Origin of the sequence: Paenibacillus sp. 22594 (assembly GCF_052044425.1) — a bacterium.
GTDB lineage: Bacteria > Bacillota > Bacilli > Paenibacillales > Paenibacillaceae > Paenibacillus_AQ.
Genome location: NZ_JBQENA010000005.1, coordinates 287,867 through 345,184, shown reverse-complemented (window position 1 = coordinate 345,184; position 57,318 = coordinate 287,867). Strand labels below are relative to the sequence as shown.

Genomic DNA, 57,318 nt, shown 5'->3' with positions numbered 1-57,318 from the left:
GGCCGCTCTGTAACGGGGAATGGGTACCGGAATTGTCTGGCGGTGTGGGCATTGTGTTCACGCATAGGGTTGCTGCTGCATTGTTGTTTATCCTGATCGCGTGTCTGGGACATTTAGCCTTCTGGAAACATAAAGCACTGCCTGAGCTGAGGGCACTTGGTGCTACTGCGGTTGTTCTATGTCTGCTTCAGGTATTCAGCGGTGCTGCTGTTGTCCATACCCTATATAATGAACGGCTGTACATTTTTGCCGCACTGGCGCATATTCTCCTGATTGCCGGACTCTTCGGCGTTCTGTGCTACATGAGTGTGCGCGTATGGCAGCTGGAAAGAGCGAATAAATAGTCTACGCTCATCAAACTTTTGCGGGATAACGCCCTGTTTGAGGAGGAACAATATAGTGGGATACGGGAATTTGCGTCAATGGATTGAACAGCTCCGCCGGGATAAGGATATTGCCGTGATTGATGCTCCGGTGGATCCTTATTTGGAGCTTGCAGAGATACATCGGCGTGTCGTACAAGAGGAAGGGCCGGCTTTGCTCTTTGCGAATGTAATCGGAACACCGTTTCCGGTAGCGACTAATCTCTTCGGAACGGTCCGCCGGGCCAATCAGGCATTCGGAACACGTCCGGAGCAGCTGATGAAGACGATGGCGAGTGCGGCCGAAACACTGCTGCCGCCAACAGCGTCCGGGATATGGAAGGAAAAACGGCTGCTCCTGGACCTGCTTAAGGTGGGAACCCGGAATGTTCCGCAGGGAGAAGCCCCGGTGCTTGGCGTCTGCCGCAGTACGGATCCGCTTAAGGAGCTGCCCCGCATCACCAGCTGGCAGGAGGAAGGAGGTCCATCGATCCTTCTGCCCATTGTTTATACGGAGAGCATCACTCAGCCGAATGACCATAACCTTGGGATATACCGGATTCAAATGTATGATGACAGCAAGGTGGGAGTGCATTGGCAAAAGCATAAAGGAGGCAGCTTCCATCACCGGGAGGCGGAGCTGCTCGGAGAGACCCTTCCGGTATCCGTTTTTTTAGGCGGGCCTCCGGCATTGATTGCCGCAGGAGCGGCTCCAGTACAGGAACGGATACCCGAACTGATGCTAGCCTCTCTAGTGCTGGGCGGAAAGCTGCAGATGGTCAAGGACCCGATGGGCGGGCACCGGATTCCCGCTGAAGCGGAATTTGCTATTCGCGGACTGGTCACGCCGCAGGAGCGTCATACGGACGGGCCATTCGGTGACCGCTATGGTTATTACTCCAAACCCCGCGATTTCCCGGTCATGCATGTTCAACGGATTTGGCACCGGAAGGATGCCATCTATCCGGCAACTATCGTCGGCAAGCCACGCCAGGAAGAATACTACCTCAGGGAGTATATACAGCGGCTGCTGGCCCCGGTATATCCGCTGCTAATGCCGTCTGTCAAAGCACTGTGGGAGTACTCGGAATGCGGTCCGCATTCCCTGGTGTCTGCTGTCGTGAGAGAGAGCTACCCTAACGAAGCGATGGCATCAGCCTACCGAATTCTGGGAGAAGGCCAGCTGTCCCTGACCAAATTCCTGCTGCTGACTGATGAACCGGTCGAGCTGACCGATTTCCCGGGACTGCTGGAGAACGTTCTGGAGCGCTTCAATCCCGCCTCAGACCTTATGGTATACGGCAATGTCTCCCAGGACGAGCAAGGGCATCCGGTGAATCCATTGAACAATAGCAGTAAGGCTATAATGGTAGGAGTGGGAAGTCCAGTGCGTGAGCTTCCTTATGCATACACGGAAGGACCAATTTCAGGTGTCACACAGGCAATTCCTTACTGCCGGGGATGTTTAGCCGTTTCCGGTGCATCCTATGAGGAAGATCCTGAACTTGCGTCCCGGCTAGTCGCTGTCCTGCGAGCCCAGGAAACGGCCTGGCCGCTCGTGATTGTGGTGGATAACGCCGCCGATACAGTACGTACTCAAACTTCTTTTCTGTGGACAGTGTTCACAAGGTTCGATCCGGCCAGTGATATATACGCCGAATGTGAGATCAAACGCCATCATATCGGCTATAAGCTGCCCCTTGTGATTGATGCCAGAATGAAACGGGATTATCCGGAGGAGCTGATTCCGCGCGAGGATATTGTTCAGCGGGTTGACCGCAACTGGAAAAGCTATTTCCCACACTGAGGAGGATACAGGATGCTGCGGATATTACTCGGAGAGCCGCCCCGCGAGAACAGCGGTGTGCTGGCTGAAGCCATGGACAATATGGCCAGGCTCGCATCCATGCTGCGCAAGGACATGAACCTGCATGAAGACCGTAACCACGAATACCGCAAACTTGAAATCTGGACGCGCGGCCTAATCTCTTCGCTGGATGAGCTGGAGCAAAGCTGGTTCGCGGCTGCCTTTTTCCGCAAATCCGTTGTAGCGGGCTACATGGATGATATGTCCCCTATGGAGCAGGGCGAATATGCGAGATATGTTTATTTTTATAAAGATGGCTTCATTCGTGTGTTTTCACTGCTGGACAAGCTGGGTACGGTGCTCAACAGTCTGTATGATCTGAATACCAGCAAGGTCAAAGCCCATTTCTCCTATTTTACGGTGCTCCGCCAGTTTCAGTTACTTAAGCAGCATGGAGAACTCGCTGATGAACTGGAGGGGATTAAAAATTCCTACCGGGAGCCGCTAGAGAATCTGCGCAAGCGCCGCAACGCCGAGATCCATTACATGAATGCTGAAATGCAGGATGATCTGTGGCAGAGGCATCAGGGACTTCATGACAGAATTCATCTGGAGGATCTGGACAGCCATCTGGAGGATTTGAAGCAGAGCCTTGAAATGGTATGTAAGACCTTGGCAGCAGCATTCAGATACAGCAATGAGCAGTGGCATAAGAGCAAAATCGCCGCAAATCTAAAGCCTGGGCCTTCTTCTTCAGTAAAAAGTTCCCTTTGACAAAAAAACTTAAACTTACTATACTTGAGCTTACATTAGCAGCTTACATGTTGCGGGAACTAATTTCATAATAAACTCTTATCGAGAGCGGCGGAGGGATAGGCCCGATGAAGCCCGGCAACCGATTTGTAGGTGAAGCGATAATCGTCGCTCTCTTCAAATGTCATGGTGCTAATTCCTACAATGCCGCGTGGTTTGCGGTCGTTGGCAGATGAGAAGGCATGGTTAATACAATCACAGGGCCTCTTGCGATCTGCAATCGATCGTAAGAGGTCTTTTTGGTTTTCATATGGGTTACTTGGGGAGGACAAATGGTTTGATAGAGCTGAAAGGTTTGACCAAGGTATACGGAAAAGGCAGCAAAGCTGCAACGGCGCTCTCTGGACTGAACCTGTCGATTCAAAAAGGGGAGATTTTTGGAGTCATCGGCCACTCCGGTGCCGGTAAAAGTACATTGATCCGTTGCATCAACCTGCTGGAGCGCCCGACGGAAGGCGAAGTATGGGTGGACGGAGTGGAATTGACCTCACTTAGTCAAGGACAGCTCCAGGAGCGGCGGCGAAAGATCGGCATGATCTTTCAGCATTTTAATCTGCTGTCTTCCGCAACGGTGTACGATAACATTGCATTTCCGCTGCGGCTGTCGGGGACACCAAAGGCACAGATTGAAAAGAAGGTTCTGGATCTGCTGGCGCTTGTAGGTCTTGAAGAACACAGCCGTAAATACCCGGCCCAGCTATCAGGAGGGCAAAAGCAGCGGGTTGGTGTCGCGAGGGCTCTGGCCAGCGACCCCGATGTGCTGCTCTGCGATGAAGCTACCTCGGCACTGGACCCGCAGACGACCGATTCGATCCTGCGGCTACTGCTGGACATCAACCGGAAGTTTCATCTGACCATCGTGCTGATTACCCATGAAATGCATGTCATTCAGAGTATTTGCGACCGGGTTGCAGTGATACATGGCGGGGGAATAGTCGAGCAAGGTGAGGTAGCCAGGGTATTCCTGAAGCCGCAGCATGAAGTGACGAGGGACTTTATCCGCAGTGAACACCAGCATGAGGGTCCGCTTCGTGTAGCGCTGGATGCAGTACATGGACAGCACAGCACATCCGTCAAAATCACATTCCTTGGACAAAAGACATATGAATCCACGCTCTCCCATGTGGTCCGGAAAACCGGTGTGGACTTTGCCATTCTTCAGGGAACAATTTCAACGATCAAGGATGTGCCTTACGGCCAGCTCCTGGTGCGCTTTGAAGGCAACTTGGAAGCTGTTGAGGCAACTCTTGCCGAACTGACAGCGCAAGGTCTTGATGTGGAGGTGTTCGGCTAATGGGCAATTTGAACTTTAACGAAATTAACTGGGAAGAAATGCTGGATGCGGGCATAGCGACACTACGAATGTTGGCGTATTCCGGAATTTTTACAATTATTCTTGGTTTACCACTCGGAATTGTGTTATATTTATGGGGAAGATCGAATAACTACTTTATCAGGTTGGTTTACTCGGTATTATCCTTTGTGGTGAATATCCTGCGTTCGGTGCCTTTCATTATCTTGATGGTCGCCTTGATTCCTTTGAGCAAAAGCATCATGGGAACTTCGATAGGTGTACTCGGAACGATTCCGGCGCTGGTGATCGGCGCAGCTCCGTTTTTCGCCCGACTGGTGGAAACGGCTCTACGCGAGGTGGACCGGGGCGTGATCGAAGCGGCGCAAGGGATGGGAGCCACTACCGGTCAAATCGTCTGGCGCGTACTTTTGCCGGAAGCCCGTCCAGGTTTGCTGGCCGGAGTGACCATTACCATCGTTACATTAGTTTCATACACAGCGATGTCGGGGATGATCGGCGGCGGAGGTCTGGGTGACCTGGCTATCCGTTACGGCTATTACCGCTATGAGAAGGAAGTCATGATTATCTCGGTAGCACTGATGGTGATTCTCGTGCAGCTACTGCAAATGGCCGGTGACCGGCTGGTTCAACATTTTACCCGGAAATAAGGTACTTCCATATACAAGCCTTATTCATACACACATACACAATAGAGGGGGATTTACAGATGAAAAAAGTACTGCTCACATTCTTCAGCTTGACCTTGGTTTTGGTGCTGGCAGCCTGCGGCAACAACAATAATACCAATAATGCAGCGAACTCTGCTGCTACGAACGCCCCGGCTGCAGATGTATCCGCAGAGCCGTCAACTGAGCCTGCTGCTGAACCAGTAACACTGGTGATTGGCGCATCCCCTAAACCGCATGCAGAAATTCTGAAGGCAATTGCCCCGCTTCTTGAAAAGCAAGGCATCAAGCTGGAAATCAAAGAATTTACAGATTATATCCTGCCGAATACCCAGCTGGCCGAGAAAGAACTCGACGCAAACTTCTTCCAGCACAAGCCTTACCTGGATGACCAGAACCAAAAGAACGGAACGGATCTGGTATCCGTTACGGCAGTTCACGTTGAACCCTTTGGTGCCTACTCCAAAAAAATCAAATCGATCGACGAACTGGCTGACGGCGCAAAGGTAGCCATTCCGAACGATGCCACCAACGGTGGACGCGCACTGATCCTGCTGGCCAAAAATGGCCTGATCACTTTGAAGGACGACACCAATATCGCTTCCACCACAGCAGATATCACCGAGAATAAAAAGAACCTGAAAATCGTGGAATTGGAAGCCGCTATGCTGCCCCGCCAGCTGGATGAAGTAGATCTGGCCCTGATCAACACCAACTATGCGCTGGAGGCAGGCCTTGTTCCAACCAAAGACGCATTGTTTATCGAAGGAGCAGATTCTCCTTATGCCAACCTGCTGGTAGCCCGTCCTGACAACAAGGACTCTGATGCCATTCAGAAGCTGGCTGCAGCACTGACTTCCCCGGAAGCCAAAGCCTTTATTGAAAAGGAATACCAAGGTTCGATCATCCCTGCGTTCTAAGAGGGATTTAACTGGAGAGGTGAAATTCAGACCAGAGATTGCAGGGTAGCCATAAGTGGCTGTTCGGGCAGCCTCTGGTCTTTACTAATAGCGCCGCTGCTCCGATACCGTACCTGTCCAGTACCCTAAAAGTTGATACCCCATGTGAAATCCACTATAATAAAAAAAATCCCGGCCTTCTTCATCGGAAGGCCGGGATCGTTATGATACGGGATTAGAATACTTGAACAACTTCTTCCACGCCTTCTACTTCTTCAAGGAGGGCGCGTTCGATCCCGGCTTTAAGCGTGATCGTGGAGCTTGGGCAACTGCCGCAGGCACCCATAAGTTTCAACTTCACAATGCCGTCTTCGACATCGATCAGTTCGACGTCACCGCCATCGCGCTGCAGGAACGGACGAAGTTTATCGAGCACTTCCAGTACTTCATCATACATGGTGGCGCTTTGTACATTCTCACTCATTTCTCAATCACTCCTTTCGTATGCTTATTATAGTACAAAAAGTTAAAAAATAAAATGGTTCACACAGAATAAGGAGAACATCATGAGACCACTTATTGAATTTTGTGCCAGCAATATCGGTCATGGCACAGAACCGCTGAAGCGCAAGCTGGAACTGAATCCCGAATATGATGTCATCGAATATGGCTGTCTGAACAATTGCGGGCAATGCTATCTGCAGCCCTTTGCCATGCTTGACGGTGAAATTATTGAAGCAGAAACTCCTGAAGCGCTTGAAGAAGCCATTGAGGCAGCCATTAAGGAACAGGAAGCCTGGGACAATCTTGAAATTGACTAGTCCTGTTTTTTTTAGCCGAAATGCCGCTTGGACATCCAGAGCACACCGCTTTTCAGCAGGCGGGGAACCCGTCCCATCACAGAGCGGCGGCCCATCAGGCCAAAGCCGGCATTTTTGCCCAGAGAGCCAAGGGTGCCTTTCAGCTTGATTGCGTGAAGCTTCGGTGTTTCATCGCGCCATAAAGCTTGAATAATCTGGGCCACCTGTTCGCCTTGTGCTCCTGCCGCCTGTGCGCTGGGCGCAAAGGGAAGACTTGCACAGTCCCCAATCACATAAACCTCCGGATAATCAGCCACATTATAATATTGACCCACAATAATCCGTCCGCCCCGGTCCTTCGGCATCTCTAGCTCCTGCACGACCTGCACCGGCTGGATGCCTGCGGTCCATACGGTCACATCTCCGGGTATGGCCTGGGTGCCATTGAAGATGGCATCCTTTTCGACGTGGGATACAGAAATTTGGCCCAGGGTCTCCACGTGGTGCTCACTGAACCATTCCTCTACATACTGCGACAGCTTCGCTGGAAAGGAGGACAGTACACGTTCTCCCCGGTCCAGAATGGCGATGTTCAGATCCGGACGGCTCTCCCTCAGCTCTGCAGCAATCTCCACTCCGCTAAGTCCGCCACCTACAATGTTAACGGTTCCGTATGGCTTCACATCATTCAGACGGCGGTAGGTTTCACGTGTCCCGGAGAAGCTCTGGATGCTGCAGGTATGCTGTTCTGCTCCTGGAATATGATGATAATTATCCGTACAGCCGAGTGCAATGGCCAAAATGTCATAAGAAAACGGTTCCCCTGTCTTCAGAAATACCACGCGGCTCTCCAGATCAATGGAGCCCACTTCTCCGTAACGAACCGTAAGACGGGGGTGAACCGGGAACTGGATGCGCAGATGGTAATCCGTGACGGTGCCCGCAGCCAGTGCGTAGTATTCCGTCTTGATCCCCTGGTAAGGCATCCGGTCAATCAAAACAATTTCCACATCATGGGGGAGATGGTTGTCGAGTAATTCTTGAATGAGGGCAAGGCCGCCGTAGCCGCCGCCCAAGACGAGTAATGTTCTCATGACATCTTCCTTTCGAATATGGCTCAAGTAATGGCCATTGCAGCAGTTATCGGATGAATTCCGGCTTGCAGTTATTCGTATACCTTAATCTCGTTGTAGAAGGTATCCCGTTCTACCGGAATCTTACCAGCGCCCTTCACCAGCCAGATCAGCTCTTCGCGGGTCAGTCCCTCTGGAGTCAAGGCCCCAGCCGCGTGGCTGATCCGTTCCTTCAGAATCGTGCCGTGCACGTCCGAAGCGCCGAAGCTCAGTGCAACCTGAGTAAGCTGTGCCCCGATATTGATGAAATAAGCCTTAATATGGTCGAAATTGTCCAGCATTAGACGGCTGATCGCAATCGTTTTGAGGTCCTCGTAGGCCGAGTTACGACGCATGATTCCGGCGTTCTTGTTCTTGGGCTGCATCGACAGGGGAATGAACACCATGAAACCGTTCGTTTCATCCTGAAGATCGCGGATTTGCAGCATATGCCGCACGCGGTCCTCATGAGACTCGATCGATCCGTACAGCATCGTGGTATGTGTCTTCATGCCGAGCTGATGTGCCGTCCGGTGAACCTCCAGGTATTCCTCTACATTAGCTTTGTTGACCCGCATTTTTTTGCGGTATTGATCAGAGAGAATTTCTGCTCCACCGCCTGTAAGCGACTGAAGTCCGGCTGCGCGCAGCTCCTCCAGCACCTCACGGATACTGAGTCCGCTGATTCGGGTGAAAAAATCGATCTCCGCCGCTGTGTAGGCCTTCAGAGTCACCTGCGGGAACGATTCATTCAAGGCCTTAAGCGAATCCACATAATATTGAAAAGGCACCTTATCATTATGGCCACCGACAATATGGAACTCGCGCACCCCGGGGTGGATATGCTGTTCGACATATTGCACCATTTCCTGACCGTAAAGGGTATAGGCGCCATCTTCACCGTCATCCTTGCGGAAATTGCAGAATGCGCAGTGTGCTTCGCAGACATTGGTGAAATATAGGCTCATGTTTTCGATAAAATATACCTTGTTTCCGTTCTTGCGCTGATTGACTTCATTTGCCAACTGGCCGATGGTGAGTAAATCATTACTTTCATATAAATAAACGCCATCTTCCAAATTTAATCTTTCTCCGCCGCGAACCTTCTCAATGATGTTCGCCATTCTGGCGTCTGTGTGGGGTGTTATAAGAGTAGACATATGATTCCTCCTGAAGGTTATGGCGAGGCAAATGCATCGCAGAATAATTCCCAAAACAAACTAGGGAGTGGCCGTCCATTACAAAAAGCTGCGATGTCAGCTGCCTGCGTGACAATTTTCCGAATTTTACGCATATTGCTTTACCTATTATAAACCTCTCACAGGGGAGCGGGCAACCGCTGAGCAGAGATGGGATAGTCAGGCTGCAGATATAAACGGCAGGTTCAGTTTGGACTTGAGAGCAGAGGGATAGTGGAGTATACTTAATTTTATATAAAAAATTACTTTTGGCCGGATCGGCCATTGAATACAGAATATTTATTCGGGAGGTTAGAGACCATGATTACAATCAGTGAATCAGCTGCAGGACAACTCAAGACTATGCTGGCTGAACAGGAAATTCCGAATATGTTCCTTCGTCTTGGTGTTACTGAAGGCGGCTGCAGCGGCTTCTCCTACGCCATGGGCTTCGACGACAACGAGAGCGATCAGGACGTATACCTGGATGTTCAGGGTATGAAGGTTGTTGTGAGCAAAGACGATATCCGTTACCTGAATGGCCTCGAGATCGACTTCGAGGAATCCGGCATGACCGGCGGCTTCACCATCAACAACCCGAACGCCACCGCTACGTGCGGCTGCGGCTCGTCCTTCCGTACGAAGGAAGAGGCGGGTAACCCTGCGGCTGAGCCGTGTTAAAAGGCGTGATGTGAAGTGGTTTAGCATACGCTGATCTGTACGGCAGCCGATGCGTCAGCCACTCGCGAACAGACGTTTGGTGCTGCGGATTGCAGCGGTGAAAATGGACATTTGGATTGGATTAAGGGGAATTACTCCCACTAATCCGAGACTTTTGACAACTGGAGCATCATTAGGTGGAAAAAGTCCATCTAAAATAGCCCAATTAGGCGATATCTGCTGAATTCCTCTGAATTAGGTGGAGAAAATCCCACTAATTGCTGTTGCACAACACATTCCCGCTTATTAAGTGGAGAGATTCCACCTAAAGGTTAGTGTGTTATTACTTTATCGGTTTATATAATGTTAACAATATCGAAGCCTTCAGGTGCATGTACCTGGGGGCTTTTTGTACCTTCCACTGCGTGCCGGCGGAGATATTTCCAGTATTTAGCTGGGCTGGTATACTAAATGGAACGAGTATCTAAAGTGGAAATCCGGCAGGAAGATAATCGAAGGTGTTTTTCTGTTCTTGAACAAGTATGAATAATCCAATCCTGGTGAGACTGGCAACCCCGGAGGATGCCGAAAGTCTGGCAAAGCTTAACTTGAGTTTAACGGAGTTCTAATGGACATGCATGCCATAAAGGAAACACTGGTTTCGTCAAATGAACTGTTCGCGCTGAGCATACGCGGAGATACACCGATAGGTTTTGCATGCGGCCAGTATTTCAAATCAGTATGTTATCGGCAGTTGTATGGAGAAATTACTGAAATGTATGTGAGTGAGAATGCGCGAAGAAGCGGGTGCGCCACATCATTACTTTCTTTTCTGGAAGCGGCACTTCGGGCCCGGGGAGTCAAGGAAGTTAAATTAATAACCGGCGCCAACAATGAGGCAGCCATCGCAACCTATACGAAAAATGACTACACAAGACAAGAATATATCGTGCTGTCCAAAAAATTATGAATACACTAAACAGTTACCAATTAGGACAAGGAAGGGAGAACCAACATGATCACCATAGCTTTGACGAAGAAGCTTTTTGAGCTTAGCGCTTTGGTAGAGGAACAGGACAATGAAGAAGAGGCTGAATTCTATAAGTGGCATGCTAATGTGTTCCGGATGGCTAGGAAGAATAACGTGATTTTTATGAATAATCAGACACGGTATAACTTTATTTTATTTGGAATGAAGAAGGAACACTATAAAAATATTAATCAGCTATTCATTCAGTCCCTGATTGAAAACTTGCGAGCCGATGAAGTCCCTGAATCAAAAGTAATAGAGTATGTAAGTAAAGCCGATGCCATCAAGTTCACCAAAACCTATAGTCGAAGTGTTCTGGGTTCAATGACAGACATGGTGAAGATGACAGAATTCTTAATTTTAGATTACCCTCCTCACGAAATGAATATAATAGCGCTTAACCAAAAAAACAATCGGTGTCCATTGGTTAAACTAAGCAGCTTCCCCGAACGATTGATGAAAGAGGCATTAGGTTTGCACTAATATGAAGGCGGAGGACTCATATGAGGCCGGTGCACCGGTTATTCTGGCCAACTCAGTGCTGGCCAAGGCGGGAATACCCGGTCACTCTGCGTACGCGGCCAGCAAAGGAGCCGTCGGCAGCATGTACCAAAGTGCTTGCTTCCGGGCTTTCGCCGCTGGCCTTACGGGTCAACAACATTCCCCCAATGACAACGGGGCCAAGCTGGAAGCGGGATGGCGCTTGCAACTCCGCTTAACCGTGCGGCGATCCGGAGGGATTCGCCAATGTCGCGCTGTTCATGGATTCCGATGACTCCTGGTATTTCAAGGTGTGGAATCGCCGTAGATGGCAGCACGTGCAACTCTCCGATTGGTGCGCCTTCTTACCGGCAGAACGTATAAGTATCTGCATTTCACAGATAATCACTACGGACCACACTGCTCTTATTCTCCTTGTCAGGCTCATTTCGCCGGGGTAACGGACCGTATTGCGCTTATTGTCTCTCATTGAGCACTTCTCGGATGAATGTCAGTAAATAGCAGCACTGGAGTCCGCAACTTTAGCAAAACGACATTTTTTGGGAAAATAAGAGCTACAGGGTCCGTTGCCATCTTATCTACAGCTGCCTTGATGAATACCGCAATTAGCGGTAGAAATTCGTAGACTACGTATGCTTGAGGCAGCGAGCTTTTCTTCGTATAGCTTACAGACAGATGTTTGTGCTCCTCCAGTTCCGTCATCCTCCTCCGTTACTCCTGTTCCCCCTTCTCAGGTTTGTAAGTCCCAGCTGCATAGAATTTCCCAATAAGAGGTAATATACGCTCACTGTCGAATAAGTGATAGATATACAAATGGAATCACATTGTGTCGGCAGCTGGAATGTTGTAAACGCTCACAATAGAGATGCAGGAGGCGAACGAAGATGGACGGAAGCAAGTCATTGATCTATCAAATTCTCAAGACAATTGAAGAGGGCAAAGAACCGGTGCTGGAGAACCTGGAAGGGATAACAATAGGGGGGTATCATAGCGCGCTGGAACAGATTAAGGAGAACAATCTGGCCAGTAATATCAGCTTCTCCCTTAGCGGAAAAGGTAAAAAAGCGGTCCGTGTTGCGGACACAAGCGGCTCCAAATTGACCCCTCAGGGTATCAACTATATCCATATCCAGGACAGCCGCAGCTTCTAGCGTTCCATAAAAGGTGTCTTCCCCACGGAGATAAGCGAAAGCATAATGTCTATCCACTCCGGGGGAAGACGGTGGTTGGGATAACTATGCGGCGGCAAAGAGGATCTCAGCCATCACCGGACCAAGGAAGAGGCTGAGCGCGCCGGCAAAGTAGAGGCGAAGAAGGCTCAAGTTAATAATCATAACTTCGAATGCATCTGTCTATATTCTGTGGGTGTCATGCCATAATATTTCTTGAAATTGCGCAGGAAGCTTGAAAAGTTGGTGTAGCCGACCTGCTGAGCAATATCGTTCAGCTTCATGGGGGTTTCCAGCAACAGCTGTCGGGCGGATTTCATGCGGACTTCAATTAGATAATCTACAAAATTACTGAACGTATACTCCTTAAAAAGCTTGCTGAAATAATTGGGGCTGATGTTGAATCTGTCCGCCAGATAATTAACAGAAATATCGCTTTCATTATAATGCTCCGTGATATAAGAGAGAACACTCTCAATCAACTCGCTGCTCTTTTTCTTAGTATTTCTCTTTTCGTTCATGGACTGAATTAGTTCATCCATCAGGGAGCCAAGGACGGCCCGCAGTTCGTACAGCGTCTCGCACCGCTGAAGGCGGATAAGGACTGTCTCATGTTCTGCTTGGAATTGTTCGTTCAGGGCAGGATCGGCTGCAGTCCTCAGGGCTTTCAGGATGACCTGCAGGCAGAGCTGGACCATCATCTCCTTGGACAGGTTGCAACGGGCCGCACGTTTGAACAGCTCCTCCAGCACAGCTCCGGTTTTCTCCGCATTGACCTGCTTGACCGTTTCTATAAGATCATCTATGGATTCGAATACCTCAAGCAATCTGCCGCTGTCCCAGGATCCTACATCGCCTGAGGTAATCAGTGCACTTGGCCCCATCAGAATTTTGCAGGAGACCAGTGCCACCGACTCGAGATAAGACTTACGGATATCAGAAAAATGATCATAATGCCCTCCCATGCCAATAGAGAGGGTCCGCCTGAACTGTCCCTCAATATAGGCCATGAAATGCTCTCCCAGGGCTTTGGCCGCAGCGGTATTCTCCGTACTTCCGCTATTTTTGAAGCTCAGAATCATTACGGCCTGAAAGTCATTCATCTGAACGGCCGCCCCTTTAATCCCTCCCTGACGGGAGCGGATCATTTCTTCGGCAACATTGCACAGTGCATAGAGGTAAAGATTCATATCCCCCACTTTTTCCAGCATAGCCTTATTGTCATATTCCATGGTCAGAACGATATAATGCTCGGGATACAGCTCAATACCTACATGATTCAGCATCGGCTCCGCGAATTCGAATTTCGTCCGGTTGCCTGTCAGAATATCGAACAAAATCTGCAGTTTCAAGGCAGGGATACTCTCGTGAAGCTTTTTCTCGGCATTGGAGTAGCCGGTGAATACCTGCTCTATTTTGCTATGAAGCTCATTATAGGAAAGGGATGGGGAAGTTCTCCTGTTCTCCAAGCCAAGGGGAGTGCGCTTTGTGATTTCCTCTAGTCTGGCGATAAAATATTCCATGGGGGCAAACCAGCGGTGGTTGACGAAGCAGGTCGTCAGAGTAGCGACAACCAGCATCAGACAGGCCATGCCGATCAGAATATATCGGACAGTAAGCGAGAGAGTGCTAAGCTGATGTTGGGACACGACATAGATTAGCTTCCAGCCGGTATAGGCGGAATTGTCGTAGAATATAAGATTTTTGCCGTGAGCCGTTGTCTCGGTCACATATCCGTGGCCCTCCTTGGAAAGGACATGGGAGCTGTAGCTCTGATCAAGAATACTCTGATGAATCAGCTTGGAATCCTTATGAGATAGTATATTCCCGTTCTGATCGACCAGAAATACGTTGTAGCTGTCGCTAAATTGCAGGTCGCTGAACATCTTCGAGATACTCTTTTCGTTAATCTGTGTGACCATAACACCGCTTCTGTCCTTCGGCCCTGCCGTAAACGGGTAATTGCGGACAAGCAGAAAGTCGCTGCTATGGGCATCCGGTGGAGAAGCTGTCCATTTATTGACCTTGGCGCTGCCGGCAAAAGACTTGATCCAGCCCATCCCGGCCGCTGAATTCAGATCATAATAATCCGAAGCGGAGATCAGCTTGCCGCTGAATGTGGAATACAGAAACACAGCCTTCATATTGAAATTGGCTCCCAGGATATTCCCGAGCTGATCCTGCAGCATGGACAGACCCATCAGATGCTGAGGGGCATCTGAAGCAGAGCTCTCAAAAAAGGAGCGGCTCTCATTGTTCCGCAAAAGATTGATGGTTGTCAAATCGATCTCCTGCAGGGCGCTGTCTACCCGCTTGCTGATCTGTCGCAGCACATTCTGATTGGAGCCTATCACCTGGTTCTCCAGCTGGCGGATCGAACTTACATAGCTGATGGCTACGGTTGTGAGGATAATCAGGACGAATAGAGTGATGTAAATGAGCTGTACCTTGGCTGCTATTGTTCTCTTCAACTTGCTATCGCTCCCTTAACCGGCAGATGGTACCTACATTATATGACAGAATGGCGAATCAGTCGGGTTCCACTTTCCATTACGACATAGCGTTTTCTACAAATAGTCCCTGCACAGCGGTAAATGAGAGTTCATTGTAGGTTCTGCAACTGTTCAGTTTCCATGGCGGGAACCTATAGTTGAGTTGCAGACCGGCGCCCGGTTGTCTCCTTATCAAGACATCACAAGTTTGCTATCACAAATCCATTGGAGGTCAAAGGAATGTACAGACAAAACAAAATCACACCCGCACTTCTATCGTTGCTGCTTCTTGGAACAGTATCCTTAACCGCATGCAGCAACAATAATAACAAGAACACAGGCAATGCGGCAGAGCCAACCTCAGCCGCAGCCTCACAGCCGGCAGACGAGGACAAATATGCTTCACTGCCCAAAGAAATCTCCGCCTCCATTTATGACAGAGGGCAGGTTGCTACCAGTGAAGGCTCTTATGAGGATAACCGGTGGACGAGGTATATCAATGAGAATTCCGGGGTCAAGGTCAATTGGGTACCGATCCCGCGCAATCAGGAAGCGGATAAATTCAATGTGCTGATTGCATCGGATCAGGCTCCAGATATGATGACGACCTTTAACCGTGACTTTATCGTCCGCTGGGCGGGTGAAGGGGCTATTCAGCCTTTGGATGAGTACATCGAGAAGTATAGCACCAGCTATAAGAAATACCTGGAGGAGCATCCCGAGCTGAAGCCGTATCTGACGCTGGAGGACGGCAAAACGTATGCTATCGCCAGCTTGCGGCCTACCCGTGCCAATACAGCCCTCTTCATCCGGCAGGACTGGCTCGACAAACTGGGGCTGGCCATGCCGAAATCGGTAGATGAGCTGATTGAGGTAGCCAAAGCTTTCCGGGACAACGATCCCGACGGCAATGGACAGAAGGATACGATTCCTATGGCGATGTCAACGGCGTATACGGCGATCACGGACGACTGGTTTATGGCGCGCAGCGCAGCGTGGTTTGTGGAGGACGGGAAGCTCGTCCAGAGCTTTTTCACAGAACGCTATAAAGACGCGCTTGCTTTCCGCCAGCTTGCATACAAAGAAAACCTGGTCGATAAGGAGTTTGCTACGGACAAGGAGTTTTCGCGGCAGAAGCAGCTGTGGACCACGGGACGTTCCGGTATTTATTTCAGTAATCTGAATATGGACAATACCATTAATGATCTGCGGAAGAATAATCCGGATGCCAAGCTGGCCGCAGTTCCGCCTCTGGCCACGAAGTATGGAACGAACGGCTATGAGGTTGAGGTTCCTAATCATCTATTGACCGCCTTCAACAAGAACATGAAGAATCCCAAGGCGGCGATGGAATTCATCGACTGGATGCTGGATACGGGCTGGGAGCCGCTGACCTATGGAACCGAAGGGGTTCATTATCAGATGGAGAATAGCATTCCGGTTACAACGGACTATGACAAGTGGAAAACTGAAGTCGGCTATGCCTCAGAGTACAGAGTGGTCCAGCAGGAGCAGTATACACCCGATTATTTGCTCACCCGGGCTGGAGACAATCAGGATGATCTGGATATGGCTAAGCTCAAGAATGCAATCATCAAATTCTCCGAGACGTATACCTTCCGTAAGGATATTCCATATATCCCGCCTGTTGCAGAATACTCTTCTATAGCCGGCCAGTTTGAAACCAAATGGAAGGAAATCAATACCCGTATGGCGATGGGAAACCAGACACCGGATGAAGCGGTCGAGGAGTTGCGCAAGGCCTGGAACAGTCTTGACGGAGACAGTGTTACCGCTAAGGTTCAGGCTTGGTACGACGCAAACAAAGATAAGCTGAAATAAAAGCAAGGAGTGAGAAAGATCCCTATGCAAAAAACATTGCAGCATCCTTCCGGTCCGGCAACCATACGCCCTAAAGGCATCCAAAAGCCGGGACGGGGCCTGTTATATTATCTGCACCGAGACCGGTATCTGTATCTGTTCCTGATTCCCGCGATGTCGTATTTCTTCCTGTTCAAATTCGTCACGCTGTACGGCGAGCTCATTGCCTTTAAGGATTTTCGCCTGCTGGACGGGGTTTGGGGCAGTCCCTGGGTAGGACTGAAGCATTTCCGTGCGTTGTTCCAGAGTGCCGACTTCTGGCAAGTCCTGCGCAATACGCTGCTGCTTAATCTGTACAATCTTGTTTTTGCTTTTCCTGCACCGATCCTGCTCGCCTTGCTGCTGAATGAGCTGCGGGTGAACTGGTTCAAGCGGACGGTGCAGAACCTGCTGTACCTGCCCTTTTTCATCTCATGGGTAGTGCTTGCCGGAATTATTGTCTCCTTGCTGTCGCCCTCTACCGGTGTAGTGAATGCAGCATTGCAGGCAATGGGCGTGGACCCTGTATATTTCATGACAAGCACCTTTTGGTGGCCCGTTGTGTTCATTATGTCGACGATCTGGCAGAGCGCAGGCTGGGGCACGATTATTTATATGGCCGCCATCTCCTCCATTGATCCCGGATTATATGAAGCGGCCAAAATCGACGGAGCCACCAAGATGCGCCAGATCTGGCATATCACCCTGCCGGGCATCCGCGGCACGATCGGCGTGCTCCTGGTCCTGCAGATGGGCAAGATGATGGATGTGGGCTTCGAGCATATTTTCAATCTGCAGAACGCCGCCGTGTTCAGTGTGTCGGATGTCATCAGCACCTTTGTGTACCGGACAGGACTGCAGAATGCCCAGTATAGTCTGGCGACGGCGGTTGGATTGTTTCAGGCCCTAATCGGGCTGATTCTGGTGCTGACTGTCAACAAAATTGTGAAAAAGCTGGGTGAAGGCGGATTATGGTAAATCGACTGAAAAGTACGCCACTGTATGTGTTCCTGGCACTATGCGCCTTTGTAACCGTGTTTCCGCTTCTGAACATTCTGTCCATGTCGCTGAGCAGCAGCCGGGCGATTATTTCGGGTGAGGTGGTACTCTGGCCAGTGGAAATAAATGTCCAGGCCTATAAGCAACTGTTCATCGACGGGCAACTTCTGGTCGCCATCAAAAATACCGTAATCATTACAGGGGTTGGCACCGTACTCCAGATGATCGCAACCACTTTGGCGGCATACACGCTGTCGAAGCGGCGTTTAAAGGGACGGCAGATATTTACGTTCATGGTGATGTTCAGCATGCTGTTCGGCACCGGCCTGATTCCGTTGTTCCTGCTGGTCAAGCAGCTGCATTTGATCAATACGTTTTGGGCGATCTGGCTGCCGGGCCTGGTGAGCGCCTACAATCTGTTTGTGATGAAATCATTTTTTGAAGGCCTGCCGATGGAATTGGAGGAATCCGCGACGATTGACGGCGCGACGGACCTGACGATTTTTTTCAGACTGACGCTGCCCTTGTCCAAGCCGATTCTGGCTGCCATTTCACTCTTTTATGCGGTTTCGCTGTGGAATACGTACTCCAACGCTTTATATTTCATCAGTAAGTCCCAGCTCCTGCCCGTGACGGTCAAGCTGTACCAGATGCTTCAGACACCGATTGATTCTCTGCTCGCAGGCGGGGACTCTGCTCACTATATTCAGCCGGAGGGTCTGAAGGCGGCGGCGATTATGATTACGGTACTGCCAATTCTCTGCGTGTATCCGTTTTTGCAAAAGCATTTCATTAAAGGCGTTTTGCTTGGATCGGTGAAGGGTTGAATGGAGCTTTAAAGTGACACAGAATCTGAGGTGACAGAGGTGAAGTATGAAACCATCAATAAACTATACACTGGGCCAATTTGCTTTTGATTTACGTAAAAGCCTTGCCCCCGCCGGGCATACCTGGGTGTGCAGCGGCTACAGCACGGCTGCTCCGCTGGAGCGTACTGTCAGCGGGGTGCGCGGGTGCTATTCACCGCCTTTTGCAGCCAAGGATATGGAAGTTAAACTTCTCGTAACAGCGGATGGGCATCCTGTTGCAGATGACGGAAATCTGGGCAAAGGGGATTGCGGCGTGCTGTATGCCCAGGGGGTATGGCGGCCCGATCAGATTGGGCGGCAGGGCACATATCATCATTTGATCGGCGGACAGCTGATTTCCCTTGCCGTGAGCAGTGAATTGACGCCGCTTGCGGATGCACATGGATTTATTCTCACCGAGCGTGTACGGAACCGCAGCCAAAGACCCCTTCCTGTGGCCTTTCAGCCGGTGCTTCAGCCGGGGAGTCCGGCGTATGTTCCCTTCGATGAATGGGATTACGGGGCTCCGCTGACCGGGACTGGTGCTGCTGTGAACATCGGCGAGGGAATTTGGGAGAATGAACAAGTGCGTGTCACCCTGATCTGTGAGGGAAGCCGGGAACAGGTGCTAGAGGAAGGGGAAGAGGCCGTATTCTGTCTGGCAGCAGTGCTTACTCCTGCCGGACAGGAGTTCGAAGGGAATGAAGGGCGGAGCTTGGGAGAGATGGCGCAGCGGACAACGGCCGCCTGGGAGCAGCGGCTTGCGGAAGCCTGCCGGGAGCTGCCGGTTCTGCAATCGGATATTCCGGGCCTGGAAGAGTATTACCGCCGCTCCCTGATCAGCGGTCTGGTCTGCCTGTGGGATAATCCGGATTTTGCGATCCGTCCCTTCCCGGTTGTCTCGGGGCTTGAGGGTGCCGGAATCTGCTGCTATCCATGGGATATCGGGGGTTATGGGGCGCGCACGATGGCCATGATGCTGGGCAAGGACAAGGCGGCGGAACTGGCGGAATTGATGGTGAAGAGCGGCATCGACCGGCACTCGCGCTTTGCTCCAAGCGGCAGGGGGGCCAATGTGCCTTACTCCTACAGCCTGTGGTCCTTTCTGAACTTCGCCTGGTCGATCATTGTACTTCATGGCGGGGGAACGGAGCTGTTTCCTGCAATGCGCGAGCTGGCCTTATATGACGACAACCGCCTGCCGCAGTGGAATGAGCTGCTGGATTACGGCCTCCAGCCTAACCTGCTGGAGATGCGCGGTGCGGGCTATGAGCATATCGTCGCCAGTCCGAATGCCGAGCGGGCCTGGAGCTATGACCGCTTGGCGGATCTTGCCCAGCATTTGGGACTCTGCGATGAGCCTGTGGAGCATTGGCGGGACAAGGCTGAGCGCATCCGGCAGTCCATCCGCAGCCATCTGTGGGATGAGGATAAGGCCTGGTTCAAGGCTTTATACCCTGGGGGCCATGAAGAGCTGATCTATTCAATTCAATATTTCGATGCCCTGCGATTCGGCGCCTGCAGCGGCGAGATGAAGCGTGGCATGTTCGCACAGGTCAGAGATGGCGCTTTCCTGGGTAATTACGGCGTGAGCAGCATTTCTTCCGAGGATGAACTGCACTATGAACAGAATGATCCGGATTGGTCGGGCAGTGGTGCTTACACAGGGGATGGGCCAATGTTAGCTCTGACTCTATGGGAATCCGGACAGGGTGAGCTGGCCTGGGATGTGCTGCAGCGCCACTTCTGGATGGGTCGGCATCTGCCCTATTATCCGCAGGAGCATTGCTGCGACCGGCCGGCCGTTCCAGCACACAAACGGGCCAATGTGGTGGCCGGTTTGGCAGGCGCGGAAGCACTGCTATTCGGCATGGCCGGTCTGGACCCGCAGCTGGATGGCAGCCTGTGGATTCATCCACAGCCGCCCGCAGAAGGCCATGTCCGGCTCTCCGGCTTCTTTTTCCGGGGGCATGTCATTGATGTTCGGCTCAGTCCGGGCTGGTGTGAAATCACTCGTGATGAAGAAGCAATCTACAGCGGTGTTCCGGGCCGCGTGGAGATTGTTCCTGCAGGCAAAGGGTAACACCATTGAAATGGCGATTATTTCTGTAAATAGGGTACCTCATTAAATGAATGGAGTTGAATAAAGTGACCTGCTTGCGGCAGAATTTCGATATTATCGTGGTGGGTGCCGGCATCGGAGGCATTACGGCTGCGCTGGCCGCTGCCAGGATGTCCCCGAGCGTTCTGCTGATTGAAGAGGCAGATGAGGTGGGCGGAACCGGAGTTTTTTCCAGTGTCTCGCTGATCTGCAATTTCCGGGATTCCAATGGACGTCCAATCACCAGCGGCATTCATAGGGAACTATTCCCGGCCGCCTATACCCACTATAGCGAGCAGCGTGTCCCCACTTATGATGAACTGGTGCTCAAAGCAACTTACAGGAAGCTACTGGCGGCCGAGCCTGCTCTGACGGTGTGGACCGGATGCAAGGTTACACAGGCGGCTGTGCAGGAGGGAGTGATTCAGCACCTCCATCTGCAGGGCAGCCAAGCTACGGAGGTAGCCGCCCGGATGTTTCTGGATGCCACGGCGGACGGCAACCTGTCCGCAATGGCGGGAATGGAATACGAACTGGGCCGGAAGGGCGACGGAAAGATGCAGTCTGCTACAGCCACCTTCCGGGTCAGTGGTTTGGATACCTCTAAGCTTGAGAATCCGAATATCCTTGAATGGTCGGCCATTCATTCCTTGCGGCGTGAGCTGCTTCCCTATTATGAAGAACTGCAAGCCCGCGGCGGGACCCGCAATCCGAGGCAGAGCATCACCTGCTTCCCTTATCCGGACGGGGAGGCGTTGCTGTTCAATTCCACCTCCGTGATGGGAGTGGACCCTACCCGGCCTGAATCCTTGGCACGCGGTATGGAGGAGGGGGCCAGGCAGGCGAATGAGCTGTTCGAGGCGATTACCGGCCATCCGGCGTTCAGAAAGGCGAGGCTGGACTATATCGCGCCGAAGCTTGGAGTGAGGGAAGGCAGACGTATTTCTGGAGAATATATGCTGACGGAGGAGGATTGTCTGGGTGCAAGGCATTTTCCGGACATGATTGCCGCATGTGCTTATTCTCTTGATATTCACAGCCCGGACGGCAGAGCAACGAGGCTGGGAAGCATCCCCGGGAACGGTTATTATCATATCCCTTACCGGTCATTAATCCCGCGAGGCTGCTCCAACCTGTTGCTCAGCTCCCGCTGCATCAGTGGTACGCATGAGGCGCATAGCTCCTATCGGATTATGGCTTCGGTCAGTGCAATCGGTGAAGCAGCGGGTGTAGCAGCCGCACTTGGTGTCCTGCAGCACAGAAATGATGTAAGAGAGATCGAACCTTCGCATATTCGTTATGTGCTCCAATTGAGAGGTCAATTTACGGAAGGCGTCGTGGAGCGGATTCCGCTTCCCGCCGGACCTGCTCAGAGAAACAATTCATTATAATATTGAAAGGAGAAATAAGATGAGAAATGATAAACTGGTGCTTCTGGCCTTATGTTTCTTGCTTATCGTCTCCATAGCAGCAGGGGGCTTTCCCCTTGCTGTTTACGGAGAACAATTGAAAGCGGTTGCAATAAAGGGGGCTGCGCCTACTCTGAGGGCACTGCCTGCAACTGCAGCGTTCTCTGTCTATGGGGAGCTCGCTCCAGTGATTACAGACTGGGAAGAGTTCCGCCGTAGCTTTGGCAGCCATAACCATGCCCTGGCGCTGGAAGCCGGGGATAACATTACAATAGACGGCAATATGGACGAATGGGCCGGTTATGGTGAGGTCCGCTTACCCGTCGCTGACGCGCAGGTGCTGATCAGCGGCTGGGGAGGACCGGCGGATGTATCCGCCAGTGTCTATCTGACATATGACGAGGACAATTTCTACTGGGCGGCGAAGGTGACGGACAATGCGCATACGCCTGTTTCTGACAGCACGATGTGGAGAGGGGACAGCATCCAGTTTGCCTTTAGCCCCGGAGGTACTTACGGGCCAGAATATGGAATCAATTATATGGACGGTCAAGCCCATGTCTGGCAATTCAGCGAAGGCGGGGCGGCTCAGGGTGCAGAGGGCATTACAGCCGCCGCAACCCAGTCAGGGCAGGACATCTTCTACGAGGTGCGAATGCCGTGGACAACAATCTCTGCGGCCATGCCCGGGAATGGTGAGCTTCCGTTCACTTTGCTCTTCAATGACAATGACGGGGCGGGTCGGAGAGGGTGGATCGAATGGACACCCGGCATCGGCAAGGCCAAAAGTCCGGCTGATCACGCGGTACTGCACCTGGTGCCTTCTGCTGATCCCTGGAGCTTCTGGGTGGAAGGACCCAAAGAGATCAATGTGAATTCTACCGTGTCCTTTTCGGTATACGCGGTGAACTGGACCTCGGAGGTCCGCAGCTTTCATCTGTCCTCCGGACTGTCCGGCGTGGAAGAAGATTTCACGCTTCCCGGCGGTTCCGTTGCCGAATGGACTCTACCGTTCAGCACGGCGGAGCCTGGGGAGCATCAGCTTGAATTCACACTGACCGAGCAAGGAGCTCCTGCCGGCAAGCGGCAGGAGCTGAAGGTTACAGCCGTCATCGCTCCTGTTCAGATCGAAGCCATGCTGGACGCTGTGAATGCAGAGCTCCCCGGTCTGGAGCAGCTATTGCTACAATGTGAGGCGCAGGGGCTGTCGACTGATTATGAACGGATTAATTATACCGTCATCAAAGATTTCGTCGGATATGGGAAGGAAGACATCCGGCAGGGCAGACTGGGCAGAGCACAATATGTGGCCGCAGGACTGGAGACGCTGTTCAATGAAGCGCAAACGCAACTAGAGGGATACCTGGACGGCAGTCTTACACCACAATCCGCTCCGCGTTATGTATCCGGACGCCCGGAAATATCAGGCTATTCCTTCCTCGGCGGTACGAAGGTGCGAAGTACAGGCTTCACGGAGGAACGGCCGATCTTCTTCACGGGTTATGGACACTTTAGCCAGGTGAAGAGGGATATCCCGAAGCTTCAGGATCTCGGAACCAACGTGATTCAGATGGAGCTGGGGCCAAGGGATGTCATTCTGGATAACAAGGATTTCGTGAACCGCTATACAGTCAACCGCTCCGGCGGGGTCTCCGCCACAGCTGCCATTGTGGAAGGGATCGGCCACTCGGGGAACAATTCACTGAAGATATCCAATGCATCGCCGCGCCAGTCCAATGTCTTCATCAATGTCAGCCAGACGTTGCAGGTAGAGCCGGAGACGACTTATGAATTTAAAGTATGGGTGAAAGGCGACAATGCCAATAATGTCTGGTTTCCCGGCGGAACCGGCTGGAAGCAGCGAAAATCCTTCCCTGCCGGAACCTATGACTGGCGTGAGGTGAGCTTCGAATATACCACTGCGGCAGGCGAGGTATCCTACCCTTTGGTTATTCTGTCCGAGAACACGGGCACCGTTTGGCTTGACGACCTCAGTGTCGTCAAGTCGGGGAGTACAGTCAATCTGGTACAGAATCCCGGCTTTGAGGATCTTGGGGGTTATTCCGCAGAGAAGGAGTATGTAGTCTCGACACGGAAAATTGAATCCGACTTGAAGCCGGTGCTCCAGAGGGCAGAGGATTACGATGTGGCTGTCAATCTGCTGATCTCCCCGCATTATTTCCCGGACTGGGCGCTTGCGAAATGGCCGGAGCTGAAGGTGGCAAACAATGGTTTTATTAAGTTCTCTCTGTTCCGGCCTATGGCCAAAGATATCATTGAGGATTATTTACGGGCTTTGATTCCCGTCATCAAAGATTATGGTTCCCTGCAGAGTCTTACGCTCAGCAACGAATCCGTTTATCAGGCCAATAAAGATCCGTATGCCTTGCCGGCATGGAGAGAATATCTGGAGGAAGACTATGGCGGCAGCATTGCGCAGCTCAACAGCGTTTACGGCACCGCCTATGCCTCCTTCGCGGAGGTGACGATGCCTGACAATGTAACCGCTTCTCCGCTCTCTTATGATTATGTACTGTTCAACCAGGACTATTTCGCCAGCTGGCATGAGTGGATGGCGGGTATTATTCATGAGCTGGCTCCGGATTTGCCTGTGCAGGCTAAGATCATGGGCGACCCCAGAGGCAGCTTGTCCTGGGGTGTAGATATCGAGCGGTTCTCGCAATTCAGCCAGATCAACGGCAATGACAATTGGAACTATATTAATGAAGGCCCGAAGGGCTTTATGGAAGAACTCAGTTTCTATGATCTCCAGGCCTCCTTTAAGCAGGCGCCGATCTTCAATTCGGAGCATCACCTAATTGCCGACGGGGACAAAATGTACACGCCGGAACAGGCGAAGCATGTCCGCTCCGTATTGTGGCAGAGCGCCATCCACGGCAGGGGCGGCTCCGCAATCTGGATCTGGGAGCGTACCTACAATGAAGCCGCCAGTGCTGAAGGCAGCATTCTGCACCGCCCGGACGCGGTGGTGCAGGCCGGGCGCACCAACCTGGACCTGAACCGTCTGGCCGGACAGGTGACCGCCTTTCAGAATGAGCAGCCGCAGGCGGCCATTCTCTATTCAACCGCCTCGGGAGTTTTCTCCGGAGATTACTCGGCGGTGTCGCTTCGTTCTTATGAGGCTCTGTCCTACAGCGGATATAAGGCAGGGTATGTCTCGGAGCAGCAGGTGGAAGCCGGAGGACTGGACAGCTATAAGCTGCTGATCGTACCTAATGCGTCACGGGTTAATCCGGCAACGCTGGGCGGGATCAGGCTGTTCATGGAGCAGGGCGGTCGGGTGCTGCTAATCGGCTCCCATGCTCTGGAGCTTGCGCCTCATGGCACACCGCTCTCTGCCGCGGACAGAAGTTATGTATTCGCACATGCCGACAAGATAGCGGCGGCAGACTGGACTGCAAGTCAGATCAGGGACTTCTTATTACCGATCCAGCAGAATATCAACCCGCAGCAGTTAATGCTCCTGGACCCGGTGGATGGTGAGCCTGTATATGGTGTGGAGTGGAGAAGCGTGGAATATGAAGGACGGACGCTGGTGAATGTGGTCAATTATGGTCCGAATGCGGTAACGGTGTCCATCGAAAGGAATGGAGCCAGAGCTGTGGGCTTCCCGGATCTGATCACCGGAGAGAGCGCGGCTGGCCAGACGATTGAGCTGCAGCCGCTGACTCCTTATCTGTTCAGCCTCGACTTTCCCGGTTGCGGGGATTGAGAAAAGCTGCCGGACTCTACCTGTTGAACATGCGGTACTCGCGTGGGGATACTCCGCTCAGCTGCTTGAAGATTTTACCGAAATGGGAGAAGTTCCCGAAGCCGCACTGCTCGGAAACGGCGGTGACCGATATTCCGGTTTCCTTCAATAAGCGCTGTGCTTGTCTGACTCTTGTGAGATTGACGTATTCGCTGAATCCGAAGCCGGTAACTTCCTTGAACATGCGGCTTAGATGACTCTTGCTGATGTAGAAGCGGGAAGATAAGTCGTCCAGCTCCAGAGGATCAGCATAGCTGGCATGAATATGGCGGACTATAGCGGTGATCTTCTGCTGTACCGGTGTAGGCTCGTAGTGAACAGACGGCTCCTGTCTGAGCAATTCTCTGGCCGTGAACAGCAGCAGCTCTGTCGCCGCATTGACCGCGTGGATTTCATAGCCCGGGGGTTCTTCAGTAAGCTCCCCGAGCAGTTTCAGCAGCAGCGCCTCCAGCGGGAGGCGCTGCTGCAGCTTCAGTCTCAGAATAGGATACTCATGGGAGAATACAGACAGCAGCAGCTGCTTATGGTCTGCAGAGAATCCGTCGAAGAAGGCAGGATCATAATACAGCAGCATTCTTTCGTAGCCGGGAATGCCGGCGTCGGAGGTTCTATGCACTATATCCGAGCCGATCAGTACTATATCTCCGGGCTGTACGGTGAAGCTACGGTCATGAATGAAGTAGTTCCGCTCACCGGAAAAAAGATAATACAGTTCATATTCACGGTGAAAATGGGTTTCCGGCATGGTGTGAAAATCGTTCCTGTCGAACTCAATCTGAAGTCCATTCCGGGAAGCTGTAAGGCCAAATCTAATTTGATCCGGCACCTGCCCGATGTCCATAGATCAACTCTCCTTCATATAGGAAATAGCATATACAGCTATTATAGCGAAATAAGCGTGGTATTGGAGAAATGGAGTGATAATTGCAGAGAAACCATATAATTATTGTGTTATTCTATGGCTGAAAGCCAACAAAATAGGATTAACTATGGGAGGCGCAAGAGAATTGGATAAGAAACGTTATGTACAGGTAGGCATTGGGGGCAGGGCTCAATTCTTCTATGAAGCCATTGCCAAGGAATATAGGGATTCCGCAGAACTCACCGCTTTTTGTGATGTGAATCAGACGCGTATGGATTATGCCAATAAGGTTCTCTCGGGAACCTATGAATATCCGCAGGTGCGCACTTACCTAACCGAACAATTTGATGAGATGATTGAAACCGAGAAGCCGGATATCGTCATTGTTACCAGTGTGGACCGGACCCATCACCGGTATATTATCCGCGCGCTTGAGCTGGGCTGTGATGTCATTACGGAGAAGCCCATGACCGTGGATGTGGAGAAATGCAAAGAGATTTACGATGCTGTGGAGCGAACAGGACATAAGGTGCGGGTTACCTTCAATTACCGTTATGCTCCGCATCACACGAAGGCCCGCGAGCTGATCTCTTCCGGGGTGATCGGGGATGTGCATTCGATCCATTTTGAATGGCTGTTGAATACACAGCATGGTGCGGATTATTTCCGCCGCTGGCACCGGGATAAGCGTAACAGCGGAGGCCTGCTTGTCCACAAATCGACTCATCATTTCGATCTGGTCAACTTCTGGATCGGTGCGGAGCCGGAGACGGTATTTGCCTTTGGTGATCTGAGATTCTACGGCCGGGAGAACGCCGAACGGCGCGGCGTAACTTCATTCTACCAGCGTGGCACCGGCAATCCGGCAGCCTCGAAAGATCCTTTCGCCCTGCATCTGGATCAGAATCCCGTGCTGAAAGAGATGTATCTGGATGCGGAGGCGGATGACGGCTACCAGCGGGATCAAAGTGTATTCGGCGACGGCATCAGCATCGAGGACACCATGGGGGTAATGGTCCGGTACAGTAACAAGGCCATTCTCACCTATTCGCTGAATGCCTATATGCCTTGGGAAGGCTACCGGATCGCTTTTAACGGCTCCAAAGGAAGAATCGAAATGAGTATAGTAGAGAAATCCTATGTCAATGCCGGAGGTGACCGGTCACTGGAAGGTGCCGTGGAGGGCAAGCATATTGTGGTCCATCCCATGTTTGATGCGCCTTATGAGGTCCAAGTGGACGAAGGAACAGGAGGTCACGGCGGGGGAGATCCGGTGCTACTGAATGATTTGTTCGGAACCCCGGACGAGGACATCTACCACCGGGCAGCTGACCACCGGGATGGAGCCCGCTCCATCATGACCGGCATCGCTGCCAACCAAGCTATCCGCACCGGGCTTCCGGTCCGGATCAAGGATCTGATCTCAATTTAATTTAATAGAAGAAATAGACACAATAGAGCCTCCAGGTGCGCAGATCTGGAGGCTTTTAATAAATCCAGAATTCATATGTTGTACGCAATAAATTATGCCTTATATTTCTCGCTGAACGGCTACCGTCCTTAAAAGGACGGCGAAGCCGTTTTTCTACTTGTCTGGTCTCTTCCGGTTTCCAGTTTTTAGCGGGACTGATATACTGAATTGTAGTGTGGATAACGTTAAGTACTGTGGTCTTAATAAATCATCCAAACAAGCTGAAGACAGAATTATTGTCCTCCTCATGAAATGAATATTATAGCGCTTAATCAAAAAAAAAATCAGAGTCTTTTGGTGAAACTAAACGGTTGCCCCGAATGGATTGGTGAAAGAGGCATTAGGTTTGCAATAGCCTGATAACGGAGGAGCCCATATGAAAACCCTATACCGGCCTGTCGGCCTTACGGAAATGAAGCTAATACTCGATCTGCACCTCGGCGGCTTTCCTTCCAGATTACCGGAACAACCCATTTTTTATCCTGTTCTAAATAAGCCGTATGCTGATCAAATCGCGAGAGAATGGAACACCAAGGACCCATTTTCCGGCTATGCCGGGTTTGTGACTGAATTTGATGTAGCCAGTCCTTATATCGATCAGTATGAAGAACAAGTGGTAGGAGCCAGACATCACCTAGAGCTGTGGATACCTGCTGAGGAAATGGACGACTTCAATCATCATATTGTCGGTCCAATCCGAGTGGTTGATGCCTACTACGGTACCGATTATGTGGGTCTGATCCCGGAGATACCTGTTTTTGAGAACCAAAGCGCAGCCCAGCAGCTGATTAAATGGAGAAATATTCTTGAGTACAATGCTATGGATTTTTACAGTGAGATCAGAGAACATTGGCAGCATATATTCACGAGCTATCCCTATTGGAGTCAGATGGATTTTACGGGTTACGGATTATCAGAGGCTACAAAAAACGGAGTGCTTGGAACAATGAAAGAATATTGGAATGGGCATTTTCCGGATATGGTTTTACCTAGCATTGGCTAGTAGTTATTATGATTCTGATGTTGCGTCTATGGTCGAAATAAAATGGAAGGTCTATGAGCGCATGGAGAAGAAAGGCTCTGGAATTGTTTTATTATAACAAAATCAACAATACGCATTTCTTAAGTTGACAGGAGGAACAGAACGACGATGAGTAACCCGAAAACGAATCTTAATAAATGGTTTCCTAAAGAATCTACAACCCTCTCAGCGGAAGAGATCGTCGATTCGGTATGCAGCAACATCTATGAGCCTGAGTATGCGGCTGCCCGGGAGGATGTGCTGAAATCACCGGGATTCCTGCGGGAGATTATGCTGCTGATCGATCTGGATACGGAACTCACCATGAATGGCATCTTGGGCTTTCTGGAGAATTCATCCGGCCAATATTTGCTGGAGACCATTCAAGCTTTACAACATATTGGCGCGGCCGAAGATGCAGAGATTTTAGAGCAGATCTACCAGCAGCTTGAAGCCACTCCGGTTCAGCGGAAAAACACTCCCAGCCTTCATGAAATCAGCAGCTTTCAAGACCGGTACATCCTGAATGCGGAAGTATTAGATGGAATACTCAGGCTGTCCGAGGCACTGTATTTGAATACACCTGACCGCAATATTTTTGATAACCTGGTTGGCTATCTTTCTGCGAACAGACATCGACTTGATGAAGAACTGAAGAAGTATAGCTAGTGATGCGGTCTAGCTGTGGGTAAGGAAATAATCTAATCTAGGAGATGCACAAAATGCCCGAAACGATTAAAACCAATGTAGATGTACTCCACATGCTGGATTCGCTGATGAGGGAGCCCGCCCCGTTTTGGAACAAATTCTATGGTGACAGAACTAAGGGGGTTCCCTTTTTTGTAGATAAGCCGGATGAAAATTTGGTCTCTTATGTGGAATCGGGGATATTGCAGGGCGGGCGGATGCTGGAGCTGGGCTGTGGACCTGGACGGAATGCGATTTATGGGGTGCTTCATGGTTTTGATGTGGATGCGATAGATCTTTCGGAAGAAGCCATTGCCTGGGCGAAGGAACGTGCAGCTGAAAAAAATATTCGGGTGAATTTTACCTGCGGATCGGTCTTTGAGCTGTCTCCCGAGTCTGAATATGATCTGGTCTATGATGCAGGCTGTCTTCATCATCTGTGGCCCCATCGGCGAATTGGATATATTGAGATGATCCATCATGCGCTGAAGGACGGGGGATATTTTGGATTAACTTGTTTTGCTCCCGGGTTTACGGACATGGGAGGAGCTATGGAATTAAGCGACTGGGATGTGTACCGGGACCGAAGCATGCATGGCGGACAAGCGTACAGCCAAGAGAAATTAAGCGAACTCTTAGGTGGATATTTTGAGCTGGTGGAGATCCGGTTGATGAAGGAATGTGCGGAGAATGACGCAGTGTTCGGCGTTCCTTTTCTGTGGACAAGCCTATGGAGAAAACAATTGAAGGGATAACTGCATAGGCCAGATTACTTGCAAACTCAAAACGTATACAATTCTCCACAATAAAAGTGAGGGGTGTGAAAAAATGAAAAAGAAGCTTGGAATTGCGGTTATTACATGTATTTTTTTAACAGGAAATGCCGTTGGAGTATTTGCTGCTACGCAGTACAAGGAGGTAAAGGCGCTCTTTTATCCTTCGATGAAGGTGGAATTGAACGGTCAGCAAGCGGACTCCGTAAAAGCTTTGAAGTATGATGGCTCACTTTATTTGTCGGTTAAAAGCATGACTGATTATTTTGGACTGGACTCTGCTCTGAAATATGATAGTGCTAATAATAAAGTAACTATAGGCGGACCTCGATACATAAATATTAGCAATTCGGACTCCCCGAACTTTTATCAGGTCATTGTCAACGGGAACTGGAATTATTCGTATCTGACATCTTCCCGGATAGTTGTAAGCAATTATTATATGGGGATCGATATGGATCTGGCTGTTCAGAACGGAACCTCCATGGAGGACTATTCTAAAAGTCTAATAAAAAATGAATACAGCGACCTCAAGGTTACCAATGAAGTGGATACTACAATCAGCAATGTGGAAGCCAAGGTTATCAACTATAAAGACAAAGAAAATGTAGGGAGACTGGCTATTCTTCATAAGGGTTCAGATTTTTTGACTATACATTTTTTTGTGGACGGAAGCAGATTCAAAGAAAGTGACTTTAACGAATATGAGAAAATAATCAAAAGCTTAAATATCCAATAAGTTAAAATCGACCACTGAAGGAAGGGAACCCCGTGACTCTATTGGAAACAGAACGGTTAATCATTCGTGAATTTGTCCTTGAAGATATGGAAGAGGTGCATGCCTATGCCTCAGATCCTCTGGTGGCGAAATATATGATATGGGGACCTAACTCGGAGGAGGAGACCAGAAGCTACATCAATCTGACCATGGAAATGCAGCGTCACAGCCCCCGGCGTGACTTTGAATTTGGCGTCGTTCTCAAACAGACCCGTCAGCTGATCGGCGGCTGCGGCATTCACGTTAGCGAACCGAGACAAGGGGAAATAGGCTATTGCTTCAACCCGCTGTTTTGGAGACAGGGATATACCTCTGAGGCGGCTGCCGCTGTACTTGATTTCGGGTTTCGGGAGCTCGATCTTCACCGTGTATACGCTACCTGCCGTCCGGAGAATATGGGTTCAGCCAAAGTTATGCAGAAGCTTGGCATGGCCTACGAGGGACATTTGCGTGAACACTTGTGGCATAAAGGGAAATGGCATGACTCTTATCTGTATTCGATTTTGAAGCCTGAATATGAGCAGCAGAAATGATAAGCTTGGCAGCGAATTTTACTGATCCAGCCCATTCATACCTTTATATGAAAAATAAAAGTGTAGGAAGGAAACTAAGATGAGTCATATCTTCTTAATCATTATTCTTTTAGTTGTGTCGGGCGTTTTTGGAGGTGCCGTTAATTTTCTATCAACCACTAATGATAAACAGAGCATTTTTGGGAATTATGAATTATTAAAGTCCATACTAATTGGAGTTGCTGCTTCATTATTAGTACCGCTTTTTCTTAATACTATTTCAAGTAACTTAATTCCAGAAAGTGAATCTGATCCTAATAAGCTACTAGTTCTTATAGGATTTTGTTTAGTAGCCTCAATATCATCCAAATCATTTATACAACTTATGACTAATAAAATGATGAAAGAAATTAATGAAATGAAGTCCGATATAAAAGATGTAGCGAAGGAAATGGAAGTCATTGTTTCAAAAGAAACTGAAGAAGGAGACGAGAATATATATGAAAATATTGAAAGTAGACTAGATCATCATGCATATGAACTAAAAAATGAAGAGACTTTGGTATTGAATGCTTTATCCAATGGTGCATATATTTATAGATCCCTTAATGGTATACATAAGGCAACGGAGTTAAGCAAAGAGAGTATCAATATGGCTTTAAACTCCTTGCTGCATGAAGGCTATGTGGAACAGACCACCAAAGCTGGCAGTGTTAGATTTTTTGTTACTAAGAAAGGTAGAGGAGTCCTATTCGCGGCCTCTTCGAATAACATCTACACTAACTTATAAATGTACTTGATTCAGGTGAAATTATTTCAATAGAGATTACAACCCAATCCTATTGATGAACAATATCAGCGAATCAAGCTGTCCATCTGCACAAGCCATCCGTTCTGTTTTTCATAGAGTATAGTAAAAACCCTGTACAGAAAATACTCTGTGACAGGGCAGTACAGGCAAGGCAGTGAACTGAAGAGTCCTTGAATCATGCAGGAATAATGAATTTGAAATTAATCATAAACACGACCAGCGCGGCGGAAGCCAGAGAAAAGGTAATGCAGCCTGCACCTAGGGCACGGCGGCGGTCTCTAATGAATTTGAAGCCCAGTGCCCCAATAAGAACCGTAGTTCCCGCCAAAACGACTGTCATACCCACCATTGCCAGCCAGTATAGCACTTCAAAAAGCTCTGCCATGAAGAGTCCTCCCCTCCAGGCCATAATACAATGAATTTTAAGGATTTTCCAGCGAAAATGTCTGGATACGTAAAGCTAGTAATTGAAATTAGACCCGTATTTATTGTTGCCTTCGCTTGGCAGACAAGCAAAAACAGTTAAGATAACGAATCCCACCATGGGAAGCAAACAGAACAGAACCCACCAGCCGCTCTTTCCGGAATCGTGTAGTCTTCGTAACAGAACTGCCAAAGTCGGCAAAAACATGCCGAGCGAATAGAGCGGTGTCAGTAGGTGAATGATTCCAAGCATCTCCTGCAGAAAAGCCAAAACGATGAAGAAGATGACATTAATCAGAAAAAACATCCAATACTCTGTTCTGGTCGCCCTCCCTGTGAATCCTCTATAGTTTTTTAATGCTTTTAAGTACCACTGCATTGACCCAACTCCCAAATCGATTATGATTATGTATTGATCTTTTATCGGCACAGCTTTAACGAAATATGATACCAGCGCTCTCCAGACCATCTGACATTCTATGCATCCTTGTTTATCAGTGGCGATTGCTGTCGATTTCCGTTGGGCAGGCTTTGTCGGAATCCGCGGCTTGGGTGGTGCATCCCATAAAAGGATATACAGGACATAGAGCCCCGCGGCTATATGCCCTTTTTTGCCGTGTCTACCTGTTTACACGGACAATCATACAGGAGGGCGGGAGCTTTTCTGAGTAAAGTATAGGGTAGGCTGGGGAATGTGAAAGGAGTGGGAGAACAATGGCGGGAAGACAACTGGCCAGCAAGTGGCTGAAAACCGAGGCGCTGCTGAGCGATCCGCGGGTTGCCGGTTACATTCCGAGAACGATGGAATATAGCGCTGCTGGGTTGTTAAGGATGCTGGGTAAATACGGTTCGGTCGTAATAAAACCTGTTGTCGGCGGTGGCGGTTACGGGGTAATCAAAGTATTCCGGAGCAGCCGGGGATATGGCTTCACACATATGCACAGTACAAGAATGTATCGGGATTTCTCATCTATGAGACGCGCGCTGGACATGTTCAAGGTCAAACGCAGATATCTAATGCAGCAGTGTATCTCACTTGCCCGGATTGATGGACGTCCTATTGATTATCGGGTTAAGGTGGTGAAAAACGGAGATCATTGGGAGTTTCGTGCTATGGTGGGAAGAGTGGCCCGGCCAGGGCTATTCGTAACGAATCTCTGTAAGGGGGGCACGATGTTGAGCTGCCGGGAGGGGTTGAGAAGATCCTTGCCCCAGGTTGGGACTTCTGCCAAAAAAGCAGAGATGCGACGTCTGACCCTGATCTGCATAGAACTGCTGGAGCGGCATTTTCCGGGGATCGGGGAACTTGGGTTTGATTATGCTGTGGATCATCGGGGGAAAATCTGGATCCTGGAAGTAAATACTCGCCCGAAATGATTAAGCAATTTTTAAGAATTGACGATAAATATAGTAATACGATAGAATTGCGATTAGTTGTGTGATCCATGAGGAAATATATGATAAAAAATTCCACAGAATTATGAACATTGTAAAAAAATTTCAGACCCATCTCCTGCGGATGAGACCTGTGTATAACTCTTATCCCCATCGTCCACTGTACAGTGAATGACTTCTAGGCCCTTACTAACATCTTATACACAGGATCTCCACAGTCACTTGTGGATAGTAGGAACGCTTGTTCGAAAAATGATAGTTTGCTATGATAGATGCAGATCCAAATAAAGGAAAGGTAGGTGAACGTTATGGTTGAATTGTCGGATGAGATGCTCTTGGACTCTTACCATAGAGCAATAGAACTGCAATTAGAGCATGATTTCATCGCTCTTCTGCTCGCTGAAATTCGCAAACGGAACTTACACTCTCCAGTTCATGCGGTTCTTCACTAAGACGCAGAGCATACCTTTGCAGCAGATCCTACATTCAAACCGCAAGCATCACAAAATAGGGTATCTGTTCATGTTGAAGTGCAATCAACCTGAACAGATACCCTTTTATTTGGTTCAATAGGAAGCGGATGTTCCTTTAGAGCTTAAGATTGCTGCTGTGCCCCGGAGACAGCTTGGCTTCCGGGTCAAGGTAGACCTTGGCATTGTTCACTGCCGTAGGGGCTTCTCCAAATCCTACAGCAATCAGCTTCAGCTTGCCTGGATATGTAGTAATATCGCCGGCAGCGAAGATCCCTGGAATGCTTGTCTCCATGCGGGAGTCAACCACGATAGAGTTACTCTCAATGTCGATGCCCCACTCGGCAATCGGTCCCAGCGAGGAGACGAAGCCGAAATTGACGATTACGCTGTCTACTTCAAGTTCTTGTGTCTCTTTGGTTTTGATATGGGACAAAGTAACCTTGGTAATGAATTCTTCGCCGTGCAGCTCGGTGATCTCTGAAGGCGTAATTACATTGACCTTGGATGCCATGAGATTCTCTACACTGTGCTCATGAGCGCGGAATTTATCCCGGCGGTGAATGAGGGTTACCTCTTCAGCGATGGGTTCCAGCATCAGTGCCCAATCCACCGCAGAGTCGCCGCCACCGCTGATCAGCACCTTTTTCCCCTTAAATGCATTCAAATCACTTATAAAATAATGCAGATTGGCTCTCTCAAAACGAGCGGCTTCCGGAAGTTCCAGACGGCGCGGTTCAAAGGCGCCAACCCCTGCGGTAATGATCACTGCCTTACTGTGATACTCTGCTTTATCAGTAGTGATAACGAAATGGCGTTCGTCCTGTTTGATAAGCGAAACGACCTTCTCCTCCAGCCGGATATCGGACTGAAACAGCTCCATCTGTCGGGAAAGGTTATCTACCAACTCTTGACCGGTGACTTTTGGAAAGCCGGCCACGTCATAAATATATTTTTCAGGATAAAGAGCAGCAAGCTGCCCGCCCAGTTGGGGCATACTTTCAATAAGGGTTACCGATGCCTGGCGCATCCCGCCATAAAAAGCGGCAAACATCCCGGCCGGACCGCCTCCTATGATTAAAAGATCGCTCATAGGAACGGATTGCTCTTGTGTCACGAGTGTTACACCTCCGAGTTGATAGTTTCAAATTGCCATACTGGCTTATCTAACATTATAAACATTGTGGCACCTACCTGCAAAGGCTTGATTTCCGAAGAAAAATGTGACATTTTGCTGCATGATAATATTTGATTAAAACGATACTAAGGTTTACAATGGATATGGTTATTTTAGAAATCCTTTAAGTTTAATTGGAAATTCTTCTGAATTTAAGTGTATAAATTCACAAAATAAACCGAAATTTTTTACAAAAAATAACACATAGACAGATTCACCTGTTGGAAGGAGCCGGAACATGAGCAGTATTCCCAAAATCGTTATCCTAGGCGCGGGATATGGAGGTATTTTGACCGCGCAGCGGCTGCAGAAAGCTTTGAACTATAATGAAGCAGATGTGACACTGGTAAACCGCCATGAGTATCACTATTTCACAACCCATCTGCACATGCCTGCTGCGGGTACAGACAGCATCGAACATACCCGGGTATCGATCTCCAAATTAATTGATGAATTCAAAATTGATCTCGTTAAATCTTCCGTACAGGAAATTCGTACTCAACAGAAAAAGGTAATTCTGGAAGATGGTACGCTGTCATATGACTATCTCGTAATCGCCCTTGGTGGGGAACCTGAAACCTTCGGAATTCCGGGACTGGATAAATATGCGCTGACGATCCGCAGTATTAATTCCGTGCGTTTGATCCGTGAGCATATCGAATATCAATTTGCCAAATACAAGAATGAGAATAATGCACAGGAGCATATTAATTTCGTTGTGGGCGGCGCAGGCTTCAGCGGCATTGAATTTGTGGCCGAGCTGGCAGACCGTATTCCGGCGCTATGCAAGGAATATGATGTGGATCCAAGCATGGTCAATATCTACAATGTGGAGGCTGCTCCTACGGCATTGCCGGGCTTTGCGCCTGAACTGGTAGAGCATGCGATGACAGTGCTGACGAAGAAAGGCGTAACCTTCAAGATCGGTGTAGCCATCAAAGAGTGCCTGCCTGGCGGCGTTATCCTTGCCACTGGTGAAGAGATCAAAGCTTCGACCATTGTCTGGACCGGTGGCATCCGCGGCAACCGCCTGATCGAAGCGGCAGGGTTTGAAGCGATGCGCGGACGGGTAAAGGTGGACGAGTATTTGCGCGCTCCGGGACATGAGAATATCTTTATTATCGGCGATGGCTCTTTGATGATTAATCCGGAAGGACGTCCTTACCCGCCAACGGCACAGATTGCCATGCAGCAGGGTGAATGCTGCGCACATAACCTGGTGGCCGCGATTCGCAGCCAGCAGCCGAGAAAGTTTGCCTTCAGCAACAAAGGCACCGTAGCTTCTCTGGGTAAAGGTCAAGGTATCGCCGTAGTTGGCGACAAGACATATAAGGGCTGGACAGCCGCGCAGCTGAAGAAGGTTGTGGATATGCGTTATCTGTTCATCATCGGCGGCATTCCGCTAGTCCTCAAAAAAGGAAGATTCCTCTAAGATGCGCCACTGCAGCGTGCAAGTCCGCGGACTGCTGACGCGTGAGGAGCTTGACCGGTATAATGGTCTGATCGAGGTCGGATCTTATCTGGAGGACCAGAGCCGGTACGATCTCGCCTACAGTGTCCAGAAGGAAATCGACATCCTCATACTCCCGGCGATTGAGCGGCTGAAGGATAAAGGGCGGGCCCGCGACCGGGCGACGGCGGAATATCTGGAGAATCTGCGTGTAGAAGATGAAGACGGTGACGAGGATGACGAAAATGGTTCGCCAACGGTTTAATTCAAATGTTATACATGACAAAGGGTGTGTCTCCATTAAGGAAACACACCCTTTTTTGCATAGGTCACGAAGGTTACCGTTGTTACAACTTCAGCATTTCTTCGAAGCTGTCCGGTGTCAGCAGATTGCCGACATAGAACGGGCCAAATTCGCCGTAACGGGCGCTGACTTCATCAAAGCGCATCTCGTAGACCAGCTTTTTGAACTGCAGCGCGTCGTCGGCAAATAGGGTGACGCCCCATTCCCAGTCGTCGAAGCCGACGGAGCCGGTAATGATCTGCTTCACTTTGCCGGCATACCCGCGGCCGATTAATCCGTGCGAGTACATTAGTTCCCGGCGCTTCTCCATATCGAGCATATACCAGTTGTCGGCAAGCTCGCGCTTTTTGTTCATCGGATAGAAACAGATATGCTTCATTTGCGGCAGAACAGGCTTCAAGCGGGCGGCTACATGCGGATTCTGCATAGGATCACTGCCGTCACCGGCGCTTCCGCCAGCGGCATAGTTGCTAAGCTCAACGATACTGACATAGGAATAGGACTTGGTGGTATACTGGGCAAAGGCGATTTTGTTAAAAGCGGTCTCAAGCTGGTTCAGCGCTTCCAGGCTTTCCCGCAGGAACATCATCACGAAATCAGCCTTCTGGCCGACAATGGAGTACACTGTGGTGCTTCCTTCCTTGGCTTCCTCAACTGTACCCCATTCCTGCATGAAGGCATGCAGTTCTTCCAGGGCAACAGCACGTTCTTCGTCATCGGCAGCCGTCCAGGCCGTCCAATTCAAAGAGCGGAAGTCATGCAGGGCATACCAGCCTTCCAGTGTCAACGCGGCTTCGTTCATGTATTCTCACTCCTTAGCATAAGTTTATATGTACATCCGCTTAATCTATTTGCATTGTATCGCATGCAGGCAGGCAGAGCAAACGCGCAGCTCCAAGATTTACCGTGTGAAGACCCGGGATGAAGATAATGTTCATTGCTTCGCTACATTTTTTCTAGTAAACTTACTATTAATTAAGGTTTGCTGTGCGGTTCTTTATAGAGAGAGGGGATGGCGGTACGATGGGGTTTATTCCTGTGTTTGTTCTGGCCGTTTTGTTCTTTGTTATGATGTTTGGCATTGGCTTTATCCTTAACATGTTAATGAAGACTACCTGGTTCCCTGCCTATCTGTTTGTCCTTGTGATTCTGCCTGTGGTTGTCTATTCGATCTGGGATCGGAGCGCCATGAGCCTGTGGGAGCATCTGTCCACCTTCCATGTCGTGGATTATCTCACGGGTATTGCGGGTCTGGCCGGAGCAGTGCTTAGCGGCTGGACGATTCAGAAGCTCAGGCTTGGCGGCTACAAAATGTTCTAATGAAGGGTTTCGTGCGCATACAGAGCGGCTGCTGTCCTTACCTAAGGATGGAGAGCCGTTTTTTCTTGGAGTATAAGGATATATATGTTTCACCCCCTCAATCATCCTTATATTTTCTGCAAGCAGAAGCAATGGTTAACAAGCTGTCGATATCAGGGGGATAAGCACTGAATTTGGACTTTTTTTTACATTTCCGGGCGGAAGTTTTGTGATAGAATAGAAATCTAAATGGATTCGTGTAGAAAAAGAGGGAGGTAATCCGCAGATGCGCATGAGTAACCTGCATCATTTCACCGAACATCATCGGTACTGCGTTTCCCGCGAATTCGGTCTAAGCAGTGTAGATGCACGTATGCTGGGCTCGGTCTATCAGCCGATGGTAGGTGCTTTTGCCATCAGTCTGTACCGTTTGCTGTTTGAGCATATTCCGGCTGAAGCAATCGGCTATTCTCCGGTGGAGCAGCAGCGCCGTCTGTTCATGACGCTGGGTGTGGAACCCAATGAGAAGGGCCGCAAATATATAGTGGATCAGGCTTCCCGGCTGGAAGCGGTGGGACTGCTGCAGACCTGCCGCATCTTTGTAGCGGAAACTGATGATTATATGTACGAATACGAACTGCTGCCGCCGCTGTCGCCGGCTGATTTTTTTGCAACCCAGCACTTAACACTGCTGCTGCGTGACAAAATTGGAAAATTTGCCGTGCTGTCACTGCGTGAGCAGTTCTGGAACCGGGAACCGGAGGAATGGAGCCGCCGGTCGATCGGTAAAGAAAATATTTCCCTGCCCTTTTATGATATTTTTCAACTCAATACCCATGTGATCGATTACGAACTGGAGCAGGCTTTGGCTGAGGTGGCAACGGTCAAGCAGCCCGGCATGCGGGAAACCGGGGAACCTGCTATCGGGTACAGTGATATTATCCTGCGGTTTCCGCGGGAATCAGTCAACCGGGTTCATGTCGAGAAGCTGCGTTTTGACCATACCCAGATGGGGATGATCAATTATGTAGCTCATAAGTATGAGCTTAGCCCGCAAGACCTGTCCCGTCTGCTGGATGAGGATGGGGTATTCACGCCGGATGGCGAAGTAATTCTGGATGCACTGCAGTACAAGGCAAGCCAGCATTTCCGCCAGGATATGAAACGACAGGAGAAGCGGGAGGTTGCCGCAGCGAAGGTGGTGGCACTGCGCTCTGCCGCTGCCGTGGAAGGCGATGATTCCATCGCTCCGCTGGAGCAGTCTGTCGAAATGGAATATTATGTGGAGGTGCCTCCCCAATTTCTGTCCAAATGCGACATTCACCAATATAATATGATGCTTCGCAACGAGCCTTATACACGTCTGCTGCAGACCTTTTTCCCGGGTGCCGTGCCTACACAGCTGATGGATACTTTTGAGAAGATTGATCTGAATTATAAGCTGAGCGGGGAAGTCATTAATGTACTCATTCATTATCTGATGACCATGGTAGCCTCCGGGGGCGATCAGCGGATGAACCGTAACTTCGTGGAGGCGATTGCCTCAAATATGCTGGTCAAGCAGGTGAACACCTACGAGAAGGCTGTCCGTTATATCCGTGACCAGACCAAGGTTAAGGGTAAAGGTTCAGCAACGGGGTCAACGGCATCAGGTGGAACGCGCCAGCGCAGCTACAGCAAAGCCGGCGGCCGTTCCGGCAAAGCCGAGATTCCGATTGTGCTGGATGACGGCAGCGCCGGGACGGTATCTGAAGAAGAGTTCGCGGCGATGATGAAGAAGGCGGCTGAAATCAAGGCCAGCAAGAAGAAAGGCGTATCCAAGACGCCATAAAGAAAGCGAGGTGCGGCTATGGAGTCTATGGGCGAAGTGCTGCGTTCGATGAACAATTCCGCGCTCCGCCAGCGCTCCCGTGATCTTGAGCAGAACCTGCTGAACCATCCTTTGGTGAAGCAGCTTCAAGCCGAGCATCCTGAGCTGGACGAGTCGCGGCTGCGGCTTCATTTAAGCCGCCTGTATCAATATGTAGAAGAAAGCCGCCATTGTGCGAATTGTCCCGGCCTGGAGAAATGCCCGAATGATTTCCAGGGCCACTACAGCAAACTTACTGTTGAGACGGTTAATGGTACGGCAGATCTGTACGAACGGAAGACAGCCTGCAACCTTAAGATTGCCCGGGATAATCAGGACAGTATCCGCAAGCGCATCCGCAGCTTTTATGTGGATGAACGCGTGTTGAACGGCGGCTATGATGAGATTGACATTATGGGCAAGGACCCCCGCCGGGTCTCGGCTGTGAACCGGATATTTGATTATATAGCCAGTGCCAAAGAGAATGGCCTGACCTCACGGGGGATATATCTGCAGGGCTCTTTTGGAACAGGCAAAACATTTCTGATGTGCTATATGCTGCATGAGCTGGCGATTGCCGGGTACAGCGGCGTGATCGTATACATGCCTGATTTCATCGAGGAGCTCAAGCTGATTATGATGGATAATCTGAAGCTCAAGGAAATGGTGGACACGATGAAGAATTGTGACCTGCTGATTTTTGACGATATCGGTGCGGAAAACCTCAACCCCTGGGCCCGTGACCATGTGCTGGGTGCGATCCTGAACCACCGGATGAACCGCAAGCCGACCTTTTACACTTCAAACTATCCTTTGGACGGGCTGGAGAAGCATCTGAGTATTACTAGCAAGGACGGTGAGGAGATCTATAAAGGCCAGCGCCTGATGGACCGGATTGCTCCGTTTGTGGATGTGATTCCGCTTCACGGGGAGAATCAGCGGGGAACGAGCAGATAAAAGGTATCCTATAAATTAGCAAAATCCGGCTCCTTCCATATAGGAAAAGGCCGGATTTTTTGCGCTGTTGGCGGGTAGTACGGATTATGGCCTGCAATTACTCGGACAAAAATTTAATAATCACCATACCGAAGAAAACAACTGTCATAAATCCCGTCATTCCGAAGAAGCCGGCCAGCAAATCGCCCAGGTCATTGCGAGGCTCCTCATTGACATGCTCCCGCGGATCGCGTGCTTGCGCGTTGACATCCATCTTTTTTCCTCCTTGCAGTTGCATGACTGCAATTAGTGGGTTACAGTTAGACGTGTGAGAGAAGTCATTGACAATTAATGCGCTTTCCTCAAGTATACGAAGTCCCTGGAACGTTGTAAAGCAGAGACTGCGGCGGAATATTTGATTTTATGCAATTTAATTTCATAAAACATTACACAAACTCACTGTAAATATGTTATACTGTGGATGTGTCGGTAAATGGTAATCTGGTTATCATATTACATGAAACATTTTATCCGTTATAATTTCGGAGTGAATTCGCCACACTAGGCTTATGAGTTATAGAAGCGGATGAAAGCTTCGTACAACTTAAAGGAGGAACAATATCATGGCTATCGTGAACGTGTCTGACCAATCCTTTGTGGGTGAAGTTGAAGGTCAAGGTACTGTAGTAGTAGATTTCTGGGCACCTTGGTGCGGCCCTTGCAAAATGCTTGCCCCAATCCTGGAGGAACTGTCCACCGAGCTGGGTGACGATGTGAAAATTGCCAAGCTGAACGTGGATGAAAATCCGGAAACGGCTTCCCGTTTTGGAGTCATGAGCATTCCTACCCTGATTTTCTTCAAAGACGGCCAGCCTGTGGATAAAGTTGTAGGACTGAACTCCAAGGATTCCCTTAAGAATATTGTAGCCAAACATCAGTAAGATGATGCTGTCTTCCCCGGGGCATCTGCCCTGCCGCCAAAGCGCCTTCGGTTTATCCGAAGGCGCTTTGTGCGTCGAATGGAAACTGCTGCTCTTTTGAAATATACGAATGTTTGTGGTATCACAAATAAGTTGTATTCCGGGGGTTGGGGTTGAATCCATAGGGACTTATATCTTAAACTTAAGTTATCACGGTGTTGTACAGGTGGGGGAGAAATCATGGATTATATGGATAATATCCGCAACAAACTGGCATTATTGCCCGACCTGCCCGGGTGCTATCTGATGAAGAATGAAGAGGGCACGATTATTTATGTGGGCAAGGCCAAGGTGCTGAAGAACCGGGTCCGCTCTTATTTCACAGGCAGCCATAACGGGAAGACCCAAAGGCTCGTCGCCAATATTGTCGACTTTGAATATATCGTTACTTCCAGCAACATGGAAGCACTCATTCTGGAATGCAATCTGATCAAGAAGCATATGCCGCGTTATAATGTGCTTTTGAAGGACGACAAGACATTCCCGTATCTGAAAATCACGAATGAAGCTCATCCGCGCCTGGAGGTTACGCGCCGGGTGATTAAGGATAAAGCTAAATATTTCGGACCGTATCCGAATGCCTACGCGGCCCATCAGACCAAGAAGCTGCTCGACCGGATGTATCCGTTGCGCAAATGCGGTGTGATGCCTAAGGAAGTCTGTCTGTACTATCACATGGGCCAGTGTCTGGCGCCCTGCGAGAAGGAAGTGCCTAAGTCTGCTTACGAGGAGATTACCCAGAGCATTGCCGGTTTCTTGGGAGGCGGCCATGAGGCAGTCAAGAAGGATCTGCAGAAAAAAATGCAGGAAGCTGCGGAGGAACTGTATTTCGAACGGGCCAAGGAGCTTCGTGACCAGATCATCCACATTGATGCTCTGATGGAGAAGCAGAAAATCAACACCGCTGATACCAAAGACCGCGATGTATTCGGCTATGCCGTGGACAAGGGCTGGATGTGCGTACAAATCCTGTATATGCGCCAGGGGAAGATGATCCAGCGGCACTCCTCCGTGTTCCCTTTCTACGGAGAGGCGTACAGCGATTTCATCTCCTATGTGACGCAGTATTACAGCGAGAACCCGGCACTGCCGCAGGAAATCCTGCTGCCGGAAACCGTGCTTGAAGGCACGGATACATCAGGCAAGCCGCAAATGGCTGTTAGCGGTGAGGCTGAGGGGACTGATACTGAAGATACGCCGGATACTGTGGCGGAGCTGGCTGCCGAGGCTTCAGGTGAAGCTGAGGCGGCTGAGGCGGCCACCGAAGGAACTGTGGATGCGGCCGGCGGTGCAGCTGCGCTGCAGGAATGGCTGGGTGTCAAGGTACTGGTACCCCAGCGCGGCTTGAAGAAGCAAATGGTCGGAATGGCATGCCAGAACGGCCGGGTGGCACTGGATGAGAAGTTCCGCCTGATCGAGCGGGATGAGGAACGCACTTCCGGCGCAGCCAGCAGCCTGGGGCAGAGCCTGGGTCTGGAGTCGCTTAGCCGGATTGAGGCTTTTGACAACTCGAATATTCAGGGAACCAACCCGGTATCCGCGATGGTTGTGTTTATAGACGGCAAGCCGGCGCGCAAGGAATACCGGAAATACAAGGTCCGCTCCGTGCAGGGACCGGATGATTACGAAACGATGCGCGAGGTAATCCGCCGCCGCTACGAACGCGTGCTGAAGGAGAACCTGCCGCAGCCGGATCTGATTGTGGTCGATGGAGGGAAAGGGCAGATCTCCTCCGCTATTGACATTCTGCAGAATGAGCTGGGGCTGTACATTCCGGTTTGCGGTCTGGTGAAGGACGACAAGCACAGAACGGCACAGCTGCTGGTCGGGGATTCCGCCGAACCGGTGAGTCTGGCGCGGGACAGCCAGGAATTTTATCTGCTGCAGCGTATTCAGGATGAAGTTCACCGGTTTGCGATTACGTTCCACCGCGAACAGCGCGGCAAATCGATGGTGACCTCGAAGCTGGATTCTATTCCGGGCATCGGCGAGAAGCGGCGCAAGCTGTTATTGAAACATTTCGGCTCCCTCAAAAAAATCAAGGAAGCCGCTATCGAGGACTTTCGCCCGCTATCGATCGGCGACAAGCTGGCTGCACAAATTCTGGATGCTCTCAAGGATGAAGAACCGTCATTATAAAGGACTGTAATTTTATGGTATGATGCAGAAACGGCTGAGCTTTCCTTATTACAAGGAGGCTCAGCCGTTTTTTTTATGCTCTTTGAGTTAGACTACTGGATTAACAGGTTCAACCTGCTCCACTTTGCGTGGCGGATTGAACCGGTACACGATATAGCCCACGATGAACGGCAGCACGATGGTGACAATACCAGCGCTGATATTCACAGATTCCTTCATGAAGATCAAGGTGGCGCCCATCAGGATGCTGTCAAACACCACGTGGCTGAACATAACGGCGATGAAGCCGTAGCGCAGGAAAATGTAGCTGAACAGCAGGCCGATCACGGTCAACTCAATCGGACGCGAGCTGATGGGATAGATCGGATACAGGGTATGTCCGAACGCCCAGACCAGTGTGGTGATCAGAGAGGCCAGGAAGGTGCTGCGAACGATTTTTTTGACCATACGGATACCGAACAGACGGTAGATGGCTTCCTCGGACAACCCGGCAAGCCAGGCCACAATGGGCAAGAGCCAGGAATATCTCATGTTGTATGGAGACTGGCTGGCATCGGTGGTGGACCAGTTATGCAAGGTGAACGAAAGGATAATGAACATGATGGTCTGTACGCCAAGCAGGATAAAAGCCCAGACATAGCCGGCGCGCATACTGTCCAGTACATACCGGCCGTATCCCTGTTCTTTGGCGCGCGGCCAGGGGTTCAGACCTTCTTCTTTACGCCACAGGCCGTTGCCTCCTACCAGCGAGAAGTAGAGCATCAGAGACATTAGCAAACTGTAGAAAATATAGAAGATGAGCGTGATGAGGCCTGTTAAACGGCTCTGCAGGCTGTCTCCGCTGGCCTCCGGCAGCATGTTGTAGGTGCTGCCAAGCATGATTGCAAAATGGGCGATGCTGAGGAAAATTCCCCGCTTGAAGGAAGTGTGCCCTCTGCGCAGAATGCTGTAGATCAACGCCAGAATACCCAGTGCCAGTGTGGGTATACCATAGCCCAGCCCGGTCAGCCAAGTGGCCATGGACGTTTGATCTTTGACATAGCTGATATGCCAGGCGGGGGCTGAGAATCCAGCCCGGAAATACGAGACCTCTTCCTGCTGGAATTTGAACCGGTATTGCAGCTGCGATTCTCCAACCTTGACGGAGCTGTCAGTATAGACCAGTCCATAATTATCACTGTCCGCCTGAATTTGGAGCTTGGCGGGATTGGCTCCCCAAGACTGAAGCCAGGGGCGGGCGAGGTTCTCCTTCTGCTCAAGTGAAAGCTCCGGCTCACTGGCCGCGCTTGCCCTGCTGGATAGAGCAGTAGCAGCAGTTGTCTCCGTTCCCGTGCTGAAGCCGGAATGTTCGCCGCGGCCAAAGCCTACGACCTTGCCGGTATACATATTAAGATCCACCGATAAAATCGGGATGGCTTCGCCGGAAGCGTACAACACGGCATGAAAGACATCGAACGGATAACGCTGATCCAGCTTCTCTTTGGAATATTGATCCAAAAGTTTTTCCCGGGACATATAGCCGTAGAAGGAAGAGTCAGTCCGGTAGCTTACAGCCCACTCTTCTCCTGTGGACTCTGGATGGCCAAGCTGCTTGGCTGCGAATACGGCGGCTTGCTCACGGGCTTCATTCTTGCTGATAGGGGTGGTGTCAGACTCACCTGAGCCCCCTAGGAGCTGGGGAGCGATCTGGAACATAATGAACACGATGAGACCGATAATACCCGCTAGAATGAGCTTGGTAGTAAGGGGCCGCTGCTGTAGGGGCTGGCCGACGGAATTCATGTAACGCCTCCTTGTGATGAAAATGATGCTGTTATTTTTCATTATAGTATTACTGGCAGGCCTTTGACAAAAAAATACTGTATTATCCTTTTACGTGAAGATAGCTGTACTTATGCTTGTTTTGTCCGTACACCTTCATTCTTCTGCATTAACACAAGGTGGTAATACTTAGAACCTGCAAGAATACAGCATATCGCAAAAGGCAGACCCAATAGAGCAGTCCAGCCGAGTAACGCCCAGTCCGGATGCCAGCCGCTGCTGTAAGATGCAGGGAACATATATGTATTGATCAGATTGCTCTGTAAAGGAACCGCAAAGGCAATGGGCAAAAACAGCAGGGAGAGTGCTCGTGATCTCATCAGATAATAGCTGATTTGCAGCAGGCCAAGTGTCAGGGTCAGGGCCAGGGTATAGACCAGAAATGAGAAGAACAGCCAGAACACATATTGGGTCATCTCGTGAAAACTGGACTTGCCTGCGGCGAGACCGGCCAGGAGGCCAACAACAGCTGATACACCCAATACCACATTGACCCGCATTACTGTAACCCAGACAGCAGTAACCCCAGACAGCAGTAGCCGCAGCCGGCTCTGTGGAAATCCCAGCCACCAGGGTAATTGCTTGCGTTCAAAGCTACTGCGCAGCAGCATCCAGAATGAACCGAACAATACCGGAAATATGAAAGGTAAACGGATTACGGACTGCATCGCATTCAGATTGCCGGAGGTGAAATAAAACATCGCAACGGCAATAACGGGAGCGGCAAGCTTCAAGATGCGTACAGCTTGATGCTTCTCCAGATGTTGCAGGCGGCTGGAGTCAAGCTTGTACAGGGTGACGAATGGTGATTGACTCCTTGCGGAAGGGTGCCTGTCCTTTTCGGATTTACGGACGGACTCTGCCTTTGAGGAGGCTGCCGCAGGGATGCTGCTGTCCCCCATTTGTCCAAGTCCGTTCACCGCAATCCGGGGCATCAGGAAATAACAGACCGGCCACCCCACGGCGAGAACTACAGCTGTATAGATGATGATGAACGATGGTGCTGTATATTGCATTTCATAAATGCCCAGGGTCTGTGAGTTGAGAAGCCCGATAAGAATAAACGGCAGCATCCAGAGAATTGAATACGGGATGAGCAGCACCCGCGCAACTCTGCCGGGACGCATGATGAGGCTCGTCAGCAGACCAACAACCACGGCTACAGGCAGCAGGACAAGGATAAACATTACGTAAGCCGTAAGGGTGTAGATCAGCTCTCCGGCGGGAAGCGGCTCATACCGTCCTGTGAAGGTTGAAAGGCCGTACAGGGCAATCGCTTCTATATATAACAGGAGTGCAAGGTTGAGGCTGTGTCTAAGCAGGCTGGCTCCTTTGGCATAGAGCAGGGTCAACCGGCTGTGGGGCAAGGTAAGTACCCAATCCCTGTGCCGCTGCCCTGGAAAGGAGGCAATATGAAGAAAGGAGATGCCCGCGCTTACGGTCCACAGCAGGAGGGCAACGGTTATGAACGGAGACCGCTGCGATGTGTTGAAGCCCGGGAGATACATGCCGAGAAGCAGCAACAGAGAGAACAGGACCAGCACAGTCAGACTGCGCTGCTTCTTGCTGAATCTGGCTGGGCGATAGCGGCTGTATTCCAGGTTGGTTAGTGTTCTGAGCGCGCTCATGCGAACACTTCCCGGTATCTGGATTCCACTGACTTGCCGGATTGGCGCAGAGTATCAACATCCTCGATCCCCTGGATTTTTCCGTCACCCATCAGGATCAGGCGGTCGAACAGCAGCTCCATCTCACGGATATCATGGGTTGCAATCAGAAAGGTCCGGGCGCCATCCGCCAGCTCGCCCACCACAGCCGAGGCAATGCGTTCTCTGGAGATCAGGTCAACGCCGGTAAACGGCTCATCCAGAATAATCAGCGGTGCCTTCCGCGACAGGCAGGTCAGCAGCCGGAGACGTGCCTCTTCCCCGCGGGACATTGCGGAAATGAGAGCCCCGGCTGAGACGGAGAGCTGGAGCAGCAGCTGTTCAGCTTTGTCTGTATCCCAGTCCGGGTAGATGCCTTGGGCAAAACCCAGCCACTGTTCTACAGTCAGCCAGCCAGGAAGATTCGCGCGGTCAGGCAACATAGACAGCACACTGAGCCGGTCAACCCCTGAGGGCCTGCCGAAAATCTGTGCAGAGCCTGAATCCGGTAGGGTCAGACCGGCAAGAATGCGCAGCAGAGATGATTTGCCTGCGCCATTCGGTCCGAGCAGGCCGGTAATGCTGCCTGTCGGGATCTGAAAGCTGATTCCGTCCAGTATCATTTTTTTCTTCACTGTAAGTCTTATATCCTGGCACTCCACCGCCATAGATTCATCATTGGATACGGGAAGCCTGTTATTGTCTGTCATTTTGAATCCTCCTTATCGAAATTCAGCATTTGCTCTGCCGAGAGTCCGAGTGACTCCGCTATGATCTTGAACTCAAGAATGGCCTTGCGCATGATCGTCTTGCGTGCCTCTGCAATGACCGCCTCCTCAAGGGTAACGAAGGTTCCCTGGCCGCGACGGGTGACGATTAGACCGATACGCTCAAGCTCCTGGTAAGTTCTGGCCGCTGTCGTTGGATTTACACTTCTTCCCGCTGCCAGCTCCCGAACAGAGGGCAGGCGCGAGCCGGGCGGGATGAGCCCGGTTACAATTCGTCCACGGATGGCGTCAACAAATTGCTCATAAATCGGGAGCGAAGGATTGATCTGGAATTGCTCCGGTAAAAGCTCATAGGATTGCTCCATAGGTTCCTTCCTCCAACCTTTATTGTTATGTGTGTATGGATACATGCCATACACTTGATGAGTGAAGTGTACCATATTGCACCATACAATAGCAAGAGCAGGATGATGGATATAAAATGAACCTTTGTGAAGTTGGGTAATAACGATTATAATTTGTATGTTTATTACGTATGTTGCGAAAGGATGAGATGTTTGGCTTCACCCATTCCAAAAATTTCAAATTTCAGATTTCTGAAGCTGTCTCCGCCGCAGATTCTGGTGCTCGGCTTTGCTGCCGTCATTCTGATCGGAACGTTGCTTCTGATGCTTCCCGTGTCGAGTACATCGGGAGTATCGCTCAAATTTATTGATGCATTGTTTACTGCAACCTCGGCAACCTGTGTCACCGGGCTTGTGGTGGTGGATACAGGTACGTATTTCACTGTGTTTGGACAAATTGTAATCATGCTGCTTATTCAAGTTGGGGGATTGGGGTTCATGACGATGGCAACCCTGTTCGCACTGGTGCTGAAACGCAGAATCTCCCTGCGCGACCGGCTGATTCTTCAGGAAGCCATGAATCAGAGCTCTATGGAAGGCATTGTACGGCTGATCCGCAAGGTGCTCATTTATTCACTCGTCATTGAAGCCGCGGCTGCAGCTATACTCTCACTGCGCTGGGCGTTTGATATGCCGCTGGGGCGTGCTGTTTATTTTGGTATATTTCATGCGGTATCGATGTTCAACAATGCAGGGTTTGATATCTTTGGAGACTACCGCAGCTTGACCGGATATGTAAACGACCCTATTGTCAACTTCGTGGTCATGTTCCTGATCATATCCGGAGGCATTGGCTTCATCGTTATGTCAGATTTGGTGGAATTTCGGCACACGCGCAGACTGTCTCTCCACAGCAAGGTGGTTCTGTCGATGACAGCGGCGCTGATTTTACTGGGAGCAGTTGTTATTTTTGTATTTGAATTTACCAATTCCCGGACCATGGGGCCGCTGAGCTTCGGGGGTAAAATCTGGGCTGCGTTCTTTCAATCCGTCACACCGCGTACAGCCGGAGCGAATACACTGGACATTGCCGGTCTTCGTCAGGCCTCACAATTTTTCATCGTCATCCTGATGTTCATCGGTGCATCACCAGGCTCCACTGGCGGGGGCATTAAGACTACGACCTTCACTCTGATGATCGGTGCAGTAATTTCGATGCTGCGCGGACGCGAGGATATTGTCTTGTTCCGCTATCGGCTTGCACAGGAACGCGTATTCAAGGCGCTGACGATTACGCTGCTGGCGCTGCTACTGGTTGTGTCTGTGTCGATGATCCTGTCCACCACGGAGGATCGGGCGTTTCTTATGATACTGTTCGAGACTACCTCAGCTTTCGCTACAGTGGGCCTCAGCATGGGGCTTACTCCGGAGCTAAGCCAGTTCGGTAAAATCCTGATCAGTCTGACCATGTTCGCCGGACGGCTTGGGCTTCTAACACTGGCGTATGCAATTGGTCCGAAACAGGGTAAGCAATTATATAAATACCCGGAAGGCAAAATGATAATTGGATAAGGAGTTACGGACATTATGAAAGCACAGCAGTTTGTCATCATCGGTCTTGGCCGCTTCGGCTCAAGCCTTGCCCTGGAACTGATGTCCATGGGCTATGAGGTGCTCGGCATTGACCATTATGAGGAACGGGTGGAGGAAATGAGCGGCCATTTGACCCATGCCGTCGTTGCGGATGCCACGGATGAGGGGATCATGCGCTCACTGGGTGTGCGCAACTTCGACTGCGGCATTGTGGCGATTGGCGATAACATGGAGCGGAGCATCCTGGCGGCGATTCTGCTGAAAGAACTGGGTGTGAAGCAAGTGGTGGCCAAGGCGATTTCGATCCTTCACGGACGGGCACTGTCCAAGCTTGGCGTAGACCGGGTGATTTTTCCTGAACGGGATATGGGTATTCGTGTCGCTCATCAGCTGACTACGCCCAACCTGCTGGACTATATCGAGCTCTCCAAGGATTACAAGGTGGTCGAGCTGACCGTTCCCGCCTGTATGGATGGCAAGAGCCTCTCTGAGCTCAACACGCGGGCCAAATACGGCTGCAGCATTATTGCCCTGAACCGGGAAGACGGTGTAATTGTCGCCCCGACAGCCCACGACCATGTGCATCAGGGGGATATTATGGTGGTCATCGGTTCCAATGCAAGCATCGTGGAGTTCGAGGACGAAGCGGTGAATGTGGAGTTGTAAGTAACTGCAGGTTATGTGACAAAACGGGGGTGTCCCAAAGCCATGAATTGGCTCGGGATACCCCCGTTTTTTTGTAGTAGGCTGGACGCTGGCACTTCGCGTGGATGTTTTGCGAACGAACTGTTGATCCAATCGTTGCTTTGTTACCCTGGTTACCATTTAATACAGACTCTACTCTATAAAGGTTAAAGTACGGGAGTGCGCCGCCCCTCCGCTATTCCCGCCCCGGGAGGAACACTGCTTCGGTTACCTGCACGAGGCAGCGTGCAGCTGTGCTCAAGCTTCCGTTGCTTGGATAGATCAGACATGTCGTCCGCTGGGTCTGCTCCAGCTCCTTGATGTGCAGCGAGACCAGCCCGCCGCCGTTCAGCAGCTCGGAGCGCAGATAAGACTTCGGCAGCAGTGCCGCAGCTTTGATCGTCGGCAGCAGCCGGACGATCGCCTCGAAGGAGTCGATCTCCATGCGCACATCGGGATCGGTACCGCTGCGCTGAAACAGCTCGTCGGTCATACGGCGGTACCAGGTACCCTTGGAGAAGAGGATCATCGGCAACCGGGAGAGGTCACTCATGGTCAGCTTCGCAGACAGAGCGAGCGGATGATGCTCCGAGACAACCAGACGGAGCTGATCCTCGAACAGAGGGATGCAGCGCAGACCCGGCTCCTGAGTGGCGGACGCGATAATTCCGAGATCGGACCTGCCCTCGCTGACCGAGGAGACGATCTCATGCGTTTTACCGGTAATCAGCTTCAACTCGGCTGCCGGGTATTTCTCCATGTAGGCGTTCACCAGCGGGGGCAGTGTGGTCTGAAGTGTAGTGAGGCTGGCACCGAGCGTTACAAGCTGCGGTTCCCCCTCCTTGAACTTCGAGAGCGCTTCCATAAATTTGGAACGCTGCTGCCTTTGTTCCAGCGCATAGGTATAAGTAAGGCGGCCTACCTCAGTCAACTCCAGCCGCTTGCCGAACCGGTTGAAGAGCGCAACGCCGAGCCGTTCCTCCAGCTTGGAGATTTTCCGGGAGAGGGCGGGCTGGGACAAATTGAGCTGGCGCGAAGCCCGGTTCAGGCTGGAATGCTCCACGACGGCAGCAAAAATATCCAGATCATCAAACATAAGCGCTCCTCCTAAAAGTTTTGTAAGCATAAACTTAGTTTTGTAAGCATGACTTCCTGAGTCTACTTCGTAAACCTAAACTTGGTGTCCGTAAATTCAGTCTTTATGGAAAGTGATAAATGACATATCCGTTATAAGGAAGTATCCTTTGCCAGCAAGGGATAGCAAGGCTTTTCTAGTAATTATCACGTTCTAAATGAGAATTATTATCACATTAAAAATATTCTTATGCGTTTATTGTATAACGTTTAATAATTAGATTGCAATTCCCTTATAAGAGAAAAAGGAGTAACATGAAAAGTGACACAAGATATTCACATATTGTGAAACATACAGCAAAGTCCGGGAAAACAATGAATAGCGGTGAAAAAAGACATTTTACGGGCTTTCCGAATCCCGATGCCCCCTGTTTCAACTGTACTCCCGGCGGTGTATGCTCATTAATGAAAACGCTGTTTTATATCGGAAAGGGGACACTTTGCATGAGAGGATTTTATTCCAGAAAGATTCATTCCTTGCTTGGCGTTATCCCGCTCGGGTTCTTTTTCCTGGAGCACATGCTGACGAATTTCTCGGCAGTAGAGGGAGGCGCTTCCGGTTTCACGGACAGCGTGTTATGGCTGAACAGCCTGCCGCTCGTCTTCTTCCTGGAATTGTTCGGCATATGGCTTCCGCTGCTGTACCACGGGGTCTACGGGCTGTACATTGCTTATCAGTCCAAGCCAAACCTGAACCGTTTCAATCTTGAACGGAACTGGCGGTATACACTGCAGCGGATCAGCGGAGTGATCACCTTCATCTTCATTGTCTGGCATCTGTACGAAACACGGTTTCAGGTGGCGGTCGGCAATGTGGAACACGAAGAGCTTGGCGGTGTCATGCATAACATCGTAACCCAGCCGCTGCTTCTGGCCGTGTACATTATCGGTATCCTGGCAGCCTGCTTCCACTTTTCGAACGGTCTCTGGTCGTTCCTGATCAGCTGGGGCATTACTGTGGGGCCACGTTCCCAAAGAGTATCTTCTGTAATCTGCCTGGGTCTTTTCGTGATTGTCAGCTTCATGTTCCTGTTCTCCCTGGTCACCTTCCGCGACGATGAGTTTCAGGCTACGGCTTCGGCTGTACAGTCGCTGCGCAGTCTGATTTAAGAAATATATAAAGCGCGTCCATCTTTGGACGAACCTTAGGATGTAATATACGGGTAGAAATTCCGCATAACAATTAGGAGGGAACAATCATGGCATCAGCCGATATCATTATCGTGGGCGGAGGGCTTGCCGGCCTGATGGCTACCATCAAGGCGGCGGAATCCGGCGCGCATGTGCATTTATTCTCCCTTGTTCCTGTCAAAAGATCGCACTCGGTCTGTGCGCAAGGCGGCATTAACGGTGCGGTGAATACCAAAGGCGAGGGCGACTCGCCCTGGGAGCATTTCGACGACACCGTTTACGGCGGTGACTTTCTCGCTAACCAGCCTCCGGTCAAAGCCATGTGCGAAGCGGCACCGGGCATTATCCATCTGATGGACCGGATGGGCGTTATGTTCAACCGTACGCCGGAGGGGCTGCTTGACTTCCGCCGGTTTGGCGGTACGAAGCGGCACCGGACTGCCTTTGCGGGCGCGACGACCGGCCAGCAGCTGCTGTATGCACTGGATGAGCAGGTACGTCGTTGGGAAGCCGAAGGCATGGTGACCAAAAGCGAGAACTGGGAATTCCTCTCGGTGATCCTGGATGACGAGCGCGTATGCCGCGGCATCAGTGCCCAGAATCTGAAGACGATGGAGATTCAGACCTTCCCTGCAGATGCAGTGATTCTAGCGAGCGGCGGTCCGGGGATTATTTTCGGCAAAACGACGAACTCGGTCATCAACACCGGAACGGCTGCCAGCGCTGTCTACCAGCAGGGCGTGCATTACGCCAACGGCGAATTCATTCAGATCCATCCGACCGCAATTCCCGGCGATGACAAGCTGCGGCTGATGTCTGAGTCGGCGCGCGGCGAAGGCGGACGTATCTGGACCTACAAGGATGGCAAGCCGTGGTACTTCCTGGAGGAGAAATATCCTTCTTACGGGAATCTGGTGCCGCGCGACATTGCTACCCGGGAGATTTTTAACGTATGTGTGGATCAGGGGCTTGGCATTAACGGCGAGAACATGGTTTACCTTGATCTCTCCCATAAAGACCCGAAGGAGCTGGATGTGAAGCTGGGCGGCATTATCGAAATCTATGAGAAATTCATGGGTGATGATCCCCGCAAAATTCCAATGAAAATCTTCCCGGCTGTGCATTACTCAATGGGCGGCATGTGGGTCGACTATAACCAAATGACCAATATTCCCGGGCTGTTTGCGGCAGGGGAATGCGAATACCAATATCACGGTGCGAACCGGCTCGGCGCGAACTCACTTGTATCTGCGATCTACGGCGGCATGGTTTCGGGGCCGAAGGCTGTTGAATATATTAAAGGTCTCAAGAAATCGGTACAGGACATTTCCTCTACCGTCTTTGACACCTTCCATAAGACGCAGACGGATAAATATGAGTCTCTGCTGGCGATGTCCGGCACTGAGAATGCCTATGTCATCCACAAGGAGCTGGGCGAATGGATGACCGCCAATATGACGGTCGTACGCGAGAACAAGAAGCTTGAATCGACCATCAGCAAAATCAAAGAGCTGAAAGAGCGTTACCGCAGCATCAACATGAATGATACCTCTCGCTGGAATAACCAGGGCGTAGCCTTCACCCGCCAGCTATGGAACATGCTGGAGCTGTCCGAGGCCATGACCCTAGGGGCCCTGCTGCGTAACGAGAGCCGCGGTGCGCACTATAAGCCGGAATTCCCGACACGTAATGATGAGGAGTTCCTGAAGACCACCAAGGCCAGCTGGACAGCGGAAGGTCCGCAAATCTCCTATGAAGCGGTGGACGTGTCATTGATCCCTCCACGGGTGCGCGATTACTCGAAGGATTGACCTGTGGAGATGCAAGTTTTATACGAAGCGATTTCATAGTTGCAATGCTCACAAAACTTTTAGGAGGTAACAGATATGGCGGAAACGGCTGCAGCTCCCAAAAATGTAAAGTTTATCATTACCCGCCAGGACGAACCGGAAACGGCCCCGTATACGGAAGAGTTCGAGCTGGCGTACCGTCCGGGGATGAATGTAATCAGTGCTCTGATGGAAATTCAGCGCAACCCGGTCAATGCCGGAGGCGCCAGCACGGTTCCGGTCTGCTGGGAATCCAACTGTCTGGAAGAAGTATGCGGCGCCTGCTCGATGGTGATCAATGGCAAGCCGCGCCAGGCCTGTGCTGCGCTTATAGATAATCTGGAACAGCCCGTGCGTATCGAGCCGATGAAGACGTTCCCTGTGGTACGCGATCTGGTGATTGACCGCAGCCGGATGTTTAACGCGCTCAAGCGGGTTAAGGCATGGATTCCTATTGACGGCACCTACGATCTGGGTCCGGGCCCGCGTATGCCGGAGAAGAAGCGCCAGTGGGCCTATGAGCTGTCCAAGTGTATGACCTGCGGTGTCTGCCTGGAAGCCTGTCCGAATGTCAATGAGAAGACCAATTTCATCGGTCCGGCGGCCATTTCTCAGGTCCGTCTGTTCAACGCCCACCCTACGGGCGAGATGAACGCTGACGAGCGTCTGGATGCCCTGATGGAAGACGGCGGCATTGACGGCTGCGGTAACTCGCAGAACTGCGTACGGGCCTGCCCGAAGGGCATTCCCCTTACCACCTCGATTGCCGAGATCAACAAGCAGACCACCAAGCATATGTTCAAACGCTGGCTGGGTGTGTAGGAATAGACAGCCTACCTTATTTATATCCAAGCTGAAAAAAGCTAAAGACACAGCACTTCTCCGGGTTAGTGGAGACGTGCTGTGTTTTGCTTTGGAAGTAATTAATTGTTTCTTTCCGGCTGCAAAACGGGTACATTTTTACACAGCCCTACAGAAATGATTCAGTTTACAAAGAGCGGCATCAGGTCTTGGATTCCAATAAATATAGGTGGATATGTTATAATCTCACTAGTCGATGCAACACTCAGGTAGTGGATAAACCAGGGAGGTATGACAGTGATTTGTCGTGAACAGGACGGATATTTGGTAATGCTGAGGCAGCATGAGCACGGTCTGCTGGCCGGCAAATTTGCAGAATGGTTCAAGGCACAGCATGTTCCGGCGGAAGGACGCCGTGCAGAGGTGCTGCGGGCAGTCAGCAATCATGACCGGGGCTGGATCGATCTCGATGAGACCC

55 protein-coding genes and 1 riboswitch (2 of these 56 only partly in view) are annotated in these 57,318 nt (G+C 50.6%); of the genes, 39 read left to right on the top strand and 16 right to left on the bottom strand.

What is annotated here, in order from left to right; all coding sequences use genetic code 11:
• From ACTJKB_RS18850 to ACTJKB_RS18825, 6 genes are all read left to right on the top strand, one after another.
• Positions 1–344, top strand: the 3' end of a protein-coding gene (locus ACTJKB_RS18850; RefSeq protein ID WP_440836007.1) for a COX15/CtaA family protein. The gene continues 583 nt to the left of window position 1, outside the view; the window shows 344 of its 927 coding nt (coding positions 584–927); the start codon falls outside the window, past its left edge; its stop codon occupies positions 342–344.
• A 55-nt stretch (positions 345–399) separates the two neighbouring features.
• Positions 400–2,169: a UbiD family decarboxylase gene (locus ACTJKB_RS18845; RefSeq protein ID WP_440835936.1), complete on the top strand. Its 1,770-nt coding sequence runs from the start codon at positions 400–402 to the stop codon at positions 2,167–2,169.
• A gap of 12 nt (positions 2,170–2,181) precedes the next feature.
• A complete protein-coding gene (locus tag ACTJKB_RS18840) occupies positions 2,182–2,943 on the top strand; it encodes a Cthe_2314 family HEPN domain-containing protein (RefSeq protein ID WP_440835935.1) in 762 nt (253 codons plus the stop codon).
• 75 nt (positions 2,944–3,018) lie between these two features.
• A riboswitch (SAM riboswitch) is annotated at positions 3,019–3,161 on the top strand.
• A 98-nt stretch (positions 3,162–3,259) separates the two neighbouring features.
• Positions 3,260–4,276 carry a methionine ABC transporter ATP-binding protein gene (locus tag ACTJKB_RS18835; protein WP_440835934.1) on the top strand — a complete coding sequence of 339 codons (1,017 nt, stop codon included), beginning with the start codon at positions 3,260–3,262 and terminating at the stop codon, positions 4,274–4,276.
• The gene (locus tag ACTJKB_RS18830; RefSeq protein ID WP_074110136.1) at positions 4,276–4,944 is read left to right on the top strand and encodes a methionine ABC transporter permease; all 669 of its coding nucleotides are present in this window, start codon (positions 4,276–4,278) and stop codon (positions 4,942–4,944) included. The genes ACTJKB_RS18835 and ACTJKB_RS18830 overlap by 1 nt, the downstream gene beginning before the upstream one ends.
• A gap of 59 nt (positions 4,945–5,003) precedes the next feature.
• Complete coding sequence (locus ACTJKB_RS18825; RefSeq protein WP_440835933.1) at positions 5,004–5,882, top strand: MetQ/NlpA family ABC transporter substrate-binding protein; 879 nt, start codon at positions 5,004–5,006, stop codon at positions 5,880–5,882.
• A 214-nt stretch (positions 5,883–6,096) separates the two neighbouring features.
• Here ACTJKB_RS18825 and ACTJKB_RS18820 read toward each other — a convergent pair whose 3' ends face one another.
• Positions 6,097–6,345: a NifU family protein gene (locus tag ACTJKB_RS18820; protein WP_379159126.1), complete on the bottom strand. Its 249-nt coding sequence runs from the start codon at positions 6,343–6,345 to the stop codon at positions 6,097–6,099.
• Positions 6,346–6,427: 82 nt separating this feature from the next.
• Between ACTJKB_RS18820 and ACTJKB_RS18815 the strand changes: the two genes are divergently transcribed.
• Positions 6,428–6,682: a YuzB family protein gene (locus ACTJKB_RS18815; RefSeq protein ID WP_074083836.1), complete on the top strand. Its 255-nt coding sequence runs from the start codon at positions 6,428–6,430 to the stop codon at positions 6,680–6,682.
• Between the two features lie 11 nt (positions 6,683–6,693).
• Here ACTJKB_RS18815 and ACTJKB_RS18810 read toward each other — a convergent pair whose 3' ends face one another.
• Positions 6,694–7,755: an NAD(P)/FAD-dependent oxidoreductase gene (locus ACTJKB_RS18810; protein WP_440835932.1), complete on the bottom strand. Its 1,062-nt coding sequence runs from the start codon at positions 7,753–7,755 to the stop codon at positions 6,694–6,696.
• 71 nt (positions 7,756–7,826) lie between these two features.
• The gene (gene mqnE, locus ACTJKB_RS18805; protein WP_440835931.1) at positions 7,827–8,933 is read right to left on the bottom strand and encodes an aminofutalosine synthase MqnE; all 1,107 of its coding nucleotides are present in this window, start codon (positions 8,931–8,933) and stop codon (positions 7,827–7,829) included.
• 339 nt (positions 8,934–9,272) lie between these two features.
• On the opposite strand from mqnE, the gene ACTJKB_RS18800 reads away from it, so the two are divergent.
• The 3 genes from ACTJKB_RS18800 to ACTJKB_RS18790 all read left to right on the top strand — a co-directional run bounded on the left by ACTJKB_RS18800 (position 9,273) and on the right by ACTJKB_RS18790 (position 11,124).
• Positions 9,273–9,632 carry a HesB/IscA family protein gene (locus ACTJKB_RS18800; protein WP_440835930.1) on the top strand — a complete coding sequence of 120 codons (360 nt, stop codon included), beginning with the start codon at positions 9,273–9,275 and terminating at the stop codon, positions 9,630–9,632.
• 613 nt (positions 9,633–10,245) lie between these two features.
• Positions 10,246–10,581, top strand: a complete 336-nt coding sequence (locus ACTJKB_RS18795; RefSeq protein WP_440835929.1) for a GNAT family N-acetyltransferase — start codon at positions 10,246–10,248, stop codon at positions 10,579–10,581.
• Between the two features lie 45 nt (positions 10,582–10,626).
• Entirely contained in the window at positions 10,627–11,124 is a 498-nt protein-coding gene (locus ACTJKB_RS18790; RefSeq protein ID WP_440835928.1) for a DUF6933 domain-containing protein, read from the top strand.
• 483 nt (positions 11,125–11,607) lie between these two features.
• On the opposite strand, the gene ACTJKB_RS18785 is transcribed toward ACTJKB_RS18790, so the two are convergent.
• Positions 11,608–11,844, bottom strand: coding sequence for a hypothetical protein (locus tag ACTJKB_RS18785; protein WP_440835927.1), 237 nt, complete (start codon positions 11,842–11,844; stop codon positions 11,608–11,610).
• A gap of 182 nt (positions 11,845–12,026) precedes the next feature.
• On the opposite strand from ACTJKB_RS18785, the gene ACTJKB_RS18780 reads away from it, so the two are divergent.
• Complete coding sequence (locus ACTJKB_RS18780; protein ID WP_440835926.1) at positions 12,027–12,293, top strand: hypothetical protein; 267 nt, start codon at positions 12,027–12,029, stop codon at positions 12,291–12,293.
• A 179-nt stretch (positions 12,294–12,472) separates the two neighbouring features.
• Here ACTJKB_RS18780 and ACTJKB_RS18775 read toward each other — a convergent pair whose 3' ends face one another.
• Positions 12,473–14,782, bottom strand: coding sequence for a helix-turn-helix domain-containing protein (locus ACTJKB_RS18775; RefSeq protein WP_440835925.1), 2,310 nt, complete (start codon positions 14,780–14,782; stop codon positions 12,473–12,475).
• A gap of 261 nt (positions 14,783–15,043) precedes the next feature.
• On the opposite strand from ACTJKB_RS18775, the gene ACTJKB_RS18770 reads away from it, so the two are divergent.
• The 6 genes from ACTJKB_RS18770 to ACTJKB_RS18745 are packed head-to-tail and all read left to right on the top strand — an operon-like array spanning position 15,044 to position 25,753.
• Complete coding sequence (locus ACTJKB_RS18770; protein ID WP_440835924.1) at positions 15,044–16,645, top strand: extracellular solute-binding protein; 1,602 nt, start codon at positions 15,044–15,046, stop codon at positions 16,643–16,645.
• A gap of 24 nt (positions 16,646–16,669) precedes the next feature.
• On the top strand, positions 16,670–17,641 hold the full coding sequence (locus ACTJKB_RS18765) for an ABC transporter permease (protein ID WP_440835923.1): 972 nt from the start codon (positions 16,670–16,672) through the stop codon (positions 17,639–17,641).
• A complete protein-coding gene (locus tag ACTJKB_RS18760; protein ID WP_440835922.1) occupies positions 17,635–18,489 on the top strand; it encodes a carbohydrate ABC transporter permease in 855 nt (284 codons plus the stop codon). Before ACTJKB_RS18765 ends, ACTJKB_RS18760 begins: the two co-directional genes overlap by 7 nt.
• Positions 18,490–18,535: 46 nt before the next feature.
• Positions 18,536–20,593: a hypothetical protein gene (locus ACTJKB_RS18755; protein ID WP_440835921.1), complete on the top strand. Its 2,058-nt coding sequence runs from the start codon at positions 18,536–18,538 to the stop codon at positions 20,591–20,593.
• Between the two features lie 50 nt (positions 20,594–20,643).
• A complete protein-coding gene (locus tag ACTJKB_RS18750) occupies positions 20,644–22,002 on the top strand; it encodes an FAD-dependent oxidoreductase (protein ID WP_440835920.1) in 1,359 nt (452 codons plus the stop codon).
• A gap of 19 nt (positions 22,003–22,021) precedes the next feature.
• Entirely contained in the window at positions 22,022–25,753 is a 3,732-nt protein-coding gene (locus ACTJKB_RS18745; protein ID WP_440835919.1) for a beta-galactosidase, read from the top strand.
• A gap of 16 nt (positions 25,754–25,769) precedes the next feature.
• On the opposite strand, the gene ACTJKB_RS18740 is transcribed toward ACTJKB_RS18745, so the two are convergent.
• Positions 25,770–26,633 (bottom strand): AraC family transcriptional regulator, encoded by an 864-nt coding sequence (locus ACTJKB_RS18740; RefSeq protein WP_440835918.1) that lies wholly within the window; start codon positions 26,631–26,633, stop codon positions 25,770–25,772.
• Positions 26,634–26,781: 148 nt separating this feature from the next.
• On the opposite strand from ACTJKB_RS18740, the gene ACTJKB_RS18735 reads away from it, so the two are divergent.
• From ACTJKB_RS18735 to ACTJKB_RS18705, 7 genes are all read left to right on the top strand, one after another.
• Positions 26,782–28,086, top strand: a complete 1,305-nt coding sequence (locus ACTJKB_RS18735; protein WP_440835917.1) for a Gfo/Idh/MocA family protein — start codon at positions 26,782–26,784, stop codon at positions 28,084–28,086.
• Positions 28,087–28,501: 415 nt separating this feature from the next.
• On the top strand, positions 28,502–29,128 hold the full coding sequence (locus ACTJKB_RS18730) for a hypothetical protein (RefSeq protein ID WP_440835916.1): 627 nt from the start codon (positions 28,502–28,504) through the stop codon (positions 29,126–29,128).
• Positions 29,129–29,275: 147 nt separating this feature from the next.
• Positions 29,276–29,815 (top strand): DMP19 family protein, encoded by a 540-nt coding sequence (locus ACTJKB_RS18725; RefSeq protein WP_440835915.1) that lies wholly within the window; start codon positions 29,276–29,278, stop codon positions 29,813–29,815.
• A gap of 44 nt (positions 29,816–29,859) precedes the next feature.
• A complete protein-coding gene (locus tag ACTJKB_RS18720; protein ID WP_440835914.1) occupies positions 29,860–30,588 on the top strand; it encodes a class I SAM-dependent methyltransferase in 729 nt (242 codons plus the stop codon).
• Between the two features lie 73 nt (positions 30,589–30,661).
• Complete coding sequence (locus tag ACTJKB_RS18715; RefSeq protein ID WP_440835913.1) at positions 30,662–31,345, top strand: hypothetical protein; 684 nt, start codon at positions 30,662–30,664, stop codon at positions 31,343–31,345.
• 32 nt (positions 31,346–31,377) lie between these two features.
• A complete protein-coding gene (locus ACTJKB_RS18710) occupies positions 31,378–31,917 on the top strand; it encodes a GNAT family N-acetyltransferase (protein ID WP_440835912.1) in 540 nt (179 codons plus the stop codon).
• Between the two features lie 79 nt (positions 31,918–31,996).
• Complete coding sequence (locus ACTJKB_RS18705) at positions 31,997–32,686, top strand: YEATS-associated helix-containing protein (protein WP_440835911.1); 690 nt, start codon at positions 31,997–31,999, stop codon at positions 32,684–32,686.
• A gap of 196 nt (positions 32,687–32,882) precedes the next feature.
• On the opposite strand, the gene ACTJKB_RS18700 is transcribed toward ACTJKB_RS18705, so the two are convergent.
• Both ACTJKB_RS18700 and ACTJKB_RS18695 read right to left on the bottom strand, forming a co-directional pair.
• A complete protein-coding gene (locus tag ACTJKB_RS18700; RefSeq protein WP_440835910.1) occupies positions 32,883–33,092 on the bottom strand; it encodes a hypothetical protein in 210 nt (69 codons plus the stop codon).
• 75 nt (positions 33,093–33,167) lie between these two features.
• Positions 33,168–33,509, bottom strand: coding sequence for a DUF805 domain-containing protein (locus ACTJKB_RS18695; protein WP_440835909.1), 342 nt, complete (start codon positions 33,507–33,509; stop codon positions 33,168–33,170).
• 335 nt (positions 33,510–33,844) lie between these two features.
• Between ACTJKB_RS18695 and ACTJKB_RS18690 the strand changes: the two genes are divergently transcribed.
• Both ACTJKB_RS18690 and ACTJKB_RS18685 read left to right on the top strand, forming a co-directional pair.
• The gene (locus ACTJKB_RS18690; protein ID WP_440835908.1) at positions 33,845–34,507 is read left to right on the top strand and encodes a YheC/YheD family protein; all 663 of its coding nucleotides are present in this window, start codon (positions 33,845–33,847) and stop codon (positions 34,505–34,507) included.
• Between the two features lie 326 nt (positions 34,508–34,833).
• The gene (locus tag ACTJKB_RS18685) at positions 34,834–34,977 is read left to right on the top strand and encodes a sporulation histidine kinase inhibitor Sda (protein ID WP_042217282.1); all 144 of its coding nucleotides are present in this window, start codon (positions 34,834–34,836) and stop codon (positions 34,975–34,977) included.
• Between the two features lie 136 nt (positions 34,978–35,113).
• On the opposite strand, the gene ACTJKB_RS18680 is transcribed toward ACTJKB_RS18685, so the two are convergent.
• Complete coding sequence (locus ACTJKB_RS18680; protein WP_074083873.1) at positions 35,114–36,088, bottom strand: NAD(P)/FAD-dependent oxidoreductase; 975 nt, start codon at positions 36,086–36,088, stop codon at positions 35,114–35,116.
• A 322-nt stretch (positions 36,089–36,410) separates the two neighbouring features.
• Here ACTJKB_RS18680 and ACTJKB_RS18675 point away from each other — a divergent pair, with 322 nt between their 5' ends.
• Positions 36,411–37,604 carry an NAD(P)/FAD-dependent oxidoreductase gene (locus ACTJKB_RS18675; protein WP_074083854.1) on the top strand — a complete coding sequence of 398 codons (1,194 nt, stop codon included), beginning with the start codon at positions 36,411–36,413 and terminating at the stop codon, positions 37,602–37,604.
• A 1-nt stretch (position 37,605) separates the two neighbouring features.
• Positions 37,606–37,887, top strand: a complete 282-nt coding sequence (locus ACTJKB_RS18670; RefSeq protein WP_440835907.1) for a hypothetical protein — start codon at positions 37,606–37,608, stop codon at positions 37,885–37,887.
• Positions 37,888–37,969: 82 nt separating this feature from the next.
• Here the strand turns inward: ACTJKB_RS18670 and hemQ are convergent, their stop codons facing one another.
• Entirely contained in the window at positions 37,970–38,728 is a 759-nt protein-coding gene (hemQ, locus tag ACTJKB_RS18665) for a hydrogen peroxide-dependent heme synthase (RefSeq protein ID WP_440835906.1), read from the bottom strand.
• 221 nt (positions 38,729–38,949) lie between these two features.
• Between hemQ and ACTJKB_RS18660 the strand changes: the two genes are divergently transcribed.
• The 3 genes from ACTJKB_RS18660 (at position 38,950) to dnaI (ending at position 42,031) form a co-directional block, all read left to right on the top strand.
• Positions 38,950–39,246, top strand: a complete 297-nt coding sequence (locus ACTJKB_RS18660) for a YuiB family protein (protein WP_074108079.1) — start codon at positions 38,950–38,952, stop codon at positions 39,244–39,246.
• Between the two features lie 265 nt (positions 39,247–39,511).
• Positions 39,512–41,056 carry a helicase DnaB gene (locus tag ACTJKB_RS18655; protein ID WP_440835905.1) on the top strand — a complete coding sequence of 515 codons (1,545 nt, stop codon included), beginning with the start codon at positions 39,512–39,514 and terminating at the stop codon, positions 41,054–41,056.
• 18 nt (positions 41,057–41,074) lie between these two features.
• Positions 41,075–42,031 carry a primosomal protein DnaI gene (gene dnaI / locus ACTJKB_RS18650; RefSeq protein ID WP_440835904.1) on the top strand — a complete coding sequence of 319 codons (957 nt, stop codon included), beginning with the start codon at positions 41,075–41,077 and terminating at the stop codon, positions 42,029–42,031.
• Between the two features lie 97 nt (positions 42,032–42,128).
• Here dnaI and ACTJKB_RS18645 read toward each other — a convergent pair whose 3' ends face one another.
• On the bottom strand, positions 42,129–42,284 hold the full coding sequence (locus ACTJKB_RS18645) for a YqzM family protein (protein ID WP_143013460.1): 156 nt from the start codon (positions 42,282–42,284) through the stop codon (positions 42,129–42,131).
• 349 nt (positions 42,285–42,633) lie between these two features.
• Between ACTJKB_RS18645 and trxA the strand changes: the two genes are divergently transcribed.
• A complete protein-coding gene (trxA, locus tag ACTJKB_RS18640; RefSeq protein ID WP_020430371.1) occupies positions 42,634–42,951 on the top strand; it encodes a thioredoxin in 318 nt (105 codons plus the stop codon).
• Between the two features lie 219 nt (positions 42,952–43,170).
• Positions 43,171–45,129 (top strand): excinuclease ABC subunit UvrC, encoded by a 1,959-nt coding sequence (uvrC, locus tag ACTJKB_RS18635; RefSeq protein ID WP_440835903.1) that lies wholly within the window; start codon positions 43,171–43,173, stop codon positions 45,127–45,129.
• 87 nt (positions 45,130–45,216) lie between these two features.
• Here uvrC and ACTJKB_RS18630 read toward each other — a convergent pair whose 3' ends face one another.
• From ACTJKB_RS18630 to ACTJKB_RS18615, 4 genes are all read right to left on the bottom strand, one after another.
• The gene (locus tag ACTJKB_RS18630) at positions 45,217–46,911 is read right to left on the bottom strand and encodes a CPBP family intramembrane glutamic endopeptidase (protein ID WP_440835902.1); all 1,695 of its coding nucleotides are present in this window, start codon (positions 46,909–46,911) and stop codon (positions 45,217–45,219) included.
• A 110-nt stretch (positions 46,912–47,021) separates the two neighbouring features.
• Positions 47,022–48,578, bottom strand: coding sequence for a hypothetical protein (locus tag ACTJKB_RS18625; protein ID WP_440835901.1), 1,557 nt, complete (start codon positions 48,576–48,578; stop codon positions 47,022–47,024).
• Positions 48,575–49,306: an ABC transporter ATP-binding protein gene (locus tag ACTJKB_RS18620; RefSeq protein WP_440835900.1), complete on the bottom strand. Its 732-nt coding sequence runs from the start codon at positions 49,304–49,306 to the stop codon at positions 48,575–48,577. Before ACTJKB_RS18620 ends, ACTJKB_RS18625 begins: the two co-directional genes overlap by 4 nt.
• Complete coding sequence (locus tag ACTJKB_RS18615) at positions 49,303–49,689, bottom strand: GntR family transcriptional regulator (RefSeq protein ID WP_440835899.1); 387 nt, start codon at positions 49,687–49,689, stop codon at positions 49,303–49,305. Before ACTJKB_RS18615 ends, ACTJKB_RS18620 begins: the two co-directional genes overlap by 4 nt.
• Positions 49,690–49,881: 192 nt before the next feature.
• Between ACTJKB_RS18615 and ACTJKB_RS18610 the strand changes: the two genes are divergently transcribed.
• Both ACTJKB_RS18610 and ACTJKB_RS18605 read left to right on the top strand, forming a co-directional pair.
• Complete coding sequence (locus ACTJKB_RS18610) at positions 49,882–51,240, top strand: TrkH family potassium uptake protein (protein ID WP_440835898.1); 1,359 nt, start codon at positions 49,882–49,884, stop codon at positions 51,238–51,240.
• Between the two features lie 15 nt (positions 51,241–51,255).
• Positions 51,256–51,927 carry a potassium channel family protein gene (locus ACTJKB_RS18605; protein ID WP_440835897.1) on the top strand — a complete coding sequence of 224 codons (672 nt, stop codon included), beginning with the start codon at positions 51,256–51,258 and terminating at the stop codon, positions 51,925–51,927.
• Positions 51,928–52,141: 214 nt separating this feature from the next.
• Here ACTJKB_RS18605 and ACTJKB_RS18600 read toward each other — a convergent pair whose 3' ends face one another.
• A complete protein-coding gene (locus ACTJKB_RS18600; protein ID WP_440835896.1) occupies positions 52,142–53,041 on the bottom strand; it encodes a LysR family transcriptional regulator in 900 nt (299 codons plus the stop codon).
• A gap of 482 nt (positions 53,042–53,523) precedes the next feature.
• Here ACTJKB_RS18600 and ACTJKB_RS18595 point away from each other — a divergent pair, with 482 nt between their 5' ends.
• The 4 genes from ACTJKB_RS18595 to ACTJKB_RS18580 all read left to right on the top strand — a co-directional run.
• Positions 53,524–54,189 carry a succinate dehydrogenase cytochrome b558 subunit gene (locus tag ACTJKB_RS18595; RefSeq protein ID WP_074110189.1) on the top strand — a complete coding sequence of 222 codons (666 nt, stop codon included), beginning with the start codon at positions 53,524–53,526 and terminating at the stop codon, positions 54,187–54,189.
• A gap of 89 nt (positions 54,190–54,278) precedes the next feature.
• The gene (sdhA, locus tag ACTJKB_RS18590) at positions 54,279–56,021 is read left to right on the top strand and encodes a succinate dehydrogenase flavoprotein subunit (RefSeq protein WP_074084063.1); all 1,743 of its coding nucleotides are present in this window, start codon (positions 54,279–54,281) and stop codon (positions 56,019–56,021) included.
• 75 nt (positions 56,022–56,096) lie between these two features.
• Positions 56,097–56,861, top strand: coding sequence for a succinate dehydrogenase iron-sulfur subunit (gene sdhB / locus ACTJKB_RS18585; protein ID WP_074084064.1), 765 nt, complete (start codon positions 56,097–56,099; stop codon positions 56,859–56,861).
• 276 nt (positions 56,862–57,137) lie between these two features.
• A protein-coding gene (locus ACTJKB_RS18580; RefSeq protein ID WP_440835895.1) for a DUF3891 family protein crosses the window boundary here: on the top strand, positions 57,138–57,318 show its 5' portion. The gene runs 608 nt beyond the window's last position; 181 of the gene's 789 nt are visible here — the first part of the coding sequence; its start codon is at positions 57,138–57,140; its stop codon lies off the right edge, out of view.

Excerpts from the sequence above, each read along its gene's own strand:
- ACTJKB_RS18840 (WP_440835935.1), top strand. The coding sequence starts at position 2,182 with ATGCTGCGGATATTACTCGGAGAGCCGCCCCGCGAGAACAGCGGTGTG.
- ACTJKB_RS18830 (WP_074110136.1), top strand. The coding sequence starts at position 4,276 with ATGGGCAATTTGAACTTTAACGAAATTAACTGGGAAGAAATGCTGGAT.
- ACTJKB_RS18825 (WP_440835933.1), top strand. The coding sequence starts at position 5,004 with ATGAAAAAAGTACTGCTCACATTCTTCAGCTTGACCTTGGTTTTGGTG.
- ACTJKB_RS18820 (WP_379159126.1), bottom strand. The coding sequence starts at position 6,345 with ATGAGTGAGAATGTACAAAGCGCCACCATGTATGATGAAGTACTGGAA.
- ACTJKB_RS18815 (WP_074083836.1), top strand. The coding sequence starts at position 6,428 with ATGAGACCACTTATTGAATTTTGTGCCAGCAATATCGGTCATGGCACA.
- ACTJKB_RS18810 (WP_440835932.1), bottom strand. The coding sequence starts at position 7,755 with ATGAGAACATTACTCGTCTTGGGCGGCGGCTACGGCGGCCTTGCCCTC.
- mqnE (WP_440835931.1), bottom strand. The coding sequence starts at position 8,933 with ATGTCTACTCTTATAACACCCCACACAGACGCCAGAATGGCGAACATC.
- ACTJKB_RS18800 (WP_440835930.1), top strand. The coding sequence starts at position 9,273 with ATGATTACAATCAGTGAATCAGCTGCAGGACAACTCAAGACTATGCTG.
- ACTJKB_RS18795 (WP_440835929.1), top strand. The coding sequence starts at position 10,246 with ATGCATGCCATAAAGGAAACACTGGTTTCGTCAAATGAACTGTTCGCG.
- ACTJKB_RS18790 (WP_440835928.1), top strand. The coding sequence starts at position 10,627 with ATGATCACCATAGCTTTGACGAAGAAGCTTTTTGAGCTTAGCGCTTTG.
- ACTJKB_RS18785 (WP_440835927.1), bottom strand. The coding sequence starts at position 11,844 with ATGACGGAACTGGAGGAGCACAAACATCTGTCTGTAAGCTATACGAAG.
- ACTJKB_RS18780 (WP_440835926.1), top strand. The coding sequence starts at position 12,027 with ATGGACGGAAGCAAGTCATTGATCTATCAAATTCTCAAGACAATTGAA.
- ACTJKB_RS18770 (WP_440835924.1), top strand. The coding sequence starts at position 15,044 with ATGTACAGACAAAACAAAATCACACCCGCACTTCTATCGTTGCTGCTT.
- ACTJKB_RS18765 (WP_440835923.1), top strand. The coding sequence starts at position 16,670 with ATGCAAAAAACATTGCAGCATCCTTCCGGTCCGGCAACCATACGCCCT.
- ACTJKB_RS18760 (WP_440835922.1), top strand. The coding sequence starts at position 17,635 with ATGGTAAATCGACTGAAAAGTACGCCACTGTATGTGTTCCTGGCACTA.
- ACTJKB_RS18755 (WP_440835921.1), top strand. The coding sequence starts at position 18,536 with ATGAAACCATCAATAAACTATACACTGGGCCAATTTGCTTTTGATTTA.
- ACTJKB_RS18750 (WP_440835920.1), top strand. The coding sequence starts at position 20,644 with ATGGAGTTGAATAAAGTGACCTGCTTGCGGCAGAATTTCGATATTATC.
- ACTJKB_RS18745 (WP_440835919.1), top strand. The coding sequence starts at position 22,022 with ATGAGAAATGATAAACTGGTGCTTCTGGCCTTATGTTTCTTGCTTATC.
- ACTJKB_RS18740 (WP_440835918.1), bottom strand. The coding sequence starts at position 26,633 with ATGGACATCGGGCAGGTGCCGGATCAAATTAGATTTGGCCTTACAGCT.
- ACTJKB_RS18735 (WP_440835917.1), top strand. The coding sequence starts at position 26,782 with ATGGGAGGCGCAAGAGAATTGGATAAGAAACGTTATGTACAGGTAGGC.
- ACTJKB_RS18730 (WP_440835916.1), top strand. The coding sequence starts at position 28,502 with ATGAAAACCCTATACCGGCCTGTCGGCCTTACGGAAATGAAGCTAATA.
- ACTJKB_RS18725 (WP_440835915.1), top strand. The coding sequence starts at position 29,276 with ATGAGTAACCCGAAAACGAATCTTAATAAATGGTTTCCTAAAGAATCT.
- ACTJKB_RS18720 (WP_440835914.1), top strand. The coding sequence starts at position 29,860 with ATGCACAAAATGCCCGAAACGATTAAAACCAATGTAGATGTACTCCAC.
- ACTJKB_RS18715 (WP_440835913.1), top strand. The coding sequence starts at position 30,662 with ATGAAAAAGAAGCTTGGAATTGCGGTTATTACATGTATTTTTTTAACA.
- ACTJKB_RS18705 (WP_440835911.1), top strand. The coding sequence starts at position 31,997 with ATGAGTCATATCTTCTTAATCATTATTCTTTTAGTTGTGTCGGGCGTT.
- ACTJKB_RS18700 (WP_440835910.1), bottom strand. The coding sequence starts at position 33,092 with ATGGCAGAGCTTTTTGAAGTGCTATACTGGCTGGCAATGGTGGGTATG.
- ACTJKB_RS18695 (WP_440835909.1), bottom strand. The coding sequence starts at position 33,509 with ATGCAGTGGTACTTAAAAGCATTAAAAAACTATAGAGGATTCACAGGG.
- ACTJKB_RS18690 (WP_440835908.1), top strand. The coding sequence starts at position 33,845 with ATGGCGGGAAGACAACTGGCCAGCAAGTGGCTGAAAACCGAGGCGCTG.
- ACTJKB_RS18685 (WP_042217282.1), top strand. The coding sequence starts at position 34,834 with ATGGTTGAATTGTCGGATGAGATGCTCTTGGACTCTTACCATAGAGCA.
- ACTJKB_RS18680 (WP_074083873.1), bottom strand. The coding sequence starts at position 36,088 with ATGAGCGATCTTTTAATCATAGGAGGCGGTCCGGCCGGGATGTTTGCC.
- ACTJKB_RS18675 (WP_074083854.1), top strand. The coding sequence starts at position 36,411 with ATGAGCAGTATTCCCAAAATCGTTATCCTAGGCGCGGGATATGGAGGT.
- ACTJKB_RS18670 (WP_440835907.1), top strand. The coding sequence starts at position 37,606 with ATGCGCCACTGCAGCGTGCAAGTCCGCGGACTGCTGACGCGTGAGGAG.
- hemQ (WP_440835906.1), bottom strand. The coding sequence starts at position 38,728 with ATGAACGAAGCCGCGTTGACACTGGAAGGCTGGTATGCCCTGCATGAC.
- ACTJKB_RS18660 (WP_074108079.1), top strand. The coding sequence starts at position 38,950 with ATGGGGTTTATTCCTGTGTTTGTTCTGGCCGTTTTGTTCTTTGTTATG.
- ACTJKB_RS18655 (WP_440835905.1), top strand. The coding sequence starts at position 39,512 with ATGCGCATGAGTAACCTGCATCATTTCACCGAACATCATCGGTACTGC.
- dnaI (WP_440835904.1), top strand. The coding sequence starts at position 41,075 with ATGGAGTCTATGGGCGAAGTGCTGCGTTCGATGAACAATTCCGCGCTC.
- ACTJKB_RS18645 (WP_143013460.1), bottom strand. The coding sequence starts at position 42,284 with ATGGATGTCAACGCGCAAGCACGCGATCCGCGGGAGCATGTCAATGAG.
- trxA (WP_020430371.1), top strand. The coding sequence starts at position 42,634 with ATGGCTATCGTGAACGTGTCTGACCAATCCTTTGTGGGTGAAGTTGAA.
- uvrC (WP_440835903.1), top strand. The coding sequence starts at position 43,171 with ATGGATTATATGGATAATATCCGCAACAAACTGGCATTATTGCCCGAC.
- ACTJKB_RS18630 (WP_440835902.1), bottom strand. The coding sequence starts at position 46,911 with ATGAATTCCGTCGGCCAGCCCCTACAGCAGCGGCCCCTTACTACCAAG.
- ACTJKB_RS18625 (WP_440835901.1), bottom strand. The coding sequence starts at position 48,578 with ATGAGCGCGCTCAGAACACTAACCAACCTGGAATACAGCCGCTATCGC.
- ACTJKB_RS18620 (WP_440835900.1), bottom strand. The coding sequence starts at position 49,306 with ATGACAGACAATAACAGGCTTCCCGTATCCAATGATGAATCTATGGCG.
- ACTJKB_RS18615 (WP_440835899.1), bottom strand. The coding sequence starts at position 49,689 with ATGGAGCAATCCTATGAGCTTTTACCGGAGCAATTCCAGATCAATCCT.
- ACTJKB_RS18605 (WP_440835897.1), top strand. The coding sequence starts at position 51,256 with ATGAAAGCACAGCAGTTTGTCATCATCGGTCTTGGCCGCTTCGGCTCA.
- ACTJKB_RS18600 (WP_440835896.1), bottom strand. The coding sequence starts at position 53,041 with ATGTTTGATGATCTGGATATTTTTGCTGCCGTCGTGGAGCATTCCAGC.
- ACTJKB_RS18595 (WP_074110189.1), top strand. The coding sequence starts at position 53,524 with ATGAGAGGATTTTATTCCAGAAAGATTCATTCCTTGCTTGGCGTTATC.
- sdhA (WP_074084063.1), top strand. The coding sequence starts at position 54,279 with ATGGCATCAGCCGATATCATTATCGTGGGCGGAGGGCTTGCCGGCCTG.
- sdhB (WP_074084064.1), top strand. The coding sequence starts at position 56,097 with ATGGCGGAAACGGCTGCAGCTCCCAAAAATGTAAAGTTTATCATTACC.